General features: G+C 46.2%; 64 protein-coding genes and 2 pseudogenes (2 of these 66 cut by a window edge). 5 read left to right on the top strand and 61 right to left on the bottom strand.

What is annotated here, in order from left to right; genetic code table 11:
• The 48 genes from pyrH to E6W40_RS06220 form a co-directional block, all read right to left on the bottom strand.
• Positions 1 to 365: the 5' portion of a UMP kinase gene (gene pyrH / locus E6W40_RS06455; RefSeq protein WP_136604734.1), read on the bottom strand. 364 nt of this gene lie to the left of the window's left edge; 365 of the gene's 729 nt are visible here — the first part of the coding sequence; its start codon is at positions 363 to 365; the stop codon falls past the left edge of the window.
• A gap of 291 nt (positions 366 to 656) precedes the next feature.
• Positions 657 to 1,307 (bottom strand): translation elongation factor Ts, encoded by a 651-nt coding sequence (gene tsf, locus E6W40_RS06450; protein WP_136604733.1) that lies wholly within the window; start codon positions 1,305 to 1,307, stop codon positions 657 to 659.
• A 199-nt stretch (positions 1,308 to 1,506) separates the two neighbouring features.
• Complete coding sequence (gene rpsB, locus E6W40_RS06445; RefSeq protein WP_136604732.1) at positions 1,507 to 2,205, bottom strand: 30S ribosomal protein S2; 699 nt, start codon at positions 2,203 to 2,205, stop codon at positions 1,507 to 1,509.
• A 283-nt stretch (positions 2,206 to 2,488) separates the two neighbouring features.
• Complete coding sequence (locus E6W40_RS06440) at positions 2,489 to 3,106, bottom strand: endolytic transglycosylase MltG (RefSeq protein WP_136604731.1); 618 nt, start codon at positions 3,104 to 3,106, stop codon at positions 2,489 to 2,491.
• Positions 3,103 to 3,684, bottom strand: a complete 582-nt coding sequence (locus E6W40_RS06435) for a hypothetical protein (protein WP_211146974.1) — start codon at positions 3,682 to 3,684, stop codon at positions 3,103 to 3,105. Before E6W40_RS06435 ends, E6W40_RS06440 begins: the two co-directional genes overlap by 4 nt.
• A gap of 61 nt (positions 3,685 to 3,745) precedes the next feature.
• Positions 3,746 to 4,054 carry a hypothetical protein gene (locus E6W40_RS06430; RefSeq protein ID WP_342774707.1) on the bottom strand — a complete coding sequence of 103 codons (309 nt, stop codon included), beginning with the start codon at positions 4,052 to 4,054 and terminating at the stop codon, positions 3,746 to 3,748.
• 60 nt (positions 4,055 to 4,114) lie between these two features.
• Entirely contained in the window at positions 4,115 to 5,524 is a 1,410-nt protein-coding gene (locus E6W40_RS06425; protein ID WP_136604729.1) for a flagellar assembly protein A, read from the bottom strand.
• 31 nt (positions 5,525 to 5,555) lie between these two features.
• Positions 5,556 to 6,344 (bottom strand): FliA/WhiG family RNA polymerase sigma factor, encoded by a 789-nt coding sequence (locus E6W40_RS06420; RefSeq protein WP_136604728.1) that lies wholly within the window; start codon positions 6,342 to 6,344, stop codon positions 5,556 to 5,558.
• Positions 6,345 to 6,358: 14 nt separating this feature from the next.
• Complete coding sequence (locus tag E6W40_RS06415; RefSeq protein WP_136604727.1) at positions 6,359 to 6,763, bottom strand: hypothetical protein; 405 nt, start codon at positions 6,761 to 6,763, stop codon at positions 6,359 to 6,361.
• A 2-nt stretch (positions 6,764 to 6,765) separates the two neighbouring features.
• Positions 6,766 to 7,263, bottom strand: a complete 498-nt coding sequence (locus E6W40_RS06410) for a chemotaxis protein CheD (protein ID WP_136604726.1) — start codon at positions 7,261 to 7,263, stop codon at positions 6,766 to 6,768.
• The gene (locus E6W40_RS06405; protein WP_425464936.1) at positions 7,256 to 7,852 is read right to left on the bottom strand and encodes a chemotaxis protein CheC; all 597 of its coding nucleotides are present in this window, start codon (positions 7,850 to 7,852) and stop codon (positions 7,256 to 7,258) included. Before E6W40_RS06405 ends, E6W40_RS06410 begins: the two co-directional genes overlap by 8 nt.
• A gap of 36 nt (positions 7,853 to 7,888) precedes the next feature.
• Entirely contained in the window at positions 7,889 to 8,350 is a 462-nt protein-coding gene (locus tag E6W40_RS06400) for a chemotaxis protein CheW (RefSeq protein ID WP_136604724.1), read from the bottom strand.
• Between the two features lie 55 nt (positions 8,351 to 8,405).
• Positions 8,406 to 10,505 carry a chemotaxis protein CheA gene (locus tag E6W40_RS06395; RefSeq protein ID WP_136604723.1) on the bottom strand — a complete coding sequence of 700 codons (2,100 nt, stop codon included), beginning with the start codon at positions 10,503 to 10,505 and terminating at the stop codon, positions 8,406 to 8,408.
• A 33-nt stretch (positions 10,506 to 10,538) separates the two neighbouring features.
• Positions 10,539 to 11,822, bottom strand: a complete 1,284-nt coding sequence (locus E6W40_RS06390) for a protein-glutamate methylesterase/protein-glutamine glutaminase (RefSeq protein ID WP_136604722.1) — start codon at positions 11,820 to 11,822, stop codon at positions 10,539 to 10,541.
• A 34-nt stretch (positions 11,823 to 11,856) separates the two neighbouring features.
• On the bottom strand, positions 11,857 to 12,756 hold the full coding sequence (locus E6W40_RS06385; RefSeq protein ID WP_136604721.1) for a MinD/ParA family protein: 900 nt from the start codon (positions 12,754 to 12,756) through the stop codon (positions 11,857 to 11,859).
• A complete protein-coding gene (gene flhF, locus E6W40_RS06380) occupies positions 12,753 to 14,162 on the bottom strand; it encodes a flagellar biosynthesis GTPase FlhF (RefSeq protein ID WP_136604720.1) in 1,410 nt (469 codons plus the stop codon). The genes E6W40_RS06385 and flhF overlap by 4 nt, the downstream gene beginning before the upstream one ends.
• Positions 14,159 to 16,192 (bottom strand): flagellar biosynthesis protein FlhA, encoded by a 2,034-nt coding sequence (gene flhA, locus E6W40_RS06375; RefSeq protein WP_136604719.1) that lies wholly within the window; start codon positions 16,190 to 16,192, stop codon positions 14,159 to 14,161. The genes flhF and flhA overlap by 4 nt, the downstream gene beginning before the upstream one ends.
• Positions 16,193 to 16,219: 27 nt before the next feature.
• Positions 16,220 to 17,308 carry a flagellar biosynthesis protein FlhB gene (gene flhB / locus E6W40_RS06370; RefSeq protein WP_136604718.1) on the bottom strand — a complete coding sequence of 363 codons (1,089 nt, stop codon included), beginning with the start codon at positions 17,306 to 17,308 and terminating at the stop codon, positions 16,220 to 16,222.
• A gap of 20 nt (positions 17,309 to 17,328) precedes the next feature.
• A complete protein-coding gene (fliR, locus tag E6W40_RS06365) occupies positions 17,329 to 18,117 on the bottom strand; it encodes a flagellar biosynthetic protein FliR (RefSeq protein ID WP_136604717.1) in 789 nt (262 codons plus the stop codon).
• Between the two features lie 12 nt (positions 18,118 to 18,129).
• Positions 18,130 to 18,399: a flagellar biosynthesis protein FliQ gene (gene fliQ, locus E6W40_RS06360; protein WP_136604716.1), complete on the bottom strand. Its 270-nt coding sequence runs from the start codon at positions 18,397 to 18,399 to the stop codon at positions 18,130 to 18,132.
• 28 nt (positions 18,400 to 18,427) lie between these two features.
• Positions 18,428 to 19,180 (bottom strand): flagellar type III secretion system pore protein FliP, encoded by a 753-nt coding sequence (gene fliP, locus E6W40_RS06355; RefSeq protein ID WP_136604715.1) that lies wholly within the window; start codon positions 19,178 to 19,180, stop codon positions 18,428 to 18,430.
• The gene (locus tag E6W40_RS06350; RefSeq protein ID WP_136604714.1) at positions 19,177 to 19,713 is read right to left on the bottom strand and encodes a flagellar biosynthetic protein FliO; all 537 of its coding nucleotides are present in this window, start codon (positions 19,711 to 19,713) and stop codon (positions 19,177 to 19,179) included. Before E6W40_RS06350 ends, fliP begins: the two co-directional genes overlap by 4 nt.
• Positions 19,714 to 19,720: 7 nt before the next feature.
• Positions 19,721 to 20,086, bottom strand: coding sequence for a response regulator (locus E6W40_RS06345; protein WP_136604713.1), 366 nt, complete (start codon positions 20,084 to 20,086; stop codon positions 19,721 to 19,723).
• 27 nt (positions 20,087 to 20,113) lie between these two features.
• On the bottom strand, positions 20,114 to 21,346 hold the full coding sequence (gene fliY, locus E6W40_RS06340) for a flagellar motor switch phosphatase FliY (RefSeq protein ID WP_136604712.1): 1,233 nt from the start codon (positions 21,344 to 21,346) through the stop codon (positions 20,114 to 20,116).
• A complete protein-coding gene (gene fliM / locus E6W40_RS06335) occupies positions 21,336 to 22,334 on the bottom strand; it encodes a flagellar motor switch protein FliM (RefSeq protein WP_136604711.1) in 999 nt (332 codons plus the stop codon). The genes fliY and fliM overlap by 11 nt, the downstream gene beginning before the upstream one ends.
• Positions 22,335 to 22,394: 60 nt before the next feature.
• Positions 22,395 to 22,862, bottom strand: coding sequence for a flagellar basal body-associated FliL family protein (locus E6W40_RS06330; RefSeq protein ID WP_136604710.1), 468 nt, complete (start codon positions 22,860 to 22,862; stop codon positions 22,395 to 22,397).
• A complete protein-coding gene (locus E6W40_RS06325; RefSeq protein ID WP_136604709.1) occupies positions 22,859 to 23,083 on the bottom strand; it encodes a flagellar FlbD family protein in 225 nt (74 codons plus the stop codon). The genes E6W40_RS06330 and E6W40_RS06325 overlap by 4 nt, the downstream gene beginning before the upstream one ends.
• A gap of 56 nt (positions 23,084 to 23,139) precedes the next feature.
• Positions 23,140 to 23,958 (bottom strand): flagellar basal body rod protein FlgG, encoded by an 819-nt coding sequence (gene flgG / locus E6W40_RS06320; RefSeq protein WP_136604708.1) that lies wholly within the window; start codon positions 23,956 to 23,958, stop codon positions 23,140 to 23,142.
• A gap of 79 nt (positions 23,959 to 24,037) precedes the next feature.
• Positions 24,038 to 24,421: a TIGR02530 family flagellar biosynthesis protein gene (locus E6W40_RS06315; protein WP_136604707.1), complete on the bottom strand. Its 384-nt coding sequence runs from the start codon at positions 24,419 to 24,421 to the stop codon at positions 24,038 to 24,040.
• Entirely contained in the window at positions 24,418 to 25,002 is a 585-nt protein-coding gene (locus E6W40_RS06310; protein WP_136604706.1) for a flagellar hook capping FlgD N-terminal domain-containing protein, read from the bottom strand. The genes E6W40_RS06315 and E6W40_RS06310 overlap by 4 nt, the downstream gene beginning before the upstream one ends.
• A gap of 18 nt (positions 25,003 to 25,020) precedes the next feature.
• Positions 25,021 to 26,505 (bottom strand): flagellar hook-length control protein FliK, encoded by a 1,485-nt coding sequence (locus E6W40_RS06305; RefSeq protein ID WP_136604705.1) that lies wholly within the window; start codon positions 26,503 to 26,505, stop codon positions 25,021 to 25,023.
• Positions 26,506 to 26,544: 39 nt separating this feature from the next.
• Positions 26,545 to 27,474: a MotE family protein gene (locus E6W40_RS06300; protein WP_425464912.1), complete on the bottom strand. Its 930-nt coding sequence runs from the start codon at positions 27,472 to 27,474 to the stop codon at positions 26,545 to 26,547.
• 46 nt (positions 27,475 to 27,520) lie between these two features.
• Positions 27,521 to 27,964, bottom strand: a complete 444-nt coding sequence (fliJ, locus tag E6W40_RS06295) for a flagellar export protein FliJ (protein ID WP_136604704.1) — start codon at positions 27,962 to 27,964, stop codon at positions 27,521 to 27,523.
• Between the two features lie 9 nt (positions 27,965 to 27,973).
• A complete protein-coding gene (gene fliI, locus E6W40_RS06290) occupies positions 27,974 to 29,293 on the bottom strand; it encodes a flagellar protein export ATPase FliI (protein ID WP_136604703.1) in 1,320 nt (439 codons plus the stop codon).
• Positions 29,280 to 30,128 (bottom strand): FliH/SctL family protein, encoded by an 849-nt coding sequence (locus E6W40_RS06285; RefSeq protein ID WP_136604702.1) that lies wholly within the window; start codon positions 30,126 to 30,128, stop codon positions 29,280 to 29,282. Before E6W40_RS06285 ends, fliI begins: the two co-directional genes overlap by 14 nt.
• Positions 30,121 to 31,137: a flagellar motor switch protein FliG gene (gene fliG / locus E6W40_RS06280; RefSeq protein ID WP_136604701.1), complete on the bottom strand. Its 1,017-nt coding sequence runs from the start codon at positions 31,135 to 31,137 to the stop codon at positions 30,121 to 30,123. The genes E6W40_RS06285 and fliG overlap by 8 nt, the downstream gene beginning before the upstream one ends.
• A gap of 11 nt (positions 31,138 to 31,148) precedes the next feature.
• Complete coding sequence (gene fliF, locus E6W40_RS06275; RefSeq protein ID WP_136604700.1) at positions 31,149 to 32,723, bottom strand: flagellar basal-body MS-ring/collar protein FliF; 1,575 nt, start codon at positions 32,721 to 32,723, stop codon at positions 31,149 to 31,151.
• A 38-nt stretch (positions 32,724 to 32,761) separates the two neighbouring features.
• The gene (gene fliE, locus E6W40_RS06270; RefSeq protein WP_136604699.1) at positions 32,762 to 33,073 is read right to left on the bottom strand and encodes a flagellar hook-basal body complex protein FliE; all 312 of its coding nucleotides are present in this window, start codon (positions 33,071 to 33,073) and stop codon (positions 32,762 to 32,764) included.
• Positions 33,074 to 33,114: 41 nt separating this feature from the next.
• Positions 33,115 to 33,570 (bottom strand): flagellar basal body rod protein FlgC, encoded by a 456-nt coding sequence (gene flgC / locus E6W40_RS06265; RefSeq protein ID WP_136604698.1) that lies wholly within the window; start codon positions 33,568 to 33,570, stop codon positions 33,115 to 33,117.
• A gap of 6 nt (positions 33,571 to 33,576) precedes the next feature.
• Positions 33,577 to 33,984 carry a flagellar basal body rod protein FlgB gene (flgB, locus tag E6W40_RS06260; protein ID WP_136604697.1) on the bottom strand — a complete coding sequence of 136 codons (408 nt, stop codon included), beginning with the start codon at positions 33,982 to 33,984 and terminating at the stop codon, positions 33,577 to 33,579.
• A gap of 528 nt (positions 33,985 to 34,512) precedes the next feature.
• On the bottom strand, positions 34,513 to 35,916 hold the full coding sequence (hslU, locus tag E6W40_RS06255) for an ATP-dependent protease ATPase subunit HslU (protein WP_136604696.1): 1,404 nt from the start codon (positions 35,914 to 35,916) through the stop codon (positions 34,513 to 34,515).
• A gap of 17 nt (positions 35,917 to 35,933) precedes the next feature.
• Positions 35,934 to 36,476, bottom strand: a complete 543-nt coding sequence (hslV, locus tag E6W40_RS06250) for an ATP-dependent protease subunit HslV (RefSeq protein ID WP_136604695.1) — start codon at positions 36,474 to 36,476, stop codon at positions 35,934 to 35,936.
• A 14-nt stretch (positions 36,477 to 36,490) separates the two neighbouring features.
• Complete coding sequence (trmFO, locus tag E6W40_RS06245; RefSeq protein ID WP_136604694.1) at positions 36,491 to 37,837, bottom strand: FADH(2)-oxidizing methylenetetrahydrofolate--tRNA-(uracil(54)-C(5))-methyltransferase TrmFO; 1,347 nt, start codon at positions 37,835 to 37,837, stop codon at positions 36,491 to 36,493.
• A 34-nt stretch (positions 37,838 to 37,871) separates the two neighbouring features.
• On the bottom strand, positions 37,872 to 39,974 hold the full coding sequence (gene topA / locus E6W40_RS06240) for a type I DNA topoisomerase (RefSeq protein WP_136604693.1): 2,103 nt from the start codon (positions 39,972 to 39,974) through the stop codon (positions 37,872 to 37,874).
• Positions 39,975 to 40,124: 150 nt separating this feature from the next.
• On the bottom strand, positions 40,125 to 41,243 hold the full coding sequence (dprA, locus tag E6W40_RS06235) for a DNA-processing protein DprA (RefSeq protein ID WP_211146973.1): 1,119 nt from the start codon (positions 41,241 to 41,243) through the stop codon (positions 40,125 to 40,127).
• 114 nt (positions 41,244 to 41,357) lie between these two features.
• On the bottom strand, positions 41,358 to 42,287 hold the full coding sequence (gene sucD / locus E6W40_RS06230) for a succinate--CoA ligase subunit alpha (RefSeq protein WP_136604692.1): 930 nt from the start codon (positions 42,285 to 42,287) through the stop codon (positions 41,358 to 41,360).
• Between the two features lie 36 nt (positions 42,288 to 42,323).
• On the bottom strand, positions 42,324 to 43,484 hold the full coding sequence (gene sucC / locus E6W40_RS06225; protein ID WP_136604691.1) for an ADP-forming succinate--CoA ligase subunit beta: 1,161 nt from the start codon (positions 43,482 to 43,484) through the stop codon (positions 42,324 to 42,326).
• 195 nt (positions 43,485 to 43,679) lie between these two features.
• On the bottom strand, positions 43,680 to 44,153 hold the full coding sequence (locus E6W40_RS06220) for a MarR family winged helix-turn-helix transcriptional regulator (RefSeq protein ID WP_136604690.1): 474 nt from the start codon (positions 44,151 to 44,153) through the stop codon (positions 43,680 to 43,682).
• 320 nt (positions 44,154 to 44,473) lie between these two features.
• Between E6W40_RS06220 and E6W40_RS06215 the strand changes: the two genes are divergently transcribed.
• Both E6W40_RS06215 and E6W40_RS06210 read left to right on the top strand, forming a co-directional pair.
• On the top strand, positions 44,474 to 45,625 hold the full coding sequence (locus E6W40_RS06215) for a YifB family Mg chelatase-like AAA ATPase (protein ID WP_136604689.1): 1,152 nt from the start codon (positions 44,474 to 44,476) through the stop codon (positions 45,623 to 45,625).
• On the top strand, positions 45,606 to 46,034 hold the full coding sequence (locus tag E6W40_RS06210; RefSeq protein ID WP_168928841.1) for a helix-turn-helix domain-containing protein: 429 nt from the start codon (positions 45,606 to 45,608) through the stop codon (positions 46,032 to 46,034). The genes E6W40_RS06215 and E6W40_RS06210 overlap by 20 nt, the downstream gene beginning before the upstream one ends.
• 54 nt (positions 46,035 to 46,088) lie before the next feature.
• Here E6W40_RS06210 and E6W40_RS06205 read toward each other — a convergent pair whose 3' ends face one another.
• Positions 46,089 to 46,421: a YolD-like family protein gene (locus E6W40_RS06205; RefSeq protein WP_136604687.1), complete on the bottom strand. Its 333-nt coding sequence runs from the start codon at positions 46,419 to 46,421 to the stop codon at positions 46,089 to 46,091.
• Positions 46,422 to 46,433: 12 nt separating this feature from the next.
• Positions 46,434 to 46,643, bottom strand: coding sequence for a hypothetical protein (locus tag E6W40_RS06200; RefSeq protein WP_136604686.1), 210 nt, complete (start codon positions 46,641 to 46,643; stop codon positions 46,434 to 46,436).
• Between the two features lie 266 nt (positions 46,644 to 46,909).
• Here E6W40_RS06200 and E6W40_RS06195 point away from each other — a divergent pair, with 266 nt between their 5' ends.
• Entirely contained in the window at positions 46,910 to 47,314 is a 405-nt protein-coding gene (locus E6W40_RS06195; RefSeq protein WP_136604685.1) for a hypothetical protein, read from the top strand.
• A gap of 224 nt (positions 47,315 to 47,538) precedes the next feature.
• Here E6W40_RS06195 and E6W40_RS06185 read toward each other — a convergent pair whose 3' ends face one another.
• The gene (locus E6W40_RS06185) at positions 47,539 to 47,781 is read right to left on the bottom strand and encodes a hypothetical protein (RefSeq protein WP_136604684.1); all 243 of its coding nucleotides are present in this window, start codon (positions 47,779 to 47,781) and stop codon (positions 47,539 to 47,541) included.
• 210 nt (positions 47,782 to 47,991) lie between these two features.
• Between E6W40_RS06185 and E6W40_RS06180 the strand changes: the two genes are divergently transcribed.
• Positions 47,992 to 49,176: an AAA family ATPase gene (locus E6W40_RS06180; RefSeq protein ID WP_136604683.1), complete on the top strand. Its 1,185-nt coding sequence runs from the start codon at positions 47,992 to 47,994 to the stop codon at positions 49,174 to 49,176.
• Entirely contained in the window at positions 49,173 to 49,913 is a 741-nt protein-coding gene (locus E6W40_RS06175) for an HNH endonuclease (protein ID WP_136604682.1), read from the top strand. Before E6W40_RS06180 ends, E6W40_RS06175 begins: the two co-directional genes overlap by 4 nt.
• A gap of 440 nt (positions 49,914 to 50,353) precedes the next feature.
• Here E6W40_RS06175 and E6W40_RS06170 read toward each other — a convergent pair whose 3' ends face one another.
• From E6W40_RS06170 to E6W40_RS06125, 10 genes and pseudogenes are all read right to left on the bottom strand, one after another.
• On the bottom strand, positions 50,354 to 51,061 hold the full coding sequence (locus E6W40_RS06170; protein ID WP_136604681.1) for a glycoside hydrolase family 73 protein: 708 nt from the start codon (positions 51,059 to 51,061) through the stop codon (positions 50,354 to 50,356).
• Positions 51,058 to 51,327: a phage holin family protein gene (locus tag E6W40_RS06165; protein WP_136604680.1), complete on the bottom strand. Its 270-nt coding sequence runs from the start codon at positions 51,325 to 51,327 to the stop codon at positions 51,058 to 51,060. The genes E6W40_RS06170 and E6W40_RS06165 overlap by 4 nt, the downstream gene beginning before the upstream one ends.
• Positions 51,328 to 51,331: 4 nt before the next feature.
• Positions 51,332 to 51,625 (bottom strand): hypothetical protein, encoded by a 294-nt coding sequence (locus tag E6W40_RS06160; RefSeq protein ID WP_246072892.1) that lies wholly within the window; start codon positions 51,623 to 51,625, stop codon positions 51,332 to 51,334.
• An 88-nt stretch (positions 51,626 to 51,713) separates the two neighbouring features.
• Positions 51,714 to 51,854, bottom strand: coding sequence for an XkdX family protein (locus E6W40_RS06155; protein ID WP_211146972.1), 141 nt, complete (start codon positions 51,852 to 51,854; stop codon positions 51,714 to 51,716).
• A complete protein-coding gene (locus E6W40_RS06150) occupies positions 51,854 to 52,057 on the bottom strand; it encodes a hypothetical protein (protein WP_136604678.1) in 204 nt (67 codons plus the stop codon). Before E6W40_RS06150 ends, E6W40_RS06155 begins: the two co-directional genes overlap by 1 nt.
• The gene (locus tag E6W40_RS06145; RefSeq protein ID WP_246072891.1) at positions 52,057 to 55,317 is read right to left on the bottom strand and encodes a tail fiber protein; all 3,261 of its coding nucleotides are present in this window, start codon (positions 55,315 to 55,317) and stop codon (positions 52,057 to 52,059) included. Before E6W40_RS06145 ends, E6W40_RS06150 begins: the two co-directional genes overlap by 1 nt.
• A gap of 1 nt (position 55,318) precedes the next feature.
• On the bottom strand, positions 55,319 to 55,897 hold the full coding sequence (locus tag E6W40_RS06140; protein WP_136604676.1) for a YmfQ family protein: 579 nt from the start codon (positions 55,895 to 55,897) through the stop codon (positions 55,319 to 55,321).
• Positions 55,890 to 56,108: pseudogene (locus E6W40_RS06135) on the bottom strand (baseplate J/gp47 family protein); the annotation flags it as partial. The gene E6W40_RS06140 and the pseudogene E6W40_RS06135, both read right to left, overlap by 8 nt.
• Before the next feature lie 540 nt (positions 56,109 to 56,648).
• Positions 56,649 to 57,521 (bottom strand): annotated as a pseudogene (locus E6W40_RS06130) (baseplate J/gp47 family protein); the annotation flags it as partial.
• Positions 57,514 to 57,671: the final stretch of a DUF2634 domain-containing protein gene (locus tag E6W40_RS06125; protein ID WP_136604675.1), read on the bottom strand. 310 nt of this gene lie beyond the right edge of the window; 158 of the gene's 468 nt are visible here — the last part of the coding sequence; the start codon falls outside the window, past its right edge — the gene reads right to left on this strand; the stop codon is at positions 57,514 to 57,516. The gene E6W40_RS06125 and the pseudogene E6W40_RS06130, both read right to left, overlap by 8 nt.

The raw sequence follows: 57,671 nt of genomic DNA, 5'->3' as shown, positions 1-57,671 counted from the left end.
TGGCGAATAGCTCTGCGGCGAATATAAGGCTCGGCAATCTGCTGCATGGCAATTGAAGTCTGTACTCGTGTAGGAACCTCAATTTGTTCCAGTGCATCCTGCAATGCGAGCGAGTTCATGACCGTTGCAAGCATTCCCATGTAGTCGGCCGTTGCACGGTCGATACCGCTTGAACTGCCTGCGATACCGCGCCAAATATTGCCGCCACCACATACAATTGCGACTTGAACACCCAGTTCCACAACTTCCTTCACTTGTTCAGCAATGGAGGCGATTGTCACCGCATCAATGCCGTATCCGTTTTGTCCTGCGAGAGATTCCCCGCTGACCTTTAAGACAACTCGTTTAAAAATAGGCTCTTTCAAAATGTTTACCCTCCACTTTAAGACAGCACCTGTCTGGTGCCAGTTTAAAAAACCGTCTTTGCTTCCTGCTCTGCCTTAAACAGAGCATACCAGAACTGATGTCATTCTCATACTCTAAAGAAAAACTTCCGAGGCATGAACTTATTCATGCAGCGGATGTTTTTCTTACGAGATCAGCAGGTATTTCACGGAAAGCGATACTCTCTGATCTCTGAAAAAAGAGGGAACACTGGCGTGTTCCGCTCTTTATCGTACTTGTGTATTCAAGCGCTCATCACGCTGGCTGGATGCTTAGTTCTTAACTTGAGCCATAACTTCTTCAACGAAGTTATCCACTTTTTTCTCCATGCCTTCGCCCAGCTCGTAACGAACAAAACGACGGATTGAGATGTTTTCGCCAATGGTGCTGATTTTTTCTTTCAGCAGGGTAGCGATGGTTTTGTCCGGGTCTTTAATGAAAGACTGCTCAAGCAAGCAGAATTCTTCATAGTATTTACCGATACGGCCTTCAACCATTTTTTCAACGATTTTCTCAGGCTTGCCTTCGTTCAGGGCTTGAGCCTTCAAAATTTCTTTTTCCTTCTCGAGCTCTTCTTGTGGCACTTCTTCGCGCGCTACATAACGAGGATTGGAAGCTGCGATATGCATTGCAATGTCACGGGCAAATTCTTTGAACTGGTCTGTTTTACCTACGAAGTCAGTTTCGCAGTTGATTTCAACCAGAACGCCGATACGTCCGCCGCCGTGAATGTAAGATTCAACAACGCCTTCCGTTGCTACGCGTCCGGCTTTATTAGCTGCTGCTGCAAGACCTTTTTCACGAAGAACTTCAATCGCTTTACTGATATCACCGTTTGCTTCTTCGAGCGCTTTTTTGCAATCCAGCATACCTGCGCCTGTTCTTTCACGAAGCTCTTTTACCGAACTAGCATTAACTGCCATGGAATATTCCCTCCAAAAAGTTGTTCATTAATTTTTAGTTTGTTAGACCGCGTTCAGCGGTAGTTTTGTTACGATATAAGGAAGTCGAAATTCTCGGAGTTCATCTTTCTTATATCTTAAAAAAAGGGCAGTGAGAGGTTATACACCTACCAACCACCCTTTTCATTTAATTCATGTCTATACTGCTTTGCTGCTGAACTTAGGCAGTTGTTTCTTCGCCTTGGTGTGCTTCCACCACTGCGTCAGCCATTTTGCCTGTCAACAGTTTAACGGCACGGATCGCATCGTCATTACCAGGAATAACGTAGTCGATTTCGTCCGGATCACAGTTTGTATCAACGATACCTACAATTGGGATACCCAATTTGCGGGCTTCGGCAACTGCGATACGCTCTTTGCGTGGATCAATAATGAAGAGGGCGCTAGGAAGGCCTTTCATGTTCTTGATACCGCCAAGGAATTTTTCAAGACGATCTTTCTCTTTGCGGAGAAGGATAACTTCTTTTTTAGGCAGGACAGCGAAAGTGCCGTCTTCTTCCCACTTCTCAAGCTCTTTCAAACGATTGATACGTTTTTGGATGGTTTCGAAGTTAGTCAAAGTTCCGCCGAGCCAACGTTGGTTGATGTAGTACATGCCGCAACGTTCTGCTTCTTCTTTCACGGAGTCTTGAGCTTGTTTTTTAGTGCCTACGAAAAGGATTGTTCCGTTTTCTTCAGACACGCTCTTAACGAAGTTAAAAGCTTCTTCGACCTTTTTAACTGTTTTTTGCAGGTCGATAATGTAGATACCGTTTCTTTCAGTGAAGATATATTTATCCATTTTCGGGTTCCAACGACGAGTTTGGTGACCGAAGTGAACACCAGCTTCGAGAAGCTGTTTCATGGAGATTACTGCCATCTTCACACACCTCCTAAATTTGGTTTTTTGTGTCCTCCGCTGTTTTCATTTTCCGTCAAGACTCTCCATCAGGAAAGCACCCTTTACGAAATCCGACAGCGTGTGTTTTAACACCGTCATTTAATATACCATAAGTGAATGACTGATGCAACGCCTATTCGAGGGTTTCTCGTTCTTAAGAATAAACATCTATTGATATCATTCCCACTACACAGTCGGAATGAGTTCGTTGAGATTAAGCGGATGCACCACAGCAAAAAGCCGTCCGGCTGTGTATATCCCATCAGCTAGGCGGTTTTGTCGTAATTTTGGCAATGATACTGCTAAAATCCTCTCCTGGACTAAACTCATATGTGCCATACTGAATTTTAGTGCTCATTTTCTGGCTTCTGCCTTTCTCCACAAATGAGGCCATGTCGGAAATAACTCCCGACTGCTTCAGCTTGGCGGCAACATCAGTCAAATTGCTTCCATTCGCGATTTTCACTTTTACAGATGGAGTCTCGGGTGTTGTTGGACTCTTTCCAGTTGCAGGAGCTTCCGTCTTTGGTGTCTGACCTCCGGCTTTGGAATCAGGAGTCGCTGGCTGTTCCGGTGTCTTTGGCGTCTCCGTCTTGTTTCCGGCTTCAGGCGTCTTAACTCCGCTGCCTTGAGGTTTGGAACTCTTGTCGATCATCTGCTGTTTCCATTCCGCTTCAGTCATCAGCTTGCCTTCAGCTTCAACTACCTTCAAATTCATGGCTTCTGCCTGTTCCTGCAGCTGTTCCTTGGTCAGCTTGTCCACTACTGTTGTTTCTGAGAGAACCTGTTGTCCTGCGCCCACGTTCATCAGCTGCAGCAGAAGGGCTCCCACCAGCAGACCGCTGCCCAGACCGATCATAAATGAACGATTTTTGATCACAGCGATCCCTCCTGTTTGGCCAACTGCAAAATAAGCTGCACCTCGCCGCTCTGCATGCCGATCACTTTCGCGATGCCATCCACGGATTTGCCGTGAGCATATAATTCAAACAGCTCCGGATAGCGTTCACGTATTGACGGTTCTTTCGTCTCCGGGAGGACTTCCTCCACTAGCGGCTCTTCCTGGTGAAGTATACTCATCTGTGCCGCTGCGGTTTCCTGAGCCTGCGACAGCAATACAGAGGCAGTCTGGTGGCTTCCTTGCTCTGCAGCATGTAAGCGTGCTTCATACTGAAGTGACTGCTGCTCCAATAGTAGCAGCCGCTGTCTCATTTCGGTCAGCTGTTCCTGCTGGGCAAGCTGCCTGGATGCGGTCTCCTGCTTCATTTGACTGATCAGCTCAACCAGCTCTTCATTTTCTCTTTCAATATCTGCCATGTAATGCTCCAATGTCGCTTCTACTTCTTGAACCATTTTATCTTTATCAGAAGAAGACTTATTGACTTGCCGTTTAGGCAGCATGAGAGCATAGACTATGGCGGCAGCGCCTAAAATAACGACAATTATCCACGGTTTCAAACCTTTAGTTCTCCTTTAATTGCTTATTTTCATAGCTACAGAATCTTTGCGAGTCGCTCGCCTAGAGTGAAACATCAAGATGATGCCCCTTATAAGGATGCTCTGCATCATGATGCTCTTCAGGCTCCTGCTTAGTCCGATGGGGGTGGGATTCGTCTTTTCTGGAGGAATGCTGATTCCCATCATCCCGCACTGCAGCATTTGCTGTTTCGTCAATGCCCGTGCTTCGCTGGCGGAGCTCCTGACTTTCCTTCAGCTGCTGTCCCGCCAGAAACTGCTGTTCTTGTGAAGATCTATGATGAACATCGTTTTGTATTTTACCCGCTTCCGTGGTGCGAGGTATGGCAATTTGCATCTCTACCGCTTTCATACTCACGAATATTCACCTGCCTTAGAGGATATCCGAGCGTTAAGAGCTCAATGTAGTCAACTAGATATATGGAACCATCGAAATGTCGCCTTCGTGATAGTAAAGAGAGACGCGTTCAGCGGGATCCTTGATAAATCGAGTGTATCTTCCGATGACGATTTTGGATCCTCCATAAATCATTTTTATGATGTCAACTCTAGCTTTAACCGTATCTTCAAGAGTTTTCTCAATTTCAAGTATCCGTTCTCTGGCTGCTATCTGCTCGCGTTGGGTAGACTTTTGAGTAGCATTCAGCTTCACCCTGAGAGCAACCTTATCCGGTGTCAGCTGCCCCGTGGAAGCCAGCTGATTCAGGAGATGGAGAGCCTTTTCCGTTTTATCAAGCGCATCCTTAAATTGCTTTGTTTGTACCCGCAGCTCGTTAAGCTCGTTACGGAGCTCCGGCTGTACGCCAACTTCAATGGAGGTCATGGTGGACATGCTGTTACCAATTGTCCGCGCCGTTACCCTCTCCCCTGCCTGGATACTGCCTCCGACAATCAGTCCCTTGGTCCCGTTGCAAATCACATTTTTGCCCGCCCGAATATTCGAGTGCATAATGCTTTGAGACACGATGACGTCTTCACCGGCTATAACATTTCCGTCCTGGATAAATGAACTTTTAACGTTTCTTCCCGCTTTTACGTAGCCTTTGTTATAACCAATGATACCGCTTGTAATTTCAATTGAGCCGTCAGCATCCAGTTCTGCCCCTTCAACTCCGCCTACGACACGGATATCTCCCGCTGCTTTAACACGGAATCCGGTCAGTACATTTCCCCGGATGACGACCGTTCCCACAAAGTCAATATTTCCGATACTGTAATCGACGTCACCATTGACTTCATAGACCGGAAATACGTTGATTTTACCTTTATCGGTTGTTGCAATCAGACCATCGATTGCGGCATACATAGCTGCTTGTTCCGCATCAAGGACCACATTTTTTCCAACCTTGAAATATGCTTCTTTACCCGGCTTGAATGCGATGATCTCACCGGTTACCGACGTACCGGGCTTACCTGGCTGAGGTGGAATCTTCTTGGCAATCAGCTGTCCTTTGATCACATTGTTTAGGCTAAGCAGTTCCTTGTAATCCACCTTGCCGTCCTCGATTTCCAGCGGCTTTTGCTCCCGCTCGTCGCGAAGCTTGAACGCATACTCGATATAGCCATCCTTGCCGCTGACAGGCTGTACGCCCATCGCAACCGGCGTACGGTTGAACATATATTCTTCGGGATGGCTCGCAATCCGGCTGATTATATCCCGCTCAATACCATATTGAATCTGTTGGCTGCGCAAAAACAGCATCAATTCGTCTTCTGTGCACTTGAAACCCTCTTCACGCTTTGAAAATTGTATATATGCAACGCTTTTATCATCTGAAAACGTAACACTTAAAAAGGTATCCAGTGCTAATTTAGCTGTCAATCCTTTTCCTCCCCTCTATTTCTACAGCGGTTTAATCGTTTTGCATCAGCAAATCACGATGTTTTTCCAGCGTTCCGCGCAGACGCAAAATCGCTTTGGAATGCAGTTGAGAAATTCTCGAAGGCGAAAGAGACATAACTTCGGCAATCTCGCTAAGTGATAAATCTTCATAATATAATAATGATACAACGGTACGTTCTTTTTCAGTGAGCTTTTCCAGCCCTTTAACCAATGATTCCTTTAAATAGAACTCATTGACCTTATAATCAGGATTCTTAGCCTTATCATCCACCATAATGGAGAGCCTTGTTTCGGACTCTTCCTCCCGAATGGGATCCTCGAGTGAACACAGCGACATGACAGCCACTTCCTGCAGCATATGCTGAAATTCATTCACCGAAATATTCATAAAGTCACTCATTTCGGTATCCGATACCGAGCGAAGATGTTTTTGTTCCAATTGCTGATAGGCATCTTCGATTTTTTTAGCCTTTTCACGGACCGAACGAGGCACCCAGTCTCCTTGACGAAGAGAGTCCAAGATAGCTCCCCTCACCCGAAAGGATGCATAGGTCTCGAACTGAAGACCGCGTTTGTAATCAAACTTGTCTACTGCATCTATCAATCCCATTACACCGTTGCTGGCCAGATCATCCTTCGACACATTCTTCGGAAGTCCGATAGCCAGGCGGCTGGATACATAATCAACGATGTGAAGATAGTTCTCGATCAATTTCTTTTTAGCTTCCAGACTTCCATGTTCTTTCCACTGTTCCCAAAGCTCGGCGTGATTCAGATGAGAAGTTTTACGCTCGTTCACTACCCTCACCCTCCTTATTTTTCTGTCAGGTGACGAACCGCTTTGGCCAATTCTTCAGGATCCTTTGTCGAGACCAGTTTCGGCGGATTGAGTGGTGTAAAATCATTACCCCGTTCATTGGAAAGGTCGGGTTTTTGTTTTAACAGCTCATTCAGCTCGTCACTTTCATCAGGAGTCGTCAAGTCAAAGCGGTTGCCCGTTAACTCGTCCTCCCCGCCCTCTGGCGCAGTATCCTCCTGAGGGGCACTGATAATAGTCCACGTCCATCTCAGCAGAAATGCCAAGAGAAACCATACAACAAATGATACCGCCCCTCGTAATACACTTGTCATGAACAAATTGTTTGTCAGAGAAAACAACAGGGTCAGAATAAACCCTATAACGCCAAATACCAGATTAAACAGCAGATTTCCCTTCATGGCTACATTTCCTTTACACCTGTTTGTACACTGCGGATATACAATATTCCCGTACTTACATCCAGTTCGATTGTACGCCCGTAGTTTCCGCCAGTGTCTTCTGCAATGAGCGGAATATGCAGCTCTGCCAGTTTTAATTTGCAGGACTCCACATTCCGCGGTCCGATTCTCATGGTGTCCCCTGTGCCAACAAATACGAACATCTGCGAGCCTCCTGCCATTTTGGCGACGATGCGTGAGGGGGAAGCACCTAACTTCAATAGTTTGTCAAGAAGAGCAGGCAAAGCTGTGTCCGCATACTTCGCGATGTTCAACTGTCCTTCACGGGCAATATCCGATGAAGGAAGCATGACATGCGCCATCCCGGCCACTTTCAGCTGTGGGTCATACATCGTAAGTCCGACGCATGAACCCAGACCGACCGTCCGAATAACTCCGGAACGCTGCACAACGTTAAGGTCGGCCATACCTACTTTTACAATGCTTTGCTCTTCAATCATGATCCACAGGCACTCCCAGTGATTGAAAAATCTTGGCGAACGAGTCTGGATCAGGAATCAGGAAAAATTGTCCCTCCACCTCATGATCGCCCTCTAGAAACGTTGTATCGATCAAAAGGGCATCGTCTCCCATTTGTCCGAACTGCAGCAAACCATAGCTCAGTATTGCACCAGCCATATCCATCGCCAGCGCCGGAACGGTAGGCGACATGGATAGTTGCGTAAAATCAGCCAACGAGGATAAATAGGATCCCGCCAAAATATTGCCGATTTCACTCAGAGCCGACAGCTCCATTTCATTGAATAAACCGTCGTCTTTCTCGGGAGGAATGCCGACCAGCCTTTTAAGCAGGCTTTTGGCAGCCTCCGGACTTAAGATGAAGAAAAGATTACCCGGCGCATCTCCCTCGACTCGGAGGAAGATTGCGATCACAACCTGTTCGGCACCCCCCACCTTTTCCGAAATTTCTTCAAAGGATAGAAGCTGTACCTTGGGTACTGCCATATCTACCGGTTTGTCCAGAAGCCGGGATAATGCTGTTGCAGCATTGCCAGCGCCAATATTTCCCACTTCCTTCAAAACATCCATTTTAAATTCTTTAAAATGTTTAAAGACCTCCACAGGCTACTCCTCTAAGCTTTCCAATTGGATAATTTCACTTTTATTAAGTACTTCGGCGAGGTTCAACATGATGAGCAGACGATCATCACCGATTTTCGCAACCCCATCCAGATACTTCGCCTTGATTCCGCCTACCACTTCAGGAGGTGTTTCAATGCGGTCTGTATGCAGATCGATAACATCATTTGCGGAGTCAACAATAAAGCCGACTTCCATGTCATTCACCGCAACGATAATGATCCGGGTCTGATCGGTATATTCCCCTTCCTCCAGCCCGAAACGCCCGCGCAGATCAATAACCGGAATGACCACTCCACGCAAATTGATGACGCCTCTTACAAATGTGTAGGTCTTGGGAACTCTGGTTATGGGAAGCATGCGTTCAATCGTTTGAACCTTGTCCACTTCAATTCCGTATTCCTCGCTGCCCAGTTTAAATACGATGACTTTGATTTCTTCTCCCATGAGAAAAACCTCCTTTTATGAATACAGGCTCGGTTGCGGCTAAAGCTTGTCTTATCTATCTTATAAACACATTTGGATCAAGAATGAGCGCAACCTGTCCATCGCCAAGGATCGTAGCACCTGAAATGCCTTTGATCTGCGGCAGATATTTACCCAAACCTTTTAGTACAATCTCGTTCTGTCCGATAAACTCATCAATCGCGAGCGCGGCCAGGCGTTCACCTTTATGGATAACGATAATTTCGGTTTCATTCTCTTCATTCTCATTAAAATCCTTAATATTAAAAATCCGGCTTAGTGAGATAAGCGGAATATGCTGTCCGCGGAACTCTACCATTTTATTGCCATGCACCGTTCGAATTTGCTCTTTGCGCACAATGGCTGTTTCTACAATAGATGATAGTGGGATTGCATATTTTTCAGAGCCCATTTTCACCATCATAGCCGCGATAATCGACAACGTCAGAGGAAGCTGTACCGAAAAATTCGTTCCTTTGCCCGGCGTCGAATAAATGGTGACTTGGCCGCCAAGCGAGGTGATTTTCGCTTTGACCACATCCAAGCCTACACCGCGTCCGGAAACATCGGATATTTTCTCTGCTGTACTGAATCCCGGAGCGAACAGAAGCTGATTCACTTCGTCATCAGACATTGCTGCTGCCTGGTCCTGCGTGACCACGCCTTTCTTAAGGGCGGTTTTAAGGATATTCTCACGGTAAATACCGCGTCCATCTTCTTCAATTTCAATGAAAACATGATTTCCGCTATGGAAGGCACGAAGGTTGACGGTTCCTGTCTCTGACTTGCCAGCGCTGATCCGGTCGGCGATCGGTTCGATCCCGTGATCTACTGCATTTCTCAGAAGATGGACAAGCGGATCACCGATTTCATCGATAACCGTACGATCAAGCTCTGTTTCTGCGCCGGTGATGATCAAATCCACCTTTTTATCCAGCGATTTGGCCAAATCACGGATCATCCGCGGGAAACGGTTGAAGACCGTATCAACTGGAACCATCCGAAGTTTCATGACAATATCCTGCAAATCGGAGCTGACACGGCTCATGTGTTCTACCGTCTCCGTCAATGCATGATTCTGAACCTCACTGGCAAGCTGCTCCAGACGAACCCGGTCAATCAATAATTCACTGAATAAATTCATTAGCACATCAAGCCGTTCAATATCTACGCGGATGGTACGCGAAGGCGTGGCTCCGCTTGATTTAGCAGGTGTTTTGGCCGCAGAAGATTGCGGTGCTTGTTTTTGTACAGCTTGCTCCGGCGCTGCTGATGTTGCTGTTGTCTCAGGGGCTTCCTCTTTAGAAGGTGCCTCCGCAACCGCAGCTGCTTCTTGCGATGCCATACCCATTTCGTTCATTTGCTGCAATGATTCCTGATCAAGCTCCATGACAGTGACCTTATCAATCTCGGACACGTTTAAAATCTGCTGTTCCAATTCGGCAGGATCCATCTGTGTTATGTAATAGAGTGAGAAACTGTGCTCAAACTTTTCCTGTTCAATGTCCTGCACGGAAGGAGAGGACTTGATAACCTCGCCCGATCTTTCCAGTAAATCAAATACCATGTATGCACGTACAGCCTTCAGCTGACAATTTTCACGGATATGCACATCCACATACAGAACACGGTGTCCGTCTGCGATAGATTGGTTCAATACAGAGTATTGGAATTCGTCCAGCTGGATAGCTGTGTTAGCGCTTGGATCGGATGCAGAAGTTTTAGCCTCGGCACCTGCTCCTGCTGCTGACAGATCCTCGCCCCTAACGATTGCCTGCAGCGATGCTACGATACCCGATACATCTGCTTTTCCCTCGCCGCCTTCGGTAATATCCTGTACCATAGATTCCAAGGCGTCCAGACCTTTAAACAGCGTGTCAAAAATAAAATCCTGCATAGCCAGCTTTTCGTTGCGGACCAAATCCAGCACATTCTCCATTTGGTGGGTAAGCGCAGCGAGATCCTCAAATCCCATCGTCGCGGCCATCCCTTTTAATGTGTGTGCTGAACGGAAAATTACTTGCACAATCGAGAGATCACTCGGGCTACCTTCAAGCAGAAGCATATTCTCATTCAATGACTGCAGATGATCGTTGGACTCATCAATAAACATGGATAGGTATTGGTTCATGTCCATTGTGAGACACCTCCTTTATAGGTTCACTTTCCGTTACTTCACAGCACGGATCACACCGGCTGCGATTTCTTGAAGTGGTAAAACATGGCTTACACAATTCAGCTCAACCGCTGAGCGCGGCATGCCGTACACAATACATGTTTCTTCGCTTTCGGCAAAGGTGCTGCATACACCCGAATCATATAGGCGCTTCATCATGCGTGCCCCATCGCTGCCCATCCCTGTCATCAGGACTGCATGACGCTTGAGCGCTTCCAAAGGCAGTAAAGATTCAAACAGCACATCCACAGACGGTCTATGACCATTAAGCGGCTCATCCTCGGATAGAATAAGCGAGAACCGTCCACCTGGCCCCTGTGTAACCCGCATGTGCTTGCCGCCTGGTGCAATGTAGGCACAGCCCGCTTTTAGCCCCATCCCATGCTCTGCCTCCATGACCTCCAATGAACTGAAGGAATTCAGGCGCTGAGCGAGCGATTTGGTAAAATTCGGCGGCATATGCTGCACTATAACTACGGGAGCGGGCAAATCACCAGGGATCTTCTCAAGTACGGCTTTCAGAGCTCTTGGACCTCCTGTAGAACAGCCGATTGCCACAATTTGATTAAAGCCATTCCTCTGTTCGCTAGAATTGGCCGTTGATGCTCCAGAGACGGTAATTTCTTGACTGGCAGCAGCCTCATGTTTGGACTTAGACAGAATTGAAGCAGGTTTTTCCTTCTTAGGTTCGATCCGGCTCTCCGGTTTCTTCACAACAATTTCTGTTTTTTTAGGAGGGACAGCTTGACGCTTAACAGGTTCTGTCTTTGGCTTGCGCAGCTTCGCCACATTCGATGGACCAGGTAATGGTTGTACGGATTCTGCTTTCTGCTGCTGCCTCTTCTCCTCCTCCGCCCGGAATGCCGCTCTTCTTTCACGTGCACTAATGGCGGCCTTCAACTGTTCGAGCAGCGCATCCCCGACCTGTTCAATATGCTGTGAGTAAGTTAAAGATGGCTTTCGGATAAAATCAAATGCTCCGGATTCCAGGGCAATGATCGTTTCCTTCATTCCTTCTTCATTGATGCCTGAGAGCATAATGACCGGTATCGGATGCTCTGCCATAATCAGCTTTAAAGCCTCTAGCCCATTCATTTCAGGCATTTCTACATCCATTGTAACAACATCAGGCTTTTGCCTTGTTATTTTTTTAACAGCTTCCCGTCCATTCGCGGCTGTGTCTATGACCTGAAATGCGGGATCCTTTTCGATCAAATCCGAAAATATTTTCCGCATAAATGCCGAGTCATCTACCACTATGACTTTATATGGCGTCATGCCATTTCCACCCCTGTTCCCTATTACAAAAGAATCATTTTGTACGACGAAGCCACTTTTGCATAAATCCTTTGATTCCTGTCAAGGCACCTGGTTCCGGGGAGGCCGGGACGAGCATGTAATGATCAGCTATTCGCTGTATATCCCGTGCCGCAATGCAATTCGGAAAAGCCATGGAAAAAGGAACTTGTTTCTTCACTGCCTGTACGACATGGTGGTCTTCGCTGATGTATCCGAGCATGGATACTTTGACGTTCAGGAATCTCTGCGCAGCCATCATAATTTTATCGGCTGTCTGGACAGCCTCCTTCTCATCCCCCGCCCGGTTCACAATAAGCCTGAAGGAGGTGTCATGCTCCTTGCCGCTGACCACTTTGATCAGGGCATACGCATCGGTGATTGACGTTGGCTCCGGCGTCGTTACGACCAGGCATTCGTCCGCCGAATGTATGAAACTAAAATTTTCTTTGGACAATCCGGCACCGGTGTCAAAAATAATGTAGTCCATCTCGCCAGCGACACTTTCAATTTGTTCCGTGAAATAGTCCAAATCATGCTGTGATAGAGAGAACAAATCCGACATCCCTGACCCTCCTGCGATAAAAGAAAGAGAGCCTGGACCCCGTTCGATGATTTCATCGATTCTTTTCTCTCTCCGCAAAAGATGATACAGATTGTATTTGGCGGTAATGCCCATGAGTACGTCAATATTAGCCATGCCAATATCGGCATCAAACACCAGCACCCGTTTTCCCATGGACTGCAGTGTAAGTGCAAAGTTCAACGTAAAGTTGGACTTGCCTACACCTCCCTTCCCGCTTGTTACCGTGATCAGCTTCGCGGTCCGATTCAGAACATCACTTGCCGTCTGTGCAGTACGTTCATGCTCATGCTTCATAACTAAATTCCTTAACGTCTGTGCCTGGTCTGTCATGTATTTTCTTCTCCCAGCAGCAGACCGCTAAGCGTCCGGTCCCCCGGAAGAAGCAGATCATCAGGAACGTTTTGACCATTCGTCATATATGAAAGCTGTAGAGGGTACTCATGGATCAGATTAATGATGGAGCCGTAACTGCCTGTCTCATCCAGCTTGGTGAAAATCACTTTATCCAGCCCATACTTGCTGAAATGCTCGGTGATTTTCTTCATATCTTGTGTCTTCGAGGTCAAGCTGAGCACCAGATAGGTTTCACTCTTTTCTACTGGTGAGAACAAGCTTTGGAGCTCCGAGACCAGCAGCTCATTTCGGTAATTGCGGCCTGCCGTATCCATCAAAATGAGATCACAATAATTGAGTCGCTGGACCGCACGCTGGATGTCTCCTGGAGACTGGACCACTTCAAGTGGAACATTCAAAATCGATGCGTAGGTTCTTAGCTGTTCAACGGCTGAAATCCGGTACGTATCGGATGTGATAAATCCCACTTTGCGGTGGTATCTGAAAAGCTGCTCGGCTGCCATTTTGGCAATCGTTGTTGTTTTCCCGACCCCGGTCGGACCTGCTATATAAACCATTCTGGTGTCACTGGATATTCCAGAGCCAAATCGATTTGCCAGGAACAAATGGATTTGATTACGAATAAAAACTTCCAATTCAGCTTCATCAGAAGCTTTTCCGTTCTCTTCCCAATGCTTATATGCAGCTTCGATCCAATCCTGAATAATGTCAGATTCAATGTCCTGTGCCAGAAGACGATCCTGAAGCTTTTGCAATCCGTCCGGAAGGGTCTGCTGCAAGGCGGACTGGCGGGAAATCTTGGCCATCCATGCCTTCATTTCTCGCAGCTCCTCCAACAGCTTGTCCTCTGCTGAAGGAGTGCTACTTACCTTCAAGACATCCCTTTCGATCGCCGGCTTCACGGGTGTCTGCTCGATCTCTCTGCTTGCATGAAGCACATCAGCTTCCCGATCGGTTAATAAAGTTTTGATAAGATCGGAATTCATAGGGTTTAATGATACTGCATGTTCTGCCGGTTCCTCAGAATTGCTCGGAGGAAGGATCTCGGCAGCTGCGGCTGCCTGCTCCGAGGCCGAAAGAACTGTACTGCTGTTCACGGCTGAGGAGGTTACTTCAACCGTTTTTTTATAAGCCTGTGGCACAGCCTTTTGCGGCACTACCATCGGTGGACGGACCGGAGGAGACTGTGGTTTTTTCGCCTTAGTCTGCTCCTCATTCTCCACAGCCGCAATGACTTCAATTTTCTTTTGTCTGAACATGCCGAGGAAACCGCCTATCTTGGTCTCCTTCGTACTGAGTATTACGGCATCACTGCCAAGGTCATTGCGGATCTGGAGCATAGCTTCAGGCATCGTATCGACCAGATATCGCTTCACTCTCATAAATTCACCACTCCGACACTTTGAATTTCAACATTCGGCTCGAGCTCGCTGTATGAAAGCACCGGAATGTCCTGCATCGTCCGTTCGATCACTTGACGCAAGTACATGCGTATCGTAGGCGATGTCAGCAAAATTGGCTGCTGTCCGGACTGCAGCAAACGGTTAACCTGTTCGCTGAGCTTTTGATAGACCGTCTGAGTAGACATCGGATCCATGGCCAAATAGCTCCCTTGATCCGATTGCTGTACACTTTCGGCGATTTTTTTCTCCAGAGTTGGTCCAACCGTAATGACTTTCAGCGTCTCCCCTTCCTGGGAGAATTGCTGGGTTATCTGTCTGGAGAGAGCTTGCCTTACGTATTCTGTGAGCACATCCGGATCTTTGGTATAATGGCCGTAGTCTGCCAAAGTCTCAAAGATTGTGACCAGGTCACGGATGGAGATTTTCTCGCGGAGCAGCTTAGCTAACACCTTCTGCACATCCCCGATTGAAAGCACGCCCGGAATCAGCTCGTCGACAAGCACTGGATAATTTTCGCGTAAATTGTCGACCAATGTTTTCGTTTCCTGACGTCCAATAAGCTCGTGAGCATGCTTCTTGATAAGCTCCGTCAAATGCGTTGCCACCACGGATGGCGGATCTACAACCGTATAACCCGAAAGCTCGGCTCGTTCTTTGGTTGTTTCATCGATCCATAAAGCAGGGAGACCAAAGGCCGGTTCCAGCGTTTCAATCCCGGAAATACTTTCGTCTTCATACCCGGGACTCATTGCCAAGTAGTGATTAAGTAATAATTCACCGCCGCCGACATTATTCCCTTTAATTTTTATGACATATTCATTCGGTTTTAGTTGAATATTGTCGCGAATTCGGATGACGGGGACGACAAGACCAAGCTCTAAAGCACACTGTCTGCGGATCATAATGATCCGATCTAGAAGGTCCCCTCCCTGTTGAACATCCGCCAGCGGGATAAGGCCATACCCGAATTCGAATTCGATCGGATCCACCTGTAGCAAATTGATAACACTTTCGGGACTTCTGACCTCTTCGATCTGCTGCTCCTCCTCCTGCTGCTCCACCTCAATCTGTTTGCGCTCCATATTCTTCTGCATATTGTAAGCTGCAAAGAGCATAATCAAAGCGAGCGGCAGGGTTGAAATGATATGGATCGGAGTGAAAAAACCGAGCAGGGCAATGGTTCCCCCTACGATATAGAGCAGCTTTGGATAAGACATCAGCTGTTCTGTCAGATCGCTGGCCAAATTGCCTTCCGAGGAAGATCGGGTAACGATCAGACCTGATGCTGTTGAAATCAACAGAGCCGGAATTTGGGAAACGAGACCGTCACCAATCGTCAGGACGGAATACGTGGACAAAGCATCCTGGAATGCCATGCCGTGCATCGTCATTCCGATAATGAAACCGCCAATCAGGTTGATGATGAGGATGATGATACTCGCAATCGCATCCCCTTTGACGAATTTGGTCGCACCGTCCATGGCCCCGTAATAATCGGCCTCGCGCTCGACCTTTCTGCGGCGTTCCCGCGCCTGCTGTTCGTTGATCAGGCCGGCGTTCAAGTCAGCATCGATGCTCATCTGTTTGCCCGGCATCGCGTCCAGCGTAAAGCGTGCAGCCACTTCCGCAACCCGCTCCGAGCCTTTCGTGATGACGAGAAACTGTACGACCACCAGAATCAGGAAGACGATAAATCCGATGGCAATCTGTCCGCGGGCGATCCAGCTTCCGAAGGTAGCGACCACTTCACCGGCATTATGATTGTACAAGATCAGCTTGGTTGTCGATAAGTTTAACGCCAGGCGAAACAGGGTAGTGATTAATAGCAAAGATGGGAAGATGGAAAATTGCAGCGCTTCCTTGGTGTTCATGGCCACAAGCAAAATGAGCAGGGCCAGCGAGATGTTAATGACAAGCAGTATGTCCAAAAGCCATGTCGGGATCGGAAGAATCATCATAAGAACGATGCCGATGACACCTAGTAATACCGTAAGCTCTTTTATTTTCAATGGCTTCTTTGCCTCCGATCCCAGGGGTTATTTAACCTTGCCTTTTAACTTGTATACATATGCCAATACTTCAGCCACAGCCTGGAACAGATCGGCGGGAATCGCATCCCCGATCTCCCCTCTCTGATACAAGGCGCGGGCGAGAGGTCTGTTTTCCATTGTAATTACGCCGTTTTCTTTGGCGATTTCTTTGATGCGCAGAGCTACAAAATCCTGACCCTTAGCCACAATCTGCGGAGCTTCCATTTGCGACCCATCATATTTCAGAGCCACGGCGAAGTGAGTCGGGTTCGTGATAACCACATCCGCTTTAGGCACCTCCTGCATCATGCGCTGCATGGCCATTCTGCGCTGGCGTTCCCTGATCTTTCCTTTAATCAGCGGATCACCCTCCATTTTTTTATACTCATCCTTGATGTCCTGCTTGGACATCTTTATACTCTTTTCAAATTCAAAGCGTTGATATAGATAATCCAGAATTGCCATGACGAAGAGCGCTGCTCCAATTTTGAGCCCCAGATTCATCGTCAAGCTTGCTATGAAATGAAAGGTTTTCTCAATATTCATTTCTGAGAGCTTGCCGATCTGTGGTAGGGCACCTGATAAAGTTTGGTAAACCAGCAGTCCGATAATCGTAATTTTGAAAATCGATTTCAAAAATTCTACTAAGGATCTGACCGAAAATATGTTTTTAAACCCTTTGATCGGGTTCAGCTTGCTGAACTTGGGCTTGATGGTTTCCCCTGACAGCATGAAGCCCACCTGCGCCACATTGGCGACCAGGGCAATAACGACCGTGGTAGCAAATAGTGGTGCAAGCAGAATTAAAATCTGAATGACATACTGCATCGCCATGTTCATCACATTTCCAATGGAAACGGTTGTGTTCAGACGATTAACAAACACATCTTTAAACATGTCGACCAAATGTTCTTTTATAAAGCCGCCAAACATCAACAAGCTTAAAAAAGAGGCAAGCAGCACGACGGAACCTGAAAGTTCCTGACTTTTGGCGACTTGTCCTTTTTTACGGGTATCCTGCCGCTTCTTGGGCGTCGCTTTTTCTGTTTTCTCACCGGCAAACAACTGTAAATCCAGTGGATACCTGTAGGACACTCCTGTCGTCCCCCATCCCGCTATGTCGGCCTGTGCCCCATAATCCCCAGCAGCTTCTGCATGGATTCAAACATAATGTTGAATAAATCTCCGAATATATAAGAAAATGTGGGTACGAGCAGCATCAGTACAACCAAGCCTACGATCACTTTAAGCGGCATTCCGATCACAAATACGTTAAACTGCGGAGCTGTGCGGGCAAGGAACCCGAGACCTAAATCCGTAAGAAATAACGCGGTGACAATCGGTGCCGACATTTGAAAGGCCAGTACAAAAGATTGGCCGAATGTTTTCACTAAAAACTCTGAAATGCTTCCATTATAAAGTTTAATGAAAAAATCATTGGATAAAGGCACCCAGTCATAGCTTCGTATAATGCCATCCAGCAAGTAATGATGTCCATTCATCGTTAGAAAAAGCAGCACGGCAAACATATACTTGAAGTTACCCAGCACCGGCGAAGATGCACCGGTCATCGGGTCAATGACATTCGCTATGCCAAAACCAATTTGAATATCCATAAAAGCTCCAGCCGTTTGAATGACCATAAACAGCAGATAAGCTACAAAGCCCAACAACAGACCGATAAGAACTTCCCGAATAATCAAGAGAATGTATGTCAGGTCAGCCGGAAGCTGCTGATGCACCCCATTGGTCAGAAACACAAGTACCGAAAGAAAAAAGCACATGCCGATCTTAAAGATATTCGGTACTCCTTTAGAGGAGAGCACAGGTGCTACAACAAAAAAAGAGGTAATTCGACAAAAAATAAGCATAAAGACCGGCAGGCTTTCCAGCAACATGTTCATAGACAGTTCCGCCTACCCGATATATTTGTATAGATTATCAAAAATATTAAAGGTGAAATCCACCAATGTCGTCAATATCCAAGGACCAAACAGCAAAATTGCCAGCAGTACCGCCACAATTTTCGGAATGAATGCCAAGGTCTGTTCCTGGATCTGTGTTGTGGCCTGAAAAATACTCACGATCAGACCTACAATCAGACCGAGCAGCAGCATGGGTGCACTGACCTTCAGCACGGTATAAACTGCCTGTCCCGCGAGTCCGATAATAAAATCAGAATTCATGGCCGGCCTCCTTCGCCTTCATCATACGTCATGTATTAAAACTCATCAGCAGTGATTTGACGATCAGATACCATCCATCGACAAGCACAAACAGCAGAATTTTAAAAGGCAGCGAAATCATGACCGGAGGAAGCATCATCATCCCCATGGCCATCAGTGTACTGGCGACGACAATATCTATAATGAGAAAAGGTATGAATATCATGAAACCCATTTGAAACGCCGTCTTCAGCTCGCTGATCGCAAAAGCAGGCACCATGACAGTCAGCGGAATATCTTTGTAGGTTTTTGGCTTTTCCGTCTTCGTGTATTTCATAAATAGCAGCAGATCTTTTTCTCGAGTTTGCGAAAACATGAACTTTTTCATCGGCTCTGCCGCTTTGTCCAGAGCTTGTGTCTGTGTTATTTCACCCTTTAGATAGGGCTGCAAGGCAACATCATTAATCGATGAAAACGTTGGTGTCATCACAAAAAGAGTCAGAAACAGGGCTAAACCGATCAGCACCTGATTGGGTGGCATCTGCTGTGTTCCTAGCGATGTTCTCACGAATCCCAGAACAACCACGATCCGGGTGAAGCTTGTCATCAGCACCAGCAGCGCCGGCGCGATGCTGATGACAGTAACCAGGAGCAAAATCGATAATGAGCTGGTGCTCGGTTTGCCTCCTGAATCGCCCACCTTGATATCAATATTGGGAATGGGATCAGCAAAAGCTGCTGTTATTGCAAGCAAACTAATAACCGATAATACGATGCAAGCTAGCAAAACCTTCTTTTTCATGGATCCCTCAACCGATCTGTAGTATTATCTTCGCGAAGAAGCTCCTCCATCTTTTCCTTGCGGTTCGACATTTTACGCAGCTTCTCATCGAAGACCTCGTGAAATGATGATGTATCCTCCAGTTCAATATCCTCCGATACCGGACCTTGTTTACGCAGTTTGGAAGCCAGCTTCTCAAGTAAAGGCGAGAAAGCACCCGACTGGGCGTTCGCTTCCTGCTCAAAAGCCTCCATGATAATTCTGACTTCATCCTGATCCGTAATCTTATCCACAAGACGAATGTCTTCCCCTACACCGACCAGATACAGGCTGCTGCCGATTTCTATGACTTGAAGGGATTTGTTCGGACCGAGTCCAACAGCACCCAAGGTCCGAACAGCACGACTGGTAAACCACGTTTTGTTTTTCTTGCCCAGAAAACGGATTAAAAGAATGATCAGAGCAACAATGACGGCTAGAACTACAGTGACATAAACCAGATACAAGGAATAATTTCCCGGGCTATTAATCGTTTCCCCGTCGGCAATTATCATAGGAAGCCTAAATGCCCAGAGTTTTGTTAATTGCTTCGATAACGCGGTCCGTTTGGAACGGCTTCACGATAAAGTCCTTAGCGCCTGCCTGGATCGCATCGATAACCATAGCCTGTTGTCCCATCGCAGAACACATAATGACCTTTGCGCTTGGATCAAGTTTCTTAATCTCTTTCAGAGCGGCAATCCCGTCCATTTCAGGCATAGTGATATCCATCGTGATCAGATCCGGGCGAAGCTCTTTGAATTTCTCGATTGCCTGTGAACCATCCTGAGCCTCTCCTACGACTTCAAAACCATTCTTAGATAAAATATCACGGATCATCATTCTCATAAAAGCTGCATCATCCACGATAAGTATACGGTTAGCCATTGATTAAAAATCCTCCCTAAATTTTGCTTATTGTAATTTTTGTATTCGGTCCCATTGGCTGAGAATGTCTGTGACTCGTACACCAAAGTTCTCATCGATAACAACAACCTCGCCTTTGGCGATTAGTTTGTTGTTGACGAGAATATCCACCGGCTCGCCAGCAAGCTTGTCCAGTTCGATAATGGAACCTTGAGACATTTCCAAGATATCCTTAATTTGCTTTTGGGTCCTTCCTAATTCTACGGTGACTTTAAGAGGAATGTCCATCAATAAGTTTAAATTATTTTGATCGACTGACCCGAATGTCCCTGATTGCAAATTTGAGAACTGCACAGGCTGTACATTCACGTTGCGGTTATGCGGTGTTCCGTAATGCTGTGGCATGCCATAAGGCGGCATTTGCTGGTTCGGATCATAGGCCGGCATATCTCCCGGGGCTCCATACCCTGCAGGAAAAGCCTGCGGCTGCTGATTTGGCGATGTCGGCTGCTGTTGTACCGGTGCTGGCTGTGCAGCCGCTGCCGGCATTTCAGGCGACTGAGCTGCTGCAGTCTCTTGAGCACTTTGTTCCACCGGTTCAGTCCCGTGAATCAGCATGTTTACCATATCCTTGGCAAACTGGATAGGTAGCAGCTGCATGATGGTAGAATCAATCAAAGTCCCGATCGTCAGCCGGAAAGAAATTTTGATGAGCGTTTGCTGATCCGGAAGACTGTTGACTCCATCACCGCTGACCATGTCCAGGATATCGATTCCAGGGGGTGAGATATTCACAAACCGGTTAAAGATCGTAGACATGGAAGTGGCAGATGATCCCATCATCTGGTTCATCGCTTCCTGCACAGCGCTGATATGGATTTCATTCAGCTCCTGATCTTCTGGATTGCCTTCTCCGCCCAGCATCAGGTCTGCGATCACCTGTGCGTCACGCGTCTTGATAACGAGCGAATTGATGCCTTCGAAGCCGTCTACATACGTGACATGAACAGCCACATGGGGCTTGGGAAATTCGGATTCGAACTGTTGGCGTGTAATGATCGAAACTTTCGGAGTAGTAATCTCCACTTTCTTGCCCAGTAATGTAGATAGAGCCGTAGCTGCGCTTCCGAATGTGATATTTCCGATCTCGCCCAGAGCATCCTGCTCCAAAGGAGTCAAATAGTCGTCAACTGTCGATCCGCTTGTGGTGCTGGCCCCCGCCTCGGACTGTTTTAGCAGAGCATCAATTTCCTCTTGTGATAAATAATCGTTACTCGTCAAATTCCTCAACTCCTTCACTGACAATCTCGTCGATTTGAACAGCCACCCGATCTTTGAGCGTGCCTGGACTTCCAATGAATTTGAGGTGGTCTCCTACCTTGATCGACAGCCCGTTATCTACTGTTTTATTGAGGCTGATCACATCTCCTACAGCCAGACCCAAAAATTCAGAGATGGAAATTTTCGAATCCCCAAGCTCAGCGATAATGTCTAACTTTGCCTGGCTGATCCGGTATTTCAAAGATTCAGCTTCCTCTGGCACACTGGATTTCTTTTCTGACACGAACCACTGGTGTGTTGACAGCTTGGACATGATCGGCTCCAGCACAACATGCGGTATACAAAGATTGATCATTCCGGTGGTGTCCCCAATTTTTGTACTCAGTGATATGAGCGCAATCGTTTCATTGGGTGATACGATCTGCATAAACTGCGGATTCGTTTCCATTGCTTCTAATCGAGGCGAGATATCCAAAACCGTCTTCCATGCATCTGCGAGACTCTCGAAAGCACGGCTGAAAATCCGCTCTATAATAGTCGTCTCGATTTCGGTAAGCGTATTGATCTTCGCAGGAGCATTGCCCATGCCTCCCAACAGACGATCCAGCATGGCATATGCTACGTTGGGGTGGACTTCCAGCACCATTCTTCCTTTTAAAGGCTCAGCTTCGAAAATGTTAAGGATCGTCATTTTGGGAATGGATCGTATAAATTCATCATATGGAAGCTGTTCAACCTGAACCACGCTGATTTGCACAAAGGTCCTGAGCTGCGCAGAGAAATACGTCGTCAAATACCGTGCAAAATTCTCGTGAATACGGGTTAAGCTGCGGATATGATCCTTTGAAAAACGGACCGCACGTTTAAAGTCATAGGAGCGGACTTTTTTCTGAGTATCCTCTTTCTTCAGTTCCTCCGCATCCATTTCACCAGACGAAAGCGCGGCCAGTAGGGCATCGATCTCATTTTGCGATAATACTTCAACCAATCATCTCACCCCCTTAAAGGATTGTATTGGGTTCACAAGTTTTTTGCAGAAATCCTTATTTTAGAGCGATGTTAAAATATAATTTGTTATTTCGATTTGAGTCAGTTTTCCTTCAGTCAGAGTTTTATTGATCAAATTGATCAATTTTGCGCTTAATTGGTCCTTGCCGCCTGAGCCTCTGAGCTCATCCGGCTTGGTATCGGCAAGCGTTTTGATAATAATCGGTTTGATTTTGAACTCCTTGATCTTGTCGAATTCTTCTTTGGACTTCTTATCGTTCAATTGGAACGCAAAATTCATCAATACGATATAATCCTGATCTGCAAGATTGGTCTTGATATCCGTAATTTCAGACGTCATTTCCACAAGTTCATCCGCCGATAATTTTTGAACCTCGATCGCCTGGGCCGCAGTGTTCGGATTGCTGTTGTCTTTTCCGAGCAGCTGAGGCGTAAGCAAAACCACTGCAACTACGATTAGTGTAATAGCCAGAAGTATAGTTATCAGCCAAGGCAGCATTTTTTTCATGAGTTTTCCTCCAATTGTTGCACTTTGATTGTAGAATTGTGAACGCCGATTTCCTGATTGTATTGTTTCACCAAGGAAATGACCTCAGCTGCTTTCTCCAAAACAATCATGCGTTTGCCCGTGACCAATGTAATATATGTGTCTGGCGTTTCTTCCACTGTTTCGATAAGCAGAGCGTTCAGCCATAATGGTGAACCGTTTAACCGGGTAACAGAAATCATAGCAGGCCTCCTATGGAAATTCGGGAGAGGCAGGCCTCTCCCGCGAGTTCAATCTATTAACGCTTCAGATTTACAATCTCCTGAAGTACTTCATCAGAAGTGGTGATGATACGCGAGTTAGCCTGGAACCCGCGCTGGGCAACGATCATTTCCGTAAATTCGCCCGTCAAGTCAACATTAGACATTTCGAGCTGGCCGGAAACAATAGCGCCTGTTCCATCTTCGGCATTGTTCGCTGTTGTAGCATCAAGCGCTCCGTCTGGATTGGCGTTGATAGTCATGCGGTACAGACTTCCGCCGATTTTCTCAAGACCTTCCGGATTGATTACTTTACCAATACCCAGCTTCACTGCATTATCAGTTGAACCATCGGCCTTCTTCTGTACAATGGATCCGTCCTGTGAAATAGAGAATGATGTTGTATCTTCTTCAAGCGTGATCGGTTCTCCGCCGGAATCACATACATAGAAGCCATCTGAGGTTAAGAGATTTTTGGCAGCATCGACATGAAAATCACCGGCACGGGTCAGAAAGGGTGTTTCCTGTGCATCGTTCAGCTTCACCAGAAAGAAGCCGTCTCCATCAATCCGAACATCCGTCGGGTTATTGGTTGTCAACGCACTTCCTCCGAGATGTACCGTATCGATTGATCCAACCGAAACGCCAAGACCAATTTGCTTGGAATTCACACCGCCTTGTTCGGTACCATTGGGTGCAGTAACTCCTGAAACCGTCTGACTCATCACGTCCTTGAACATTACACGCCCGGATTTAAAACCGGTTGTATTCACGTTTGCGATGTTATTGCCAATAACGTCAAGCTTGGTCTGAAAACCGCGCATACCCGAAACGCCTGAATACATGGATCTTAACATTGATTATATCCTCCTCTATAGGTCATGGACCGCATCTGTCGATCAGCAGTCCACTGGCTCTCCTGTCGGGCCAGCCAGGTCAAGAAATGACAACCGCGCTATCAATTTGAGTAAATACATTATCCTTCATGGAATTTCCATCCATCGCCGTCACAACTGTACGGTTTGCCACATTTACGATCAACGCCATATCCTTCATTAAGATCAGCGACTCTTTGCTTCCTTTGGCAGCAGCTTTCTCAACTGCACTCTGGATCCGGGCTAACTGTTCGCCCTTTAGTTCAATGCCTCTTTGTTCGAGCCTCTTGGCTGCATGATTGCTGAACTTTAGCAGCTCATCCTTAAAAATCTGGTTAAAAGAAGTTTGTGATGATTCCTGCTGCGAACTCCGCTGGGCTGCATTCTGAGCTGCCGGGTGGATCTTGGAGGGATACAGCTGCCCGATGGTCAAACGTTCGCTCATATGGTTTCACCGCTTCCAGATCCATCTGTTCCTGCGCTCTCCGTCTCCCCTTCAGCACTGTTTTCAGCCGGGTCTTGAACAGGAATCGTATTTTGATTCTCTGCAGGATTCGTTCCATCCGCAGGTGGAGCCGTTTCTTCTTTTGACGCTTCCTTGATTTCAAGGATTTTGGTCAAAGGAATCGCTACTGAACCAACTGACGCATATTGGACACCGTCTTTTACCAGAATGGAGTCCACAATACCTGATTTGAGCTGTGCCGTACCGCCGTTCTCCGCATCGCCCTCGTCCTTCCAGGTAATCTCTTTACCGATCAATCCTGAAACATTACCGAGCGACTGTCCCAAGGCGGTAATCTGATTCGAAATATTCATCAGCTGCTCTACGGATGAGAATTGAGCCATCTGGGCGATAAACTCTTTGTCTTCCATCGGCTGCATCGGATCCTGATTCTGCAGCTGTGTTATCAAAATGCTGAGAAACTGGTCTTTACCCAAGCTCTGTGTTTTCGAACTTGCTTTGGCAACGTTTGAAGCCGAGTAGTTAGGCCAAATATTCGATGTTGAAAAAGTATCAGCCATCTTTTTTTCACCTCCATTTTAAGCTTTTGCCATAAATGAATTTCCGCCTTGTGCCTCTTCTTGTCCAGCCAGCCATTCGTTCAGCTCTTCTCCAATCTCAGCGATCTTCAGCGCATCATCGGATGGGGCTTCCCTCTCCTTGGAGCGGCGGCCCGACTGCTGCTGTTGACCGGAGTTTGGCTGACGGCCGTCATGATACATTTGTGATTGAAGCGACTGGTTTTGACTGACTACAAGCTTTTCGACCTGTACTCCCTGCGTTTGCAGTGAAGAGCGCAGCTGGCTCATCTGCTGTTCGAGCAAATCCTTGGTCGCTGCATGTTCTGTCGTAAACTGAGCGACGAGCTGCCCATTTTGCATTGTCAGCTTGACGTCCACTTGCCCCAGGTTTTCCGGGTAAAGCGTTATACGTGCCTCAGACATTCCCTGCTGCTTAACGAAATCCAGCTTACTCACGACAAATCCAGTCATTTCCTCGGAAAACTTTTCAACGGGTACTGGAGCACCAGCTGTTTTCACGGATGAATTAATTCCTTGCCTCATCACCAGTTGGCCTGCCGTCATCGTGCTTTGTGTGCTGAAAATATCATTAACGGGTTCCTGCTTGTCCACAGCAGCGGCTGCTTGCTCTCCGCCGGCTGTCCCCTGCTCGCCTTTGAACAACGTGCTTACGGAAGCGTCGGCTGCAGTGCTTTTGGATAGAAGAGAGGGCGTCGCCTGGATGTTCTTAATAACAGTTGTGTTCTCGTTTTGCTGAATGAAATCCAGTAATGTGCTTAAACGCTTCACTTCGGTTCCAGATAAAGAAGACTCCGATTTTGCATGGCTTACCTGCGAAACCTCATTTGCTTGTCCGGAGGTAGATTGTTTCGGTTGTGCAGGAAATGCATCACCCAGAATATCCTGGAACGTCTGTAATAGCTTCATAGCCTCAAGCGGAGCATTGCCGTTTTCATCCGTCTTTTGCAGCATGGAGACAAGCTGGGCTAAACCGTCCTGTACTACAAAGCGGATCGTCGCCGGATTTTCAGTAAGCGGACCAGTTAATGCTTCCCCATTCGCCGTCAATGCCTCACTGCCCGCTGAAGTATCCTGGTTCAGAAGATTCTGAATTTGCCCTAGCCAGCCCTGAAGCGCTGCCAGCAGGCCCGGGTCGGTCGCAACAGCCTCATCCAGTTTATCTGTATCGCCTAGCATGCTTTGCAGAAGGTTCGACACATCCTGTCCTTCACCATTGCCCTCATCGCCAGAAGAAGATGAACTCAGCGCAACAAGCTTCATCAACCCTTCCAGCAGCGTACCCGCACCAATGATGGCGGCAGCATTTTGCTGCGTTCCGTCACCGGTCATCATTTGGGCCAGAGACTGGTTGAATGTACCTGCTCCTGCCAAAGCATTCGCACCTGACGCAGCAGCTGTTCCGGCTGCTTGTTTACCGCCTGCAGCCGTTGTCTTGCCGCCTGCACTACTGGCACCTGCAATATTCTGAAATAACAGACTCATATTTTTTCACCTCCTTTCAATAGAAGATCGGCAAAAATACTATTTGCTCATCAGTTTGTTTAAAATAACAGCGGTAGTTTTGGCATCTTGTGTACTCATGGCATCAAGTATTCCGGAACGGGTAGAATCATCCACGGAATTAAGAATAGTCAATACTTTTTCCGGTGAAATTTTATAAGTCGATAACAGCAGTCCCGCGGCACTCTTGGCCGGCATACTCGCGAAGGTTTGGCTGATCTGCGTCTTATCCAGTCCAGAGGCCGATGCCGCCTGCTTATCTCCCGTATCCTTATCTATGCGTGACTGCAATGCCGCAATAGCCAAATCACTCGAGGAAACCGCATCTTTGAGCTTCATACTCACGTCAGCTGCAACCTTGGGATCCATTTTAGCCAAAATGGCCATTCTGTTATCGTTCTTCATCACACTAAGGAGTTGAACCATTTCTTCTGTCGTCATATTCTGCATAATCGGCGCTGCTTTGCTCGGGCTCATGTCGGCATACATTTTGGCAAGATCCTTGATTTGCTTCTCATAAGGGTCTGCGTCAGTCTCCGTTCCTTTAGCAGCCGCTTCTTCTGCTGACTTTTGCGCCGAATCCAGCTGATCCTGAACGCCCTTAAGCTTCTGCTCCTGCTGCGTCTTCTCTTCCTTCGCCTTCTGAAGGTTTGCTTCCTGGGACGCCAGCTTGCTTTTTAGCTCATCAATCGTCGCATTTGCGCTCTTGACCTGATCCTTAGCATCCTGAAGCTTGGTTTTCTCAGGATCCTTGACAGGATCCGGCACCCAGTTTTTGACGACCGGAATTTTTTGGGCCCATTCCAGCATATCGTTACGGACATTTACATTAAACAAGGTCAGAAGGACCCCGAGTAGGACTATCGTAAAAATGATGGGTATCATAAAGAATAGAAACCTCTCAAATCCCCCTGCTGACTCCTTCTCTACCTCAAAATCATTCTCTGCCAAAATCAATCCACCCCCGAGGCAACAGCTTGGTTTCTATCCGGTTCATCTATCTCGCTTTCATGGCGAACCTTACTGTTGCCATTTCATCCAATTCATTCTGTTCCCTCAGGAGCATACTTTGCTGAAAAGAATCCTTGGCTTTATCCTTCGCCTTGAGCCAAACCTTTTCATCCAGTACCTTATGGGAAAGCTGATCTTTTTTCATTTCAACATTGACGTTTGCATGCTGCACATCGGTATGTTTTTTCTCAATGCACTGTTCCAGATGCTCCACATACATTTGAAATTCCCGAATTTTCGAAACCGGAACTCTTTGCTCAGCGGCCTCTTGAAGCTCGTTCGCCATCCGTTCCCTGTTATCCATGAGCTCGCCAAGTGACTTTTCCTCGGCTTGCAGTCTTCCGATTGCGCTTGATAGCATCCACTCAGCCTGTGTTTTCTCGTTACTTTTCAAGTCCACGATTTTTTGGAACGCATATTGAAATTTCATACCTTAAGGTCATCTCCTTGAAAATTCGGAAATCAAGCGTTCTTGCACCTGTTCCAGTGTCACCTTTTCATTCACCTTTTGTTTGGTGAAATCCCAGATTTGCTGAATATTATCAATCGACTCGTCGATTTGTTCATTTGAGCCTTGTTGATATGCACCGATATTGATTAGATCCTCCGAGTCTTTATAAACCGCCATCAGACGTTTCAAATTATCGGCGGCTTCTATTTGTTCTTCCGGTGCAATGTCTTTCATCACCCGGCTAATGCTTGCGAGAATATCGATTGCGGGAAAATGCCCCTTGTTGGCAATGTTACGGTTAAGCACGATGTGCCCGTCTAATATCCCGCGGACGGCATCGGCAATCGGCTCGTTCATATCATCACCATCTACCAACACCGTATAGAAAGCGGTAATAGAACCCGTTGGTCCTGTACCGGCCCGTTCCAGCAGCTTGGGCAAACTCGCGAATACCGAAGGCGTATAACCTCTCATTGCTGGCGGCTCTCCAACGGCAAGTCCTACCTCGCGCTGCGCCATGGCATAGCGGGTTACCGAGTCCATCATTAGCATGACGTTCATGCCCCGGTCGCGGAAATATTCCGCTATGGTCGTTGCGATCAAAGCCCCTTTAATTCTCACCAGCGCCGGCTGATCCGATGTTGCTACAATGACTACGGAGCGCTGCAATCCTTCCGGACCGAGATCTCTCTCGATAAAATCCAGCACCTCTCGTCCACGTTCACCGATCAGTGCGATTACATTCACATCTGCAGAGGTATTCCGGGCAATCATTCCCATAAGTGTACTTTTTCCGACACCGGAACCTGCGAAAATACCAACCCGCTGTCCTTTGCCAATCGTTAGCAGTCCATCGATAGCTCTTACTCCGATGCTGATGGGTTCCTTTACTCGCGGCCTATTCAAGGGATTGGAAGGTTCATTGTATGTGGAGCTGTGAGGCATCCGTGTCGGAATCAGCGATCCGTCGAGTGGCTGTCCAAGTCCATCAAGTACTTTACCCAGAAGCTCGGAGCCCACCTGAACACTCAGCGGCTTGCCAGTACCCACCACATCGCAGCCCGGGCCAATGGATTGCAGCTCACCAAGCGGCATCAGCAGTACTTTATTGTCCCGAAACCCGACTACCTCAGCTTGTAGCGGCTTTGCGCCTTTTGTCGGATAAATGTAGCAAACATCTCCAACACTCGCGTCAGGCCCCTCAGACTCTACCATCAGCCCAATGACCTGGGTCACTTTGCCATTCACTCTAACGGGATCTATGTTCCGCAGGTGCTCCATGTACCGTCCGCTATTAAGCATCTTCATCCTGTTCTCTACGCTCCTCGTCATCCAGTGCGATCCGGATAAGCTCCTTCTTGATCTCGGTCAACTGCGTATCAACTCTTGCATCCACGCTTCCAAAAGAAGAACGGATGACGCAGCCACGATCATGAACCGTGGAATCAGGTATGATCTGCAGCTCAGCCTGCGAATCGATCGCAGCCCCGAGTTCCTCTCTGGCTGCCTGAACAAATGAGAAATACTTTGGAGCCACGCACAGGGTAATCACACCTTGTTCCCGCTTGCGTGATAAATTGCTCTTGATCAAGTCAATGACATAATCAGATTCTAAAGTCAGCTGCTTATCAATGACTTTCTCGGCAATAGCACAGCTTAGCTCAACCAGAAACGGCTCCGCTTCCTGAATAATTTGTTCTTTCATCAGATATGCCTGCTTCAGCACCGTCTGAGCCTCTTCCATCATCTGTGAAATCTGATCCTGCAAATCTGCAAGAACCTTCTCGGATCCTTCACGATATCCCGTGTCATATCCTTCAGATTTAAGAGCCTCCACCAAATGCTCATCCTGCAGTCTGCGTTCTTGCCACCAGCCGTCAATTTGTTCATTCGCTTCCGCCAAGATACGTTCCGCTTCATCAGAAGCCTCACGTACCTGGCGTTCAGCAAATTCACGAGCATCCTCAAGCATTTCTTTGCTAAGGCGTTTGGATTCCTCATCCGCCTGAATTTCTTTGACTTCTTCTACGTTCTCTTCTTCCAACTCCTCATTCTCATCGGAAGAAGCATATCGATGCCCTAGATCCAGCTTTTTCAGCATTTCAACAGGCACATACTGGGAGGATTTAATCAAATTAGACAATGATGTCATCCCCTCCGCCGCGAGCAATAATAATCTCACCGGCTTCTTCCAATCTGCGGATCGTACCTACGATGCGGGTCTGTGCCTCTTCCACGTCACGCAGCCGTACCGGTCCCATAAATTCCATTTCTTCCTTGAAGGTTTCGGACATGCGCTTGGACATATTCCGGAAAATAACATCCCGTACTTCCTCGCTTGCCACTTTCAAAGCAAGCTGCAGATCTGCGCTTTCCACATCGCGGATAATCCGCTGGATCGATCGGTTGTCCACATTGACAATATCTTCGAACACAAACATCCGTTTTTTGATTTCTTCGGCAAGCTCCGGATCCTGAATCTCGAGCGAATCAAGGATCGTACGCTCGGTACCGCGGTCGACCCCATTCAGAATTTGAACGATCGACTCAATACCACCTGCATTGGTGTAGTCTTGGGTTACTGTAGCTGACAGTTTTTGTTCCAGTACCTTCTCCACCTGGGAAATGACTTCAGGCGATGTACTGTCCATCACAGCAATCCTTCTTGCCACATCCGCCTGCTTATCCTGAGGCAGTGAGGACAAAATGGCCGCTGCTTGTTCAAACTGCAGATAGGACAGCACGAGCGCAATGGTTTGTGCATTCTCATTCTGGATAAAGTTCAAGATCTGGTTTGGATCCGCTTTACGAGCAAAGTCAAACGGTCTAACCTGCAATGTTGCTGTCAACCTGTTAATAACCTCGAGCGCTTTCTGAGATCCAAGGGCCTTCTCCAATATTTCCTTGGCGTAATTAATGCCACCCTGTGATATATATTCCTGAGCCAGGCAGATTTGATGAAACTCTGACAGGATCATTTCTTTTTCCACACTATCTACTTTACGGACATTTGCAATTTCCAGGGTCAGCTGCTCAATCTCCTCATCTCTAAGATGTTTGAAGATTTGAGCCGAAACTTCCGGACCCAGAGTAATGAGCAGGATCGCCGCTTTTTGCCGCCCGCTTAAACCCTGGCTGTTTGGTTTTACCATTGGATTCACCTCTATTCGTCAGCAAGCCATGTACGCAGTAGATTGACAAATTCCTCCGGCTTTTTCTTCGCCAGCGTTTCGAGCTGTTTGCGTACCTGACTCTCGTTGGTCACACTTTCCAAACTAATGGATGGGAACTCTGTTGGAGCCGGCAATGGAAGATCTTCTTCCATCTCTTCTCTTTGTTTGCGTCGGCGGAATATCAGGAACCCGCCGCCTGCTAGCAAAGCGAGCGCGGCAAGACCAATGCCCCAAAGAACTCCTTTGGAAAGATTCAAACCTTTCGTTTGGGTTACTTCTCCACCAAATGGTTGCGAATAAACCGAAACTTTTTTAGCCAGGTCAGCGTCTGTATATGTAGCACCTGAATCTGCAAGGGACGCTCTGACAATATTCACCAAAATATTTTGAATGGCATCTTTTGTCGCTTGATCTACCGCCTTTTGCCCGGTAGGTGGTTCAACGGCCACATTAATGGTTAAATCTTTTACAGAATATGGGCTGGATATAATATCCTTAGTTATGTGATTCACTTCGTAATTCACTGTCTTCGACAGATCCTCGGAAGTCACATCACCGGTTGATGAACCGCTTGGATAGGTTGGAACTTGGGATTGTCCCGTGCCTGCCACGCCGCTGTCCGGATTAGCCTTACCTGTATAATTCTTGGAAATTTCCTGAACGCTGATTTCGATGCCTTTCATATTTTCGGCATCCACAGGTGTAACCATATTTTCTTTGCTTTGAACTTTATCAAAATTCAGTTTGGAGACAACCAGGACATCTACCTTATTCGGACCCATGAACTGAGCCAGAAACTGTCTTACATTTTGGCGAACTTCATTTTCGAATTTCTTTTGCAGTGCGAAGTTTTCTTCAACTGAACTGCTTAATGTTCCTTGTCCGCCTCTTGATGACGGTAACAGCTCAGTGTCGCCTTCCATCATCGTGATATTCTCAATCGGCAAATTGGGAACTGCTGTTTTGACGAGGTTGAAATATCCATCGACTGTTTCCTGATTCGGATGATATCCCGGCTTAAATTTCAGCACGACGGAAGCATTCCCTTTTTCCTGATCATCCGTTCCGGCAAACACACTTTCTTTGGGCAGGGTTACGAGAACCTTTGCTTCCAAAATACCGTTCATCCGTGTAAGGAGCTGTTCAACTTCACCGTTTAAGGCGTTGTTGTATTTGACATTGAACTCACTGTCTGTTGTTCCTATTGACGAAGATGAGTCAAAAGCACGGAATCCAATCGAACCATTCTGAACAATTCCTTGGGAGCCAACATCCACTTTGATGCGGGCGGCTTGCGTACTCGGCACAGAGATCGTTTTACCATCGGAACCCAGCTTATACGGAATGTTGTTCGTATCTAAATAATTCATGATGCCTGCAGAGTCGCTGGAATTCAAATCCTTGAACGCGACCTCATATTCCGTTTTGGAAAGCTGCATTGTCAGCATCACAATAGCAATGATGATTAGAGCAAGTGTAGAGAAAAATATTGTTTTTTGTTTTTTGCTGAACTGATTCCAATATTGGACGATCTTGTCCTTATATTGGGCGATTCTTTCATTCACAACGTCACCCACCCTACCCGAATCTTAGCAATCTACGGTTATACTTGCGTACGCATGATTTCCTGATAGGCCTCGATGACCTTATTGCGGACTTGAGACGTAAGCTGCAGACTCAAAAGCGCTTTTTCTGAGGAAATCATTACCTGGTCAACGTCTACCTGTCCGAGCATGAATTTGTTGCTCATCTCTTCGGACGCTTTTTCCTGATCAGCAATCTGGCTGATGGCATCTTCCAGGTAAGAACCAAACTTGCTAAGAGATTCAGAAGGTGTTGCCTCGCTGCTTTTGCTGCTTTCCAGCATCTTTAGCGGTTGTGTAGCTTGAGTGGAAAACATGGTGTTTTGAATCATTAATGTCCCTCCTTGCATAATTTTAATTTAAATAAAAGGAACTAACGTCCTATTTCTAGAGCCTTCATGACCATGGCTTTCGAAGCGTTCAATGCGGTTACGTTGGCGTTATAGGAGTGAGAAGCAGATATCATATCTACCATTTCTTTGGTGAGGTCTACATTAGGCATATATACATATCCTTCAGCATTTGCATCCGGATGGTTTGGGTTATATACAGGCTTTAAGGGAGTTGAATCTTCTTGGATCGCCGTTACTTTTACGCCACGGGCCGGAGAAGCATTCTCGCCGCCCATTTGTGCCTGCAGCATGTTAGCGAAATTGGATTCATTCGGAGAAAAAACGACCATTTTACGTCGGTAAGGAACGGCTTGTCCATTAACCACTGACGCTCTTGTCGTTTCGGCATTGGCTATATTAGAAGAAATAACATCCATTCTGAGTCGCTGAGCTGTCAGACCTGATGCGCTGATGCCAAAGCTGCTGTTCAAATTCATTTAACCTTATCTCCCCTCTACGGCTACACGCATCATTTTGATTTGTTCATTCATTTGCTGGATGTAAGAATTATACTGAATTTGGTTCGCTGCCAGATTGGCCATTTCACTGTCGACATCAACATTGTTAAGGTTATTATTCATAGCTGTGGACTGATCCACAGTAACGACCGGCTCAGGTATCGAGCTCATAGGACCTATAACGAAATGCCGGGGATTTGTAACCTTCCCCCGCAGTTGGGGTGTATTTCCATTCATTTCCTGCTGCAGCAGATTTTCAAACGACACTTCCGACCGTTTAAAGTAAGGTGTCTCTTCGTTCGCGATGTTGTTGGAAATGACGTTCTGCCTGAGGTTTGCCGCTTGCAGGCCAGTCTCCATGCGCTGAAAACTGGTACTGTTCAACAGATCCATTTTGCTGTCCCCCTTTTCCATATATTATATAAAGATTTTTCACGCTGCGGTTTTCTGAATCTTGTTTTTTTCGACAAAAGAAATCAAAATCAACAATATTTCTAGGTCTTAAGTAGAAAATTTTACTAACTTGTCATATATCCTAAGTTTCTTAAAGATTGGGTCATATTACAATAAGAAAAAAGCCCTATCTTTTGGGTAAAAGGAGGGCTTTTTTCTTATTTTTTGTTAAGATATTCCTAAAACTGCTCGGGATAAGGGATTAGAGGTTCATATCAGGCTTTCGCATCGCCACTTTTCGTCAAAACCAAAACCCAAGAGTCCCGGTTTTTCAGATTTGCGAAAGCTATTATCATGAAATCACTCTGTCTTTATAAAACTATTTTCAAATTTCCGCCTTTTTAGCTAAATAACCCGATCAGAATGTATGCCTTTAGGCTTCTGATCGGGTTATTTGTGTTTATCATGCAAAACAAACTGCAACCAAACTCAGTCCTTTTTGTGAAAATACATGAATTGAGTTTAGTCTTATAAGATATATTGACTCAAATCTCGATCCTGGGCGATACCAGCGAGCTTCTCACGCACATATTCCGGAGTAATGGTCATCTGTTCCAATGTTAGCTCAGGTGCCTCAAAGGAGAGATCCTCAAGCAGCTTCTCCAGAATGGTATGAAGTCTGCGCGCTCCGATGTTCTCCATACTGTCATTGACAGAAGCGGCAATCTTGGCGATTTCCTTGATTGCATCCTGTGAAAATTCAATTTCAATATTTTCGGTCTTGAGCAGATCTTTATACTGCTTCGTAATCGCGTTTTTCGGCTCCGTTAAAATCGAGACAAAATCATCCAGTGAAAGGCTGTTCAATTCGACACGGATCGGGAATCTTCCTTGAAGCTCCGGAATCAAATCCGAAGGCTTGGCGATATGAAATGCACCGGCCGCAATAAACAGAATGAAATCCGTCTTTACAGGGCCGTATTTGGTCATCACAGTGGATCCTTCGACAATTGGCAGAATATCCCTCTGTACGCCCTCTCTGGACACGTCAGGGCCCGATCCTTTGCCTTGGCTCGCTACCTTGTCGATCTCGTCGATAAAAATAATACCGGATTGCTCAGCACGGTAAATGGATTCTGCAATGACATCATCCATATCAATCAGCTTGGTGGCTTCATCTTGAGTCAGTACTTTACGGGCTTCCTTGATTGGCAGCTTGCGCTTTTTGGTCCGTTTTGGAAGCAGGCTTCCGAACATTTCCTGCATATTCATGCCCATCTGGTCATTGCCCTGACCGGCAAGCATATCCATCATGTTCGGCGCATTATCCTCTACGTCAATCTCAATCAGGTCATCCTCCAAACCGCCCGAAAGCAGCTTGAATTTGATTTGGCGGCGGCGTTCGACGATGGAGCTGTCCTGCTCTTTGTCTTCTTCCGGCTCCTGTTGATTATTGTTGCCGCCTCCGAAGATCATTTCAAACGGATTCCGCTGATTCTTGTTTTTTCCGCCAGATGGAACGAGAATGTGAACAATCCGCTCATTCGCAAGCTCTTCCGCACGGTCCTTCACTTTTTCCGTACGTTCCGTTTTCACCATACGTATAGAGGTTTCAATCAAATCGCGTACCATCGACTCCACATCACGACCGACATATCCGACTTCCGTAAATTTGGTAGCCTCAATTTTGACAAACGGCGCGTTTACCAGTTTCGCCAGACGTCTGGCAATCTCGGTCTTACCTACACCCGTTGGCCCAATCATAAGAATATTTTTAGGTACGATTTCATCGCGATCATCATCTGGAAGGAGATTCCGGCGATAGCGGTTACGTAGAGCAACGGCTACGGATTTCTTCGCCTGTTTTTGACCGACGATATACTTATCCAATTCGGCAACGACCTGTCTCGGAGTCAAGTTCTGGTTATCCATTTGCATCCCCCTCGCTTTTACAGCTCTTCCACGATGATATTTCCATTGGTGTAAACACAAATTTCGGAAGCGATTTTCAGGGCTTCGCGTGCGATATCCTTCGCTTCAAGATCCTGCGCATGACGTTTGAGCGCACGACCGGCAGACAAAGCGAAATTGCCTCCGGATCCAATCGCCAGAACATCATCATCAGGCTCGATAATTTCTCCGCCGCCGGAGATCAGCAGCATACCGCTTTTATCCATGACAATCATCAAGGCTTCCAACTTGCGCAGGACGCGGTCTGATCTCCAATCCTTCGCAAGCTCCACAGCAGCACGCTGCAAATTGCCATGATGCTCCTCCAGCTTGCCCTCGAACTTCTCAAACAGCGTAATGGCATCCGCCACAGAACCGGCAAAGCCGGCGACGACCTGGCCTCTATAGAGCCGTCGGACCTTTTTGGCGGTCTGCTTCATGATCATATTCTCACCGAACGTCACCTGGCCATCGCCGGCGATTGCCGCCTTTCCATTGTGACGAACGGCGCAAATCGTCGTTGCATGAAATGACATCTCCATACCTGTCAAGCCTCCTAGTCTAGACTTCCTGCCTGTACTGCAGATGCACCAAACGAATTTACAAATTCAGTGATGCTTGCCAAAGCGCGGTTAGCGAGTGCCTCATTTTTCTCTTTTTTGTTGCGGATTTTCTTTTCAAGCCCAGGCAGTAAACCGAAGTTCGCATTCATCGGTTGGAAATGTGCCGGATCTGCATTCGTGACATAATGTGCCATGCTGCCGATCGTACTGGTTTCGGGCAAAATGACAAGTTCCTCTCCCTTGGCCTTTCTAGCGGCATTAATTCCCGCTATGAGCCCGGATGCTGCCGATTCGACATATCCTTCCACACCTGTCATTTGACCGGCAAAGAACAGGTTCTCATTCGTTTTGAGCTGGTATGTAGGCTTCAGCAGTCGCGGCGAATTAACAAATGTATTCCGGTGCATAACTCCGTAACGAACGTACTCGGCATTTTCAAGGCCTGGAATCATGGAGAATACACGTTTTTGTTCGCCCCACTTGAGATGTGTCTGGAAGCCAACCAGGTTGTACAGTGTTCCGGCTGCGTTATCTTGGCGAAGCTGAACAACTGCGTGCGGAAGCGTACCTGTATGCGGATTCACCAAGCCTACAGGCTTCATCGGTCCAAAGAGTGCTGTCTGCTTGCCGCGTTGCATCATGACTTCAATCGGCATACATCCTTCGAAGTATACCTCTTTTTCGAATTCCTTCAGCTGGGCCACTTCGGCCGATACGAGAGCTTCATAAAATGCATCGAACTCTTCTTCATTCATCGGGCAGTTCAGATAAGCTGCCTCTCCCTTATCATACCGGGACGCCAAATATACCTTGCTCATATCGATCGAATCTTTTTCCACGATCGGCGCGGCTGCGTCATAAAAATAGAAGTATTCCTCTCCCATCAATGCCTTGATCTCAGCAGAGAGTGAAGGTGAGGTCAGAGGGCCAGTCGCGATGACAACAATCCCATCTTCAGGTATATGCTGAATTTCTTCATTTACAACCTCAATCAATGGATGGTTATGAAGAATATCCGTGATATCTCCCGAAAATCCATCACGGTCTACAGCGAGGGCGCCACCTGCAGGAACCGCATTTTTATCAGCTGATCCCAAAATAATGGAATTCAGCATTCGCATTTCTTCTTTAAGCACACCAACAGCATTCGTCAATCCGTTAGCTCTCAGTGAATTCGTACACACCAGCTCAGCAAACTTGTCCGTATGATGGGCAGGTGTTTTTACAACAGGACGCATTTCATATAATTTCACGGGAACGCCGCGGCTTGCAATCTGCCAGGCAGCTTCGCTGCCCGCCAGACCGGCACCGATGACGGTTACCTGTTTTATTTCTGTCAAATCCATTACCTCCTAAGCTTCTAGCAGCATGCTGTTATACAATCTCGTCATTGTCTTCATTTTCTTCTATTTCCTCTACATGGTCACAGGATGTGCACTGAAGTCTTGCACCCTGCTTATTCCGTTTCTCTACCATCCAGGAGCCGCATTTCGGGCAAGGTTTGCTTGAAGGACGGTCCCATGAAACAAAATCGCATTCCGGATAACGGTCGCATCCATAAAAGATCCGTCCCTTTTTGCTCCGGCGTTCCACCACATGGCCTTCTTTGCATTTCGGACAGGTTACCCCGATATCCTTCACGATGGGCTTGGTATTCCGGCAATCCGGAAATCCTGAACAGGCCAGAAACTTACCAAAACGGCCGAGCTTATAGACCATTGGCTTTCCGCATTTCTCACAAATTTCATCGGAAACCTCATCTTCAATTTCGATTTCCTTCATTTCTTCTTCAGCGACTTCCAAACGCTTCTCAAATGAACCATAGAATTCCTTCAGAACCTTTACCCAATCTTCAGAGCCTTCCTCCACATGGTCAAGGTCTTCTTCCATATGTGCGGTAAACTCTGCGTCAAGTATTTCAGGAAAGAACTGCTCCATTTGCTCGATAACCAGCTCGCCAAGCTCGGTCGGCATAAATTTCTTTTCCTCAATGGCTACATAGCCCCGCTTTTGAATGGTCTCCAGCGTCGGAGCATAAGTACTTGGCCGTCCAATCCCAAGTTCCTCCATCGTGCGCACAAGACGAGCCTCGGTATAACGCGGTGGCGGTTGGGTAAAATGCTGCTTCGGATCAATCTCTTCCTTTTTCAGCTTGTCTCCGGGAGACAACGCCGGCAGAAATTTCTCTTCCTCTGTCGTTCCGTCATCGTTTCCTTCAACGTACACTTTCATGAAGCCCGGAAAGCGTACTTTCGAACCCGTAGCGCGGAATACTGCACTGCCGGCAGTGATATCCACCGAGAGGGTATCCAGAAGAGCCGATGACATTTGACTTGCTACAAAACGCTCCCAAACCAACTTATATAATCTGAACTGGTCACGACTCATAAAGGACTTTACCGACTCCGGATCACGGAGCACTGAAGTTGGACGAATAGCTTCATGCGCATCCTGAGCATTCGCTGCTTTCTTCGAATACTCACGCGGTGTTTCAGGTACAAACGGGCTGCCGTATTTCCCATCGATAAATTCTTTGGCTTCTTCCTGTGCAGAAACGGCAATTCGAGTGGAGTCGGTACGCATGTAAGTAATCAGACCGACGGTACCTTCCTTGCCAAGTTCCACACCTTCATACAGCTGCTGAGCAACGGACATCGTTTTCGCTGCCCGGAAATTAAGCTTCCGCGCTGCCTCCTGCTGCAGGGAACTCGTCGTAAACGGAGGTGAAGGATGCCGCTGACGTTCCTTTTCCTTCAATTCTGCAACCTTAAAGGTCGCTCCCTTGATGGCTTTCAAAACTTCCTGGACATCCTCTTCCTTGGAAAGCTCTTTCTTCTGTCCATCCAGCTGATGAAACTTTGCTTCGAACACGGAGCTGCCCTTGGCAAGCTTGGCTGTGATTGACCAGTATTCTTCAGGAACGAAAGCGTCGATTTCATTTTCACGGTCCAGAATAATCTTGACAGCAACCGATTGGACACGCCCTGCAGACAATCCCTTTTTAACTTTCTTCCATAATAAAGGACTGATCTTGTAACCTACCAGCCGGTCCAAAATTCGTCTGGCTTGCTGGGCATTGACCAGATCCATATTAATCTTGCGCGGTGTTTTAAAAGCATCCTTAACGGCTTGCTTCGTAATCTCGTTGAACACGACCCGGCAGCTTTCCGTATTATCCAGCTCCAAGGCATGAGCCAAATGCCAAGCAATAGCCTCCCCTTCACGATCGGGGTCAGCTGCGAGATAAACCTTTTTCACCTTTTTGCTGGCATCCTTCAATTCTTTTAACACGGAACCTTTTCCGCGGATGGTAATATACTTCGGATTGAATTCGTTTTCTACTTCAACCCCGATTTGGCTCTTTGGCAAATCGCGAACATGGCCCATGGAAGCCTTTACGATATATTTGCTGCCTAAATACTTTCCGATCGTCTTCGCCTTTGCGGGCGATTCCACGATCACCAGTGAATCAGCCATCGGTTCATCCTCCTCTCCAACAATCAAAAGCTTCATTAAAATTAAAAAATCTAAAATTCTCAGCAGAGCTGGTCGATTCTTTAATCACAAGAAAAAATTCCGCTTAACGCGGTCTGGGTTCTATGGGAAATACATCGATAAACATTTTTCTTATATTGTCTTATATATAGCACCAGGTAATTGGGTAATCTGCTTTTTTATGATTAAAGATAACAGAACTGAATGCAAATGTCCAAAATCCCACCGGCTGTGCTGCAGCAGCTCATCCAGTGTGAACGGTCCCTGCTCCAGTATATGGTATAGTCGAAGTTCATCCGTTGTCAAATGACCTTCTTCATTCGATTGGATCTTTTTTACCTGAACTTCCCTATTGTATGTATTCTCGTACCCCTTTGGCAACCATGAAACATATTCCTCGAGTATGTCCGCGGCTCCGCATACCATTTTGGCACCCTGGCGGATCAAATTAAGCGCCCCTCGGCTCTTCGGCGAGGTCACCGGACCCGGAACAGCAAAGACATCTCTTCCCGCATCCAGAGCAGCATCTGCTGTAATTAACGATCCGCTGCGCTCATCCGCCTCCACAACAAGCGTACCAAGCGACAATCCAGCAATTATACGATTCCGCTGGGGAAACAACCCCGGATGGGGCTTCGTGCCCGGTGGATACTCTGTTACAATTAAGCCGTCTTTGATGATTTTGGCGAACAATGCCCTATTCTCTGGAGGATAAATGACATCCATTCCCGTGGCCATCACTGCTATGGTTCCTCCTCCGCATGATAACGCAGCTTCATGGCAAATACTGTCGATTCCTCTGGCTAAACCGCTTACAACGTTTAATCCTCCCGCACATAGTCCTTGTGCCAGTTCTCCCCCCATTTTACGGCCGTAGGCTGTTGGAATTCTGGTCCCCACCATTGCGATACCAGGCCGGGTCAACAAGTCGGAATTCCCCCTGACATATAAAACAAGTGGCGGATCAGGACTTTCTTTTAATAATGCAGGATAGCTGCTGTCTAAAATGGTCAGTGTCTGAATGAACGGATCAAGCTCTCTCTCCTCTATCTTCTGCCGAAGTGCTGAATCAGTAAGATTGTGAACCAACCTCTCCGATATTTCCGCAGAAAAACCGTAATCCTCCCAATCCCTTCCTTTATAAATCATGGTTTCCTCTGTCAACATCCCTTCCATCATTAAACGAGCAATGCTCTTTCTGCCAACCCCTTTCGTTTCGTGCAATGCAATGAGCAGCCAGCGAATATCCAATGAACTCACCTCTCAATCCCATGTTAATGAAAACACAAAAAAGCAACCTCTTATTCCCTACCGGAGGAAATAAAAGGTTGCTTACCTTTGAACCTATAATAACCCGAAATCGGATTAATGTGTCAAGCATTTCTCCAGCATGCCGCGTTCCTCAAGAACACTAACCAGCGTGGAGCCCATGTCGGAAGGTGTTGGAGCGACTTTGATGCCGCATTCTTCCATTTTGGCGATTTTCTCTTTGGCAGTACCTTTACCGCCGGAGATAATCGCGCCTGCATGGCCCATACGTTTTCCTGGAGGAGCAGTTACACCGCCGATAAAGCCTACGACCGGCTTGGTCATGTTGTCACGGATCCATTCAGCAGCATCTTCTTCAGCAGTACCGCCGATTTCGCCGATCATGATCACCGCATAGGTGTTAGGATCTTCGTTGAAGCGTTTCAGAACATCGATGAACTCTGTTCCCTTTACAGGGTCCCCGCCGATACCAACCGCAGTGGATTGTCCAATGCCGCGGGTAGTCAGCTGATGAACAGCTTCATAAGTCAACGTTCCGCTTCGGGATACTACGCCCACATGTCCTGGCGTATGTATGTATCCAGGCATAATACCGATTTTGCATTCGCCCGGTGTGATGACACCTGGACAGTTTGGTCCGATCAGAACGGTCTTTTTGCCTTCCATATAACGGGCTACTTTGACCATATCAAGCACCGGAATGCCTTCAGTGATGCAGATAACCAGTTCCATTTCGGCCTCAACGGCTTCCAGGATCGAGTCTGCTGCAAAAGCTGGCGGAACGTAAATAACGCTCGCTGTAGCGCCTGTAGCATTCTTGGCTTCTACCACGGTATTGAAAACAGGAAGGCTCACAGAGCTGCCGTTTTCAAGCTCAATATCCACGGTTGTGCCGCCTTTGCCGGGGGAAGTACCTCCCACCATTTGCGTTCCGTAATCAAGGGCGCCTTTTGCATGGAAAAGGGCGGTTTTCCCGGTGATGCCCTGGGTAATCACTTTTGTATTTTTATCAACCAAAATACTCACGATTCGTTCACATCCCCTGTTCGATTTTAAAGGTACCTATTTTACGAGCGAGACAATTTTTTGTGCACCGTCGGCCATAGAATCAGCAGGAACGATATTCAGGCCGGATTCAGCCAAAATTTTCTTCCCGAGATCCACGTTAGTTCCTTCCAGACGCACAACCAGCGGCCGGGTAAGGCCAAGCTGCTTCGCTGCTTCAACAACACCCTCAGCGATCACGTCGCAACGCATAATACCGCCAAAAATATTGACGAAAATGCCTTTAACCTGCTTGTCGGAGAGAATGATTTTGAACGCTTCGGTAACCTTCTCTGTCGTCGCACCGCCCCCTACGTCAAGGAAGTTGGCCGGGTCGCCGCCATAGTGTTTGATGATATCCATCGTTGCCATAGCAAGGCCTGCGCCATTAACCATGCAGCCGATGTTGCCGTCCAGAGCCACATAGCTCAGGTCGTACTTGGATGCTTCGATTTCCTTCTCGTCCTCTTCGTCCAGATCGCGCAGCTCCTGAATGTCCTTATGGCGGAACAATGCATTGGAGTCAAAGTTAAGCTTGGCATCCAGCGCCATGACGTTGCCGTCACCCGTTACAACCAGAGGGTTAATTTCAGCGATCGAACAGTCTTTGTCCACAAAAGCTGTATAAAGGGCCATCATAAATTGAGCAGCCTTATTTACCAGTTCTTTAGGAATGTTGATGGCATAAGCAAGTCTGCGGGCTTGGAAAACCTGCAATCCTACTGCCGGATCAACAACTTCTTTGAAAATTTTCTCGGGAGTCGCTGCAGCCACTTCCTCAATTTCCGTACCGCCTTCTTCCGAGCCCATCATAACGACGCAGCCGGTAGCACGGTCGACAACAACACCCACATAATATTCTTTGCGGATATCGCAGCCTTCTTCGATCAGGAGGCGTTTGACTTGCTTGCCTTCCGGACCAGTTTGATGTGTGACAAGCACTTTACCGAGGATCTCTTCGGCATATGCGCGTACTTCGTCAAGATTTTTAGCAACCTTAACGCCGCCCGCTTTACCGCGTCCACCTGCATGAATTTGCGCCTTTACAACCGTAACCTGGCTGTTCAGCGATTTTGCGGCTTCTACAGCTTCTTCCACCGTATAAGCAACCTTTCCGTTCGGAACGGCAACTCCATACTGTTTCAATACCTGTTTTCCTTGATATTCATGGATATTCATTTACGGAATCCTCCTATCAACATGACTGCTACAAGGCGGGTTATTCTCTTGGAAAATAATATAAACCCAAACTATTGTACCATGTTTTTAAAACGCTTACCTTAACAAACTGTGTTAACATCGACAGCTTTTTGATATCGATATAATCCGTTTGAGAGAATGCTTGGAATTTTATGGTAATTCCAACCTCTTAAATCAGCTGTTTTTCCCATCCCGCTGCACATTAATATTGTGAACCCGCTCCAATAGTCCCTTGAATTCTCCAAGCAACCGGTTAAACTCGTCGGCGTTCATACAGGCGTCATTTTGCATGGATCCCGGTACATCAATCGCTTTATCTCTTAGAAGCACACCTTCATCAGTAAGCGTAATAATGACCTTCCGCTCATCTTGGGCGGAGCGCTCTCTGTTGATCAAGCCGGCAGCTTGAAGTCGTTTTAAAAGAGGAGTCAGCGTACCTGAGTCCAAAAACAGAGCTTCACCAAGCTCCTTCACCGTACATTGCTTTTTCTCCCACAGCACCATAAGCACCAAATATTGTGAATACGTAACTCCCAGCTTCTCAAGATACGGCTGGTACATTTTCGTGATTTCACGAGAGCAAGCATATACAGCAAAGCACAGTTGGTTCTCCAGTTGAAGCTGAGGAACGATTTCCTTCGATTTCATGTTACTTCCATCACCTGCCTTCATTTGCTAATATTATCACATGGACCGAGAAATATTAAACATTACCAAGTTATCTGCCTGCAATTCAATTGTAGGCTTTTCTTTACTTTACAACTATTTCCGCCATTTCAAACAGCAATTCATCAAATCCGTATTCCATTCCTAAGAAATCAACTGAACCTTGACATTTGGCATCCGCAATCTTACAATTTTGTAAAACATATTACGAAAATAAGGAAGCACCTTTTTTCAATCGGAAGGAAAGCACTGCTATGCTGCAGCCGCTGACTTGATCCCGTGAGAAAGGGTGCTTTTATTGTATGTACGGAAAAATGTACAGCGCATGTTTATACGGAATTGATGGGGTGCTGATTCAAGTGGAGGTAGACATCTCTAACGGTCTTCCCCAAACCTCCATTATTGGTCTTCCGGATTCAGCGATCCGGGAAGCTGTAGAACGTGTTCGGGCAGGGATCAAAAACTGCGGCTTCACCTTCCCTCTGCAGCGTACGACCATCAATCTGGCGCCTGCCGATCTAAGAAAAGAAGGCTCCGCTTTCGATCTCGCTATTGCCCTGGGCATTTTGTGCACAAGCGGACAGCTCATCCTTCCCCAGGAGGATAAGCTTCTTCTCATCGGCGAAATGGCTCTGGATGGGAGCCTACGGCCGGTCACCGGCATCCTGTCGATGGTGGACCGTGCCAAACGTGAGGGCTTCTCTGCTGTTCTGCTGCCAAAGGAAAATGCTGCTGAAGCAGCCTTGATCGAAAATATGAATATTTATGCAATCAGTCATTTAAATGAGCTGTTCGCGCTCGGTCAACAGGAGGCAGGCCTTGCCTCCAGGGAAAAAAGCAGCCCGCTCCGCATATCATCCTTTGATGGTTTGCAACTGACTTCTTCCCATTACACAGCTCAGGAAGCTTACCAAATTGAGGATTATGCCGATGTGCTCGGGCAGCAGCATGTCAAGCGCGCTCTTACCATTGCTGCGGCCGGCATGCATAATATCCTGCTTATGGGGCCTCCAGGAACCGGGAAGACGATGCTGATCAAGCGACTCCCGACCATACTCCCCCCTATGACAGAGCAGGAAGCGCTGGAAACCACAAAAATATTCAGCGCCGCCGGCAAATTGAAAGAGCCCGGAGCGGGGCTGCTGCGGACCAGGCCTTTCCGTTCACCGCATCATACCATTTCTGCCGGCGGCCTTATCGGCGGCGGAACCATTCCGAAGCCGGGCGAGGTCAGTCTTGCCCACCGCGGAATCCTGTTTCTGGACGAGCTGCCGGAGTTTAACCGCCAGGTGCTTGAAGTACTGCGGCAGCCGCTAGAAGACAAGTCTGTCACCATCAGCCGAGCGAGAGCAGTTCATACTTTCCCGGCACGATTCATGCTTGCGGCTTCGATGAATCCTTGTCCGTGCAGACAACACCTCTGGCATAAGTATAGTGAAGCAGAAAACCCTTAATATAACAACTGCCCAAACAAAACACTCAACGCCTGGAGGAAGAATTCGTAATGCTCGGTTGGCTGCTAACCTTACAATCAGAGAAGTAGCATCCCAGATAGGACTGACGCCTGAAGCTATTTCGATGATTGAAAACGAACATAATCAGCCATCTTTACTGAGCTTAAGGAAACTATCTGACTGCTTAGATAAATCGTTATGGTATTTTGGTGGTTTTGAGAACCTTCCAGAAGCAACTTTAGGGGACCGAATTAGAAAAGCACGATTTTATAACGGTCTGCATGTTGATGAAGTTGCTTCCATTATAGGTGTTGATCCAAGATCTATTAGAAATTGGGAACAAAACAAAAGGACACCTTCAGCAAAGTTTATTAATGATGTTGAAATTTTTCTTACTATTATAGAGTGATTAAAAAAAGAATTGCGCGCTTTGTGCAGTTCTTTTGGCAAATAGCTGTTAATGCTATGTATGGGCAGAAATAATATCGTCAAATTTGATCCAATCCCAATCATCCTCATTGCGGAGTTTAATTTCTTTTAGGAACATATTGATCACCGTGACAAATCCGCTTAGTTCTTTTTCTTCGTAAGGATCAAATACTTTGATTGTAATGCGAGCATGTTCATTAAACGACTCACTTAGCGCTTCTCCAATCTGTTGCCATTCCTGCTCATCAATCACCGGCTTAATAATTGGGTCCTTGTGTGTCAGCTGATGTGAGTATGCTTCCCGACGCTCCGGCAGTAACCATCTAGACGATTCAAAAAGCCCATTGTCCTCCAGTTTCTTTGCCATTCTGCACGCCCCCTAATATTGAGTCCAATAATCTGTATTGCTCGTTGTGCTTGGTTTACGCTCCTCTTTCACTGTTCCGCCATTTTCCCAGCCATTCAAAATCCTTATCGATTGGACCAGGCGCTTATCATCCCAAATGATAAACATTTGGTCTTCTAAGTTGATCAGCGACTGCTTGATGTCCTGCTTGGACTTTCCCGTTTTGATGACTAACTCGTCCATGGATGGTAGCCTCCGCCGCCCACTTGAATAGTTGTATAGGATCCGGAGTATCTTACGATCAATATCTTCTAACACTCCTCATCGCCTCCTGATTATGTAATGACAAGAACAATTGTTCTTAATTATACCCAAACAGGCGTTCTATAATCAATGTAAATTTCACCCTTCTTAAGTAAGACTATTGGTAAATAATTGTTATAGTTTCCCATCGAATTCACTATAATTAGAATATAGGTTGTTTCGTGTTGATAAGGAGGTAATAAGCATTGTTTAAAAAAATATCTTTAACAAGTCTCTCTGTAATAATGTTGGTTTTTGGAGTAGCCATTACGGCACATTTTTTAGCTCATAATTCTACTAGCGGTATCCCTCCGAGTCCAACATTAAGCATTTCAGAAGAAGTTTCAGCGAATTTTACAACCACTTATACTGATAATTATCATTCAAAATTAAGAACTGTCAGGGATCCGGATATCAGTCCAGAAGTTGATCTCGATATTCTCAGGTATACAAGTAAAATTTCTACAAAATACGGCGATTTCGTTAGACAAGACAAACAAATCATTTCCAATGAGTCAGAGATAGCACGAGAATTAAGGCAAGTCGGGCCAGATACTAAACAATTAGTTCTTAATTATGGAATCTTTTTAAGAAACGATTTCTCAAAATAGTAACTCATGAAAAACGAGCAATGGTTTCTCGATAACCGCGACTGGAATAATTGAACTTGGACCGGGGCTGATGGAAAAGTAAGCTTTTTATGGAGTGAGCAAGGGGATTGTATCCGGAGAGGATAGAAACTTTGTTTACCTGGAGCCACGAATAAGAGCTCAGGTCAAAATGAGAAACTGGACTAAGTCAGGGCTGCTGCGTAGTCCAGTCTTCACTCAATTCATTATTTGATGTGTACTCTAAACTCATATTGACTACGCCTATAGTAGACACCTGAAATACGGACATATTCAGGGGTATACTTCTCCACTGGACCACTATGGGCAACCACATACTTATTACCTGCTTCCTGATCATCAAAGGCAATATAAATGCGTGATCCCAGAATAGCAGCAGCAAACAATTCTAAATCTGATTTAACTACTTGATACCGGTTAATCAACGTCATATCACTCCATATCATCATAGTAAAAGGCTCCCCGCAATTTGCAGGTGAGCCTTTTTACCGATGCTTTCGGATTGTATAACGGCGCGTCCGTATATGTTGAGTTTATTTTACAAAATATCTTTCTGACTGTAAACAATATATGAGAGAAAAAAGCCTTAACAACCACACTTAATGGTATAATATCCCTGCAATTACGATGAGTTCAGTATTTATTTTAGGGGGACGGACATGTTTAAATTAAAAAGCATTTACATTGAAGCAATTGGTGGTATAGAAAAACTATCCTTATCATTTAACCCGCAAATGAATGTCATATGCGGATTAAATGGGATCGGAAAGACTACAATTTTAGAGTGTATTGCCCAATCCTTCACTTATAATCCCAGTTCTTATATCAGAAAAAAGGCTGATCATGACAGGGGTTTCTGGGAAATCACAAATCTAGATAACTCCATATATAGACTCGAAAAGACGAACTTCCATCCATCTGATGATATGTACTTTAGAGGAGGAAATTTCAACGCAGCTAGAGAATTCGCCAAGGAAATAATTACCATAAAGACTTATAGAACTTTTGATTATATTCAATTAACTTCAATATCCAGAGACCCGCGAAATGTAGATCATGAACAATTAAGCATACAAGGCATTGATGCAACTGATGCAAAAAATTGGTTTATTAATCGTTACTTGTGGGAAAAGCATGAAGATTCAATTTCTAGCTCTCAGCGGCATAATTTAGAGGTAGCAAAGACCATTTTTCATAAATTAGACCCTCGCATAGTTTTCTCAAAAGTTAAGGGAGATACTTATGACATTCTTGTGAAACAAAACAACACTAGTGAGATATACTTTGAGTACCTCTCATCAGGTTATAAGTCAGTAATATTCATCTTACTAGGAATAATCAAAGAAATTGAGCAGAGATTTTCTGATTTAAATTTAAAAGTAGAAGAATTTAACGGAATAGTGTTAATAGATGAGCTTGATTTACACCTACATCCACAATGGCAGGCTAACCTGCTCTATGTTCTTAAAGACCTATTCCCTTATGCTCAATTTATTGTAACTACTCATAGTGCGCATGTTATTCAAGCTGCAGAACCAAACGAGATTATATCCTTGGGTTACAACGAAGAAGGCGAGGTCATAGTTAGGGAAACTGCTTCAACCTTGTTCGGTTTTCAAGGTTGGACCGTTGAAGAAATACTCACTGATGTTATGGGTCTAGAGGAGACTCGATCTTCTTTATTCTTAGAAAACATAGCAAACTTTGAAAGTGCAATTGACGAGGAAGATTACATTAAAGCTAAATCGGCTTTTGATTTACTAAACGATATGTTACACCCTAATAATCATATGCGAAAGCTTCTATCTATTCAATTATCAGCTTTAGGAAGTGGCTCTGAATGATAAAAGTAAATAAACTTCCAAAACCAACTGAGCTCACACCTGATGTTGTTTTAAAATTAACAACAGAATATAAAACCACAAAAAAATCCGTTTGGAAAAAAGCGTATATAGAAGAAGCACTTTTATCAAGTTCGCACTCTAAATGTGCATATTGCGAGTGTAAGCTCAATGTGGAATCAAAGTACATGGAAGTAGAGCATTATCAAGACAAACACACTCACCCAGACTTAGTTGTCGATTGGGATAACCTACTTCCAAGTTGTAAGCGGTGCAATGGACGCAAGCACAAACATAACACTGAAATCAATCCAATTATTGATCCATCAAAAATGAATCCCCAAGAACATTTAAAAATGAAATATTATAGACTCATTGGGAAAACTGATATAGGTAAAGAAACTATTAGTGTTCTTTTGTTAAACGATACAAGGAAAGTAGTTCAAAAAAGATTTGAAATTTCTCAATTAGTTCATGAGAAAATAGAAGAACTTCTGGAAAAGTGTCAAGATTACCATACAGGAAGCAAAAGCACCAGGCTTAGGAATAGAATTGTTCAGACTACAAAAAACATACTAGAAGAAGCGTCCCCACAGGCGGAATATGCCGCAACAGTTGCTTCTGATATATTAAACGATCCGCATTTTCATAAAATAATTGATATTTTAAAGTCTGAATATCTTTGGGATAGCGAATTAGATGAACTTTTTATTGCTACTCAAGACATTGCTCTTCTTTAGATAAAAAGGCCAATTAAATTGGCCTTTTTATATATTCAATTCCTTCAAAATAAACATAGTTCGTATCAAAGTCATCCTTCGAAATAACCTCGATCTTACCCGAGCCATCTTTAGATTTAATCATAACATATTTCCCATTAGGGGAAACGGAGATTAGTATATAAGTAATTACTTCTTCATTCATAAAAAATAACACCCCCATAAAATAACATTATGACCGTATTTATCCAAATTAGATACTTCTCCTTTCTTTATTTACGTAATATTTTAAATTTCAAGAGTTCGACTGTGTTGAATGTACCAAACTTCTATACTGACATCGTCTGTTTATTGGATGAAATAAGAACGATTTTCGATTGCCAAAAAATAATAATTATCATTAAACATACTTAACCTGCCAACACGTTATCCAGCAGGGTCTTCATATTCCCAATCGGGATTTATTTGTTTACTATGATGTTATTTTCTTTCCGGTAGTTGATCACAAGCTGCCTCCAAAAATCATAGCTTCCTTTTTCATCGGCAATATACGGTTTATAAAATGCATAAGCATCCTTCGCCCAAGACGGGCACGGCATTTCAGTCAGTTCCTTTTGTGATTTAATCCATTCGGCTTGTTGCTTGATGGTGCTTTTCAGCTCTTGAAACTCCTTCTGCTCTGTTGCTGTCATGGGTTGTTCACCTTCCTTTATGTCATATTGGTAAAGCTTGTACTGCTCGATAATATTGATCAGCAGCTGCGTGTAATTCGGATCAGTTGCATATCCACCCTTCCGGATCTCTGCAGCCGCCGTTTTATAATCAGCATTAAGCACTCCATGATATCGCATAGGTTTATCTTTGGTGCCATTGAGGATCAACTTGGAATGATCTGCAACGGACTCTGACCAGTTGTGATAAGCCCGAAATGCTGCATTTACCGTGATCTGTTTACCATTAACATATTCTTTTGTTGGCATTGTGCAGCTGCCGGCAGTCCCCGAACCCTTAATACCAAATAAGTTATTCGCCTGTTTAGTAAGTCCACTTGATCCCCATCCGGACTCCAGCGCAGCCTGAGCTATCGTGAGAGATGCAGGAACGCCTGTTGCTTGCATATCCTTAACAGCGCATGGTGCAATTGTTGCGATAAACTCAGCCTTTGTCATGCCTGATCAGCCCCGTTCTTCGCCTGTTTCACGAATTGATGCCCGAGTACCGCAAACGCCCCAGAAAGGATGCCCTGTATAAGCGACTCTGGCCCCCATCCAAGCAGCCATGCGGTCAGCAATACAGCAAACACCACCACAATATAAACGATGCTCCAATCAGGCACATGCGGCGTCCGCTTTAGCATATTGCCAATAATCCAGCATGCCGCAACCACAATCAACAGCCGTGGGTCTATCAAAGTCCAAATCATATTCCAATCCATAATTCTATACGCCTCCATTCATTTCTTCTTTGCGGTCCAATCGTTTGTGTGCTTGTTTGGCCGATTCCTCTACACGGGTCACTCGCTCCGAGAGAGCATCAATTCGTTGACCTTGTACACGCTGCTCGAGCCTAATGTCATCCACACCGCGTTTGATATAATCTACATCTGCACGTTGCAGCGCATCGGCCCCTGCCTCTTGGATGATGTCCTGTCTGTGGGATCGGGTTTTCCCCAACCACCCAAGAATAATCCCACTTATAGCGGCGATTAATGCGATCATAGTCTGGTAGTCCACCTTTCTTCCCCCTTATCTCTCACTATAAAAGAAGCCCCCGGACCACTCCCGAGGGCATAAAAATAGCGCTCCGTATTCGGAACGCTTGTTAAGCTACATATTCGACATTAGTGATCTGCTTATATTGCTCTACCGTAATCATCTTAGCGACTACGAAGGTTTTGAGACTCTCGTCAGTATAGGCCGGATGCCCATTGTCGTAAAATCGTTTGACTGTTGCATACCACATTATGCAGCACCTCCTTTCAGCATTGCGACTTCAAGCAACAGATTGCCCACGGTATCCTCCAGCTGCATGATCGTGGCCTTATCCATGGCACTTTCCATCAGCAAGTTCCCGAGGTCTGCTCCCATTTGATCAGTTTGCTTCTGCGGGTCCTTGTCCTCGTTAACAAAATTGACCGTTGAATCTTTGATGTCAATGTATTGCATTAGCCAACGCCTCCCAATATTTTATTTATCTTAACGTCATCAGACGTTGAAGATCGTTTCATAGTTAACCGGATTTCAGCCGGACCGGATACCGTCAACGCCTTAACGAATTGATCCTCGTTGCCTGCGGTTGTCTTGTCCATTGTCTGACCGGTCAGAGCAGCGGACACGGTTATTCCAGCGTCATGCTGTACCCACGTTACGGCTTCGTCGGTGTCCTTGACCTTAAATCGAATGTCGTTTTCTAGGAGTGGTGTTTCTCCCGTTGCCGTCCACGTACCAAAAAAGCCAACATTATTGGTTTGCATGTTTTTGTATATGAATAAAGGTTCCGAAAAATCAAAGCCCACACCAACCAAGCTAGACGGATTGGCCGCATGACTAGTTGTAGTACTCGTAAGGGTTGTAATACTACCCCACGAAGAGTTTTTATAAGAAATTTTTCTTATTTGAAAGTAACCTCCACTAGTAACCCCTCCATGAAACAAAATAAAAATTTCATTTTTTTGATTGTACGTTATAGTTGGGACCACTTGATTCATACTACCACTCGTTAACTTCTGCATAGCAGACCAAGTCACACCGCCATCGTCTGAATACGCGATTCTGATATTTTGAAGGGAGTCGCTCTCAATTCCGTACCATGCAACCCATATCCGCCCGTTCGGGAAGCCGTTAATGCTTTTTGGAACATATATTGCAGACGGAGAGTATTGACCCAAGGAGGGACTCCCGCTGTCGTAGAAGCTATATGCTACACCCAACGTCGTAATACTTCGCAGTTGAAATGTTGATCCAGTGGTGTAGGTGGAAATTATCTTCGAACCCATAGGAGTCCACACAATTGACGGGGTGTAGTTATTGTATGAACCGTTGTTATCTTTCGTTACTTGCTCAGCCGATCCCCACGTCACCGATCCGTCAGCATTAATAATCCCTTTTGCATATCGTATATTTGAGCTGTTCGGATATGAGCTGTTTTTAGAGGACCAAGCCGCGTGTAACTCGGTTCCGGCGTCGTTAATTGCGAGGGAAACAGACCCTATACTCGTTTGTAAAGGATCAATATCTACCCCTTTTCCGGTTTCTGCAATAGGATCAACCTCTAAATATCTGATCCTCTGATCTGCTGCGGACGTATAAAAACTTATTATAGCGTACACCGTGTCATTTCTAGCCACTAAAGCTATACTTGTTGTGCCGGACGTGTTCGTTTGTGTTTTATAAGCTATCTTAGACCAGGTAACCCCGTTATCAACAGACTTATAAAACAAATAACTAAGGCCGCTAACAGCAGTTGCTACCAGCCACCCATTACTCAGTCGAACCAATTTACGTCCGCCGTTACCGCTCGTGTCATACCCACTGCCGTTTACTACCGTCGCATCTGTAACGTTATTGACAGTCTGCGTACTCCACCCTCCAAACTTCGCGCACTTGTTAACCGTATCAATGACAGCAGACGTACGGGCAATGATGGCCTTTTCTTTGTACGCTTTTTTAAGTGGCGCAAGCTTTAACGTCGGGACACTTACAATTGTTTTCCATGCGCCATAGAATCCGACTTTGACAGAAGTACCTACGTAGATGAAAATAGGAACCGAAATATCCAACGACATATCGACTAGGCATGACGGATTATTAGAAGCGGCATTTGTGACGTTTGTTGTGCCACTCCAAACCCCATTAACGCACTTTGAATACCTGATAACGGTTGACGGGAACTGATCGGTATTTCCGTACCAAACAATATAGACATTCCCGTTTTTATCTGCCGTTAAGGATGGGAACAGTTGGTTGTTGTTTTCGTTCGTTACCCATAACGTGCTTGACCATGTAACGCCGCTATCATCTGAGAAAGAAGCCATAATGTCGTTGGTTGGGGATGTAGAGCCTTTTCCATGCCAAGCCACCCATATCCGTCCATTTTCAAGGCCGTTAATTCTTTTTGGTACGAATATCGCTGAAGGGGATAGATGATAATCGCTAAATTCTACACTTGGGGTAGTGTAAGTCCTTACCCAAGATGAATCAGTATATCTATGAACTGCGATAAAACTGGAAATTCCAGAGACAAGCGGCCTATTTGTAAATATTAAAGGCTGCCCGCTTCCATCTAAAACAATACTAGGGTTTAGATAATCAAAATTCGCTTGATTATCTTTAGATACTTGAGTAACAGCCGCCCATGTAACAGTACCATCAGCATTAATCGTGCCTTTGACATACCGGATATTAAAGCTATTCGGATACGTGGCGTTTTTAGACGAAACGGCAACATGTAACTCAGTTCCGGCTTCATTGATTGTTATGGATACGCCGCTATAGGCAGTTTGACTGTTTTCAATAACTGCCGTGTTGTTATCGATGTACGAAGGAACGTTCGTTGCATCAAATGCAACAAAACCCGTTCCCGATGCCGTTGTGGAATTTTTGACCATGTAAACAATAGTTCCTTTACAACATATGGCATTAAAATTCGTTAGCGATGGTGTTCTAGTTAAAAATGCCCATGTTTTACCATTATCTTTTGATACATAAAATTTAGGAGATTCTGTTGAATCATAAGCACAAGCCACTAACCACCCATTGCTTAACCGTACTAACTTTCGCCCACCGTTGCCGCTCGTATCATATGCCGCGTTTATAACTGTTGCATCAGAAACTGATTCATCCGCCACAGTGTCTACCGCCCCGGATTCCGTGACCTTCACGCGCTCAATATTCACGTCATCATAAACGGTAACTTCCATCCCGCTTTTTAACGTACCAATAGAATCGACAGGCATATCTGTTTGACCCACCGCAAGCGCTGTTTTCGTGGTCAACTGCGTTGTGTCGATTTCCATTCCGAAAGAGTCCGCAAAGTTGCTGCCGAAGGTGACTCCACTCGGTACCCGTTTGGATGCTTCGAGCTGTAGGTTGAGATTCGCCAGTTCACGCTCCAAGCCTCGAATGTCTTGCTTAGAGTCCTGCTGGATCTGAGCCTTGTTATACGCGATTTGAGTATCAGCGTACTTTGTAGCATCGTGAACAGCTTTCGGCGTTGCTGCTTCTGTTTCCGAGTCGCTGCCTATGGCATTTGATAGTTTGGCGATACCCTTTTGGGTAAGAGAGGCATCAGGGACTTTTATATTACCAACGGCAGCATCGATCTTGTCCCAGTTATCGTTAAGCACAACATCCACATTAAATGTTTCGTTCCCGTCCGTTTCTCCATTGACTTTATATAAATTCAAATTCGGTGTATTTGTAGGCACCTCATGCACCTCCTGTTCTTCTAAATGCAAGCTTAGAAAATGGCAGCTGCTTCAATTGGTTGAATGTCATCACTTTGTTGATATCTCTGATGAGCAAATAACTGAACTCGTAAATCACTTCCAGATGAGCCGGCTTTATTTCTTCTATAACAGACTTCAAATCATCGAGGTTGGGTGGAACCCCAACTGTGTCGATGAACTTGACTGTAAAGGACCACACCTCCGGTTGAAAGGAAACATCCACAGCTCCTCCATCATAGGCTTCAGCCACATTCTTAACCAAACGACCCGTGAACTTCCCAGCTCCACGGAGCTTTGATTCCACCAGAGCTCGCCGCTGCTCAATTGGCTTTGCAAGATCGGTTGTGATACCCAATTCGTATTCCCACTGGTCCAGTCCCCATGTTGCTGTCCGGACAAAGAACTGATCAAGTGAATCATTGATTGTAGCAAACAACGCATCCATTTCGGTCCCTTTGGCATTCATATCCGCCTTAATGACTCGAGACGATTCATAGTATCCAGGCAGATATGAGAATAGCTCAGCCCCTCTCGGGCTTGTAATCTGGAACTCAGGCATTAAGCGTCACCGTCCCCAAAACAGCTACCTGCCCAGGATTGATTTGGATATTGGTGTCCGACTGGCCGTTTACAGTCAAATCAGAATAGTCAATGATTGGTGGGATATCGAGCAGCACCGCAGCGATCCGGGTGAAGCGAACTAGTGGATCCTTAAACGCTAGAGATTTAAGATATATCGTCACACCCTCCTCGATCTGCTTTTGAATTTCACTTGGTACCGTCGTTATCTTGTCGTCGCTGACCAGCTCCACGCTATCCTCCCACAAAATTACACCTTCAATTAAACTGAACGGCCTTCCAGTCCATATCTCGACCGGCTGAATGCCGTCCCAATAAAATGGTAGCTCAACCCATGTCCAATCGGTACCGATTTGATTAGGGGAAAACATCAATTGCTCATCAGTCGGAGTACCCGATCCTTTGTGCTGTTCGAACGGTATGTTTGTTTGCGGGTTTTGCACACTAAGGACGAAAAATTGGGTTGCGGACGATGTATCACTGACTTTAACACGTGCGCGAATTTTGTACTGTCCGGCTTTCACAAGTATGTTCGCAAGCGTCTCGCCGCTAATCGTCGCTTTGCTGTTGCCGTTCGTTACATACGTGAATTTGACGCATTTCCCTCCGCTTGGCCCTTCTTGTGTGTCATCGACGCTGCCGCCATAACCGGTATTAATCGTCAAGTTTTCTGCTTCGATGGTTGATTGGACTCTCGGCTTTCTTGTGACCTGATATCCTGAAGCGAGCGTCAGCTGCACCGAGATATTAATTGGCACTTCATCTGCAGCCATGGCGGTAACAATCGGCCCGGCCGGCGCTTGTCCCTCTCCTTGCCCGTCCATAGTAGGATCAATATAATCCTGTGCTGCACGTACGATCGCAGGACTTGCTGCACGCTTATCCATATCGAGCAAATATATTCCCACCGTCCCCGGACCGTTCCATAGCGGAATTACCTGCACGCCACCAACGCCGGCCACTTCATTCGCCCACTGAACGTATTGGGCCTTGTTTCCACTTGTCCCTTGGTTCCGCACTCGAGTATAAAAGCGTTCCAGTAGGGACTCATCGGATTCGATATCTGCGCCGCCTGTTATAGTTCCTGGGTTGGTCACCGCCGATACACCGCTGATTGGATTGGATACAATGTCGATGACACCTGCAGGTACATTTCCCGTTTTGCCGGGGATAAGGGCGATGACTGGTGCTATACCCTCACCCGCACTGCCCAAGATCACTTCCTCAGTTGTTTTATACTCGATACTGGATTCCCCGGTGATTTCATCTGCAGGAGTAGCTACCACCGTTCCAGATGGAATTTGCTTTCCTGAAGTTCCTGTGAATCTTACGCTACCTGTGGCGGCTATCGCTTGACGCCGCTGTACTCCATGTTCTTCTACCCGCATGTCCAGATACTCGCCAAATGTCGTTCGAGCAAATCCACGTTCAACCACCTGCTGTGCCCATATCGCCGCCTCAGACAGCATAAAGGCAACCGGAGCCTGTGCATCCCAAATAAAGGAACCTTCAGATTTATCGATATCCGAGGGCACCCGATTCAGCATGCGTTGCATAATCTCGTCTTCCGTCTGCTCTTGCAAATAGATAGGATTGTTAGCCATTCTCCCCCACACTCCCTTCCAAGACATCTTCCTCGTCCTGAATGTTTGTAATACGGCAGCTGAAATAGCAAGAGTCACCTGACCAGTTATAAGTAAACCCGCCTACATCTGCAGTCCGCGGATCGACCATTAGCGTCTCCGTGACGATTC

Source organism: Paenibacillus dokdonensis (genome assembly GCF_004916975.1).
In the GTDB taxonomy this organism is placed as follows: Bacteria; Bacillota; Bacilli; order Paenibacillales; family Paenibacillaceae; genus Paenibacillus_AQ; species Paenibacillus_AQ dokdonensis.
The sequence above is the reverse complement of the archived record's forward strand: the minus strand, read 5'-3'. Positions and strand labels throughout refer to the sequence as shown.

Coding starts and splice junctions, on each gene's coding strand:
- tsf (WP_136604733.1), bottom strand. CDS start 1,307: ATGGCAGTTAATGCTAGTTCGGTAAAAGAGCTTCGTGAAAGAACAGGC.
- rpsB (WP_136604732.1), bottom strand. CDS start 2,205: ATGGCAGTAATCTCCATGAAACAGCTTCTCGAAGCTGGTGTTCACTTC.
- E6W40_RS06430 (WP_342774707.1), bottom strand. CDS start 4,054: ATGAAAGCGGTAGAGATGCAAATTGCCATACCTCGCACCACGGAAGCG.
- E6W40_RS06415 (WP_136604727.1), bottom strand. CDS start 6,763: ATGAAGGGAAATCTGCTGTTTAATCTGGTATTTGGCGTTATAGGGTTT.
- E6W40_RS06410 (WP_136604726.1), bottom strand. CDS start 7,263: ATGATTGAAGAGCAAAGCATTGTAAAAGTAGGTATGGCCGACCTTAAC.
- E6W40_RS06405 (WP_425464936.1), bottom strand. CDS start 7,852: ATGGATGTTTTGAAGGAAGTGGGAAATATTGGCGCTGGCAATGCTGCA.
- E6W40_RS06400 (WP_136604724.1), bottom strand. CDS start 8,350: ATGGGAGAAGAAATCAAAGTCATCGTATTTAAACTGGGCAGCGAGGAA.
- E6W40_RS06395 (WP_136604723.1), bottom strand. CDS start 10,505: ATGGACATGAACCAATACCTATCCATGTTTATTGATGAGTCCAACGAT.
- E6W40_RS06390 (WP_136604722.1), bottom strand. CDS start 11,822: ATGACGCCATATAAAGTCATAGTGGTAGATGACTCGGCATTTATGCGG.
- E6W40_RS06385 (WP_136604721.1), bottom strand. CDS start 12,756: ATGACAGACCAGGCACAGACGTTAAGGAATTTAGTTATGAAGCATGAG.
- flhF (WP_136604720.1), bottom strand. CDS start 14,162: ATGAGAGTGAAGCGATATCTGGTCGATACGATGCCTGAAGCTATGCTC.
- fliR (WP_136604717.1), bottom strand. CDS start 18,117: ATGAACATGTTGCTGGAAAGCCTGCCGGTCTTTATGCTTATTTTTTGT.
- fliQ (WP_136604716.1), bottom strand. CDS start 18,399: ATGAATTCTGATTTTATTATCGGACTCGCGGGACAGGCAGTTTATACC.
- fliP (WP_136604715.1), bottom strand. CDS start 19,180: ATGAAAAAGAAGGTTTTGCTAGCTTGCATCGTATTATCGGTTATTAGT.
- E6W40_RS06350 (WP_136604714.1), bottom strand. CDS start 19,713: ATGATAATTGCCGACGGGGAAACGATTAATAGCCCGGGAAATTATTCC.
- E6W40_RS06345 (WP_136604713.1), bottom strand. CDS start 20,086: ATGGCTAACCGTATACTTATCGTGGATGATGCAGCTTTTATGAGAATG.
- E6W40_RS06330 (WP_136604710.1), bottom strand. CDS start 22,862: ATGAAAAAAATGCTGCCTTGGCTGATAACTATACTTCTGGCTATTACA.
- E6W40_RS06325 (WP_136604709.1), bottom strand. CDS start 23,083: ATGATTTCTGTTACCCGGTTAAACGGTTCACCATTATGGCTGAACGCT.
- flgG (WP_136604708.1), bottom strand. CDS start 23,958: ATGTTAAGATCCATGTATTCAGGCGTTTCGGGTATGCGCGGTTTTCAG.
- E6W40_RS06315 (WP_136604707.1), bottom strand. CDS start 24,421: ATGAGCGAACGTTTGACCATCGGGCAGCTGTATCCCTCCAAGATCCAC.
- E6W40_RS06310 (WP_136604706.1), bottom strand. CDS start 25,002: ATGGCTGATACTTTTTCAACATCGAATATTTGGCCTAACTACTCGGCT.
- E6W40_RS06305 (WP_136604705.1), bottom strand. CDS start 26,505: ATGAGTCTGTTATTTCAGAATATTGCAGGTGCCAGTAGTGCAGGCGGC.
- fliJ (WP_136604704.1), bottom strand. CDS start 27,964: ATGAAATTTCAATATGCGTTCCAAAAAATCGTGGACTTGAAAAGTAAC.
- fliI (WP_136604703.1), bottom strand. CDS start 29,293: ATGAAGATGCTTAATAGCGGACGGTACATGGAGCACCTGCGGAACATA.
- fliG (WP_136604701.1), bottom strand. CDS start 31,137: ATGGTAAAACCAAACAGCCAGGGTTTAAGCGGGCGGCAAAAAGCGGCG.
- fliE (WP_136604699.1), bottom strand. CDS start 33,073: ATGATTCAAAACACCATGTTTTCCACTCAAGCTACACAACCGCTAAAG.
- flgC (WP_136604698.1), bottom strand. CDS start 33,570: ATGAATTTGAACAGCAGCTTTGGCATCAGCGCATCAGGTCTGACAGCT.
- flgB (WP_136604697.1), bottom strand. CDS start 33,984: ATGGATCTGTTGAACAGTACCAGTTTTCAGCGCATGGAGACTGGCCTG.
- hslU (WP_136604696.1), bottom strand. CDS start 35,916: ATGGATAACCAGAACTTGACTCCGAGACAGGTCGTTGCCGAATTGGAT.
- hslV (WP_136604695.1), bottom strand. CDS start 36,476: ATGGAGATGTCATTTCATGCAACGACGATTTGCGCCGTTCGTCACAAT.
- topA (WP_136604693.1), bottom strand. CDS start 39,974: ATGGCTGATTCACTGGTGATCGTGGAATCGCCCGCAAAGGCGAAGACG.
- sucC (WP_136604691.1), bottom strand. CDS start 43,484: ATGAATATCCATGAATATCAAGGAAAACAGGTATTGAAACAGTATGGA.
- E6W40_RS06220 (WP_136604690.1), bottom strand. CDS start 44,153: ATGAAATCGAAGGAAATCGTTCCTCAGCTTCAACTGGAGAACCAACTG.
- E6W40_RS06215 (WP_136604689.1), top strand. CDS start 44,474: ATGTACGGAAAAATGTACAGCGCATGTTTATACGGAATTGATGGGGTG.
- E6W40_RS06205 (WP_136604687.1), bottom strand. CDS start 46,421: ATGGCAAAGAAACTGGAGGACAATGGGCTTTTTGAATCGTCTAGATGG.
- E6W40_RS06200 (WP_136604686.1), bottom strand. CDS start 46,643: ATGGACGAGTTAGTCATCAAAACGGGAAAGTCCAAGCAGGACATCAAG.
- E6W40_RS06185 (WP_136604684.1), bottom strand. CDS start 47,781: ATGATGATATGGAGTGATATGACGTTGATTAACCGGTATCAAGTAGTT.
- E6W40_RS06180 (WP_136604683.1), top strand. CDS start 47,992: ATGTTTAAATTAAAAAGCATTTACATTGAAGCAATTGGTGGTATAGAA.
- E6W40_RS06175 (WP_136604682.1), top strand. CDS start 49,173: ATGATAAAAGTAAATAAACTTCCAAAACCAACTGAGCTCACACCTGAT.
- E6W40_RS06170 (WP_136604681.1), bottom strand. CDS start 51,061: ATGACAAAGGCTGAGTTTATCGCAACAATTGCACCATGCGCTGTTAAG.
- E6W40_RS06165 (WP_136604680.1), bottom strand. CDS start 51,327: ATGGATTGGAATATGATTTGGACTTTGATAGACCCACGGCTGTTGATT.
- E6W40_RS06155 (WP_211146972.1), bottom strand. CDS start 51,854: ATGTGGTATGCAACAGTCAAACGATTTTACGACAATGGGCATCCGGCC.
- E6W40_RS06150 (WP_136604678.1), bottom strand. CDS start 52,057: ATGCAATACATTGACATCAAAGATTCAACGGTCAATTTTGTTAACGAG.
- E6W40_RS06140 (WP_136604676.1), bottom strand. CDS start 55,897: ATGCCTGAGTTCCAGATTACAAGCCCGAGAGGGGCTGAGCTATTCTCA.